This window comes from Vibrio sp. Vb1127 (genome assembly GCF_033338735.1).
Classification (GTDB): domain Bacteria; phylum Pseudomonadota; class Gammaproteobacteria; order Enterobacterales; family Vibrionaceae; genus Vibrio; species Vibrio alginolyticus.
Window position 1 is genome coordinate 1 of the sequence record NZ_JAWOTF010000002.1, and the last position, 57,671, is coordinate 57,671.

At 44.5% G+C, this 57,671-nt stretch carries 48 protein-coding genes (1 of these 48 running past the window's edge); 21 read left to right on the top strand and 27 right to left on the bottom strand.

Going from position 1 to position 57,671, the window contains the following annotated elements:
• The 3 genes from R7H07_RS03920 to R7H07_RS03930 all read left to right on the top strand — a co-directional run.
• A partial coding sequence (locus R7H07_RS03920) for a sodium-dependent transporter (protein WP_318074664.1) occupies positions 1–1,425 on the top strand: 1,425 nt, incomplete at its 5' end.
• Between the two features lie 82 nt (positions 1,426–1,507).
• Entirely contained in the window at positions 1,508–2,200 is a 693-nt protein-coding gene (locus R7H07_RS03925; RefSeq protein WP_065274379.1) for a TIGR01621 family pseudouridine synthase, read from the top strand.
• A gap of 31 nt (positions 2,201–2,231) precedes the next feature.
• Positions 2,232–3,173, top strand: a complete 942-nt coding sequence (locus R7H07_RS03930; RefSeq protein ID WP_065274380.1) for a class I SAM-dependent methyltransferase — start codon at positions 2,232–2,234, stop codon at positions 3,171–3,173.
• A 213-nt stretch (positions 3,174–3,386) separates the two neighbouring features.
• Here R7H07_RS03930 and R7H07_RS03935 read toward each other — a convergent pair whose 3' ends face one another.
• The 9 genes from R7H07_RS03935 to R7H07_RS03975 form a co-directional block, all read right to left on the bottom strand.
• On the bottom strand, positions 3,387–4,442 hold the full coding sequence (locus R7H07_RS03935; RefSeq protein ID WP_065274381.1) for a hybrid-cluster NAD(P)-dependent oxidoreductase: 1,056 nt from the start codon (positions 4,440–4,442) through the stop codon (positions 3,387–3,389).
• Between the two features lie 81 nt (positions 4,443–4,523).
• Positions 4,524–6,185 (bottom strand): hydroxylamine reductase, encoded by a 1,662-nt coding sequence (gene hcp / locus R7H07_RS03940; protein ID WP_065274382.1) that lies wholly within the window; start codon positions 6,183–6,185, stop codon positions 4,524–4,526.
• Positions 6,186–6,359: 174 nt separating this feature from the next.
• The gene (gene norR / locus R7H07_RS03945; protein WP_065274383.1) at positions 6,360–7,889 is read right to left on the bottom strand and encodes a nitric oxide reductase transcriptional regulator NorR; all 1,530 of its coding nucleotides are present in this window, start codon (positions 7,887–7,889) and stop codon (positions 6,360–6,362) included.
• A 202-nt stretch (positions 7,890–8,091) separates the two neighbouring features.
• A complete protein-coding gene (locus R7H07_RS03950; protein WP_065274384.1) occupies positions 8,092–8,571 on the bottom strand; it encodes a glycine zipper 2TM domain-containing protein in 480 nt (159 codons plus the stop codon).
• A gap of 123 nt (positions 8,572–8,694) precedes the next feature.
• Positions 8,695–9,306, bottom strand: a complete 612-nt coding sequence (locus tag R7H07_RS03955; protein ID WP_042522015.1) for a CDP-alcohol phosphatidyltransferase family protein — start codon at positions 9,304–9,306, stop codon at positions 8,695–8,697.
• Entirely contained in the window at positions 9,299–9,946 is a 648-nt protein-coding gene (locus R7H07_RS03960) for an ATP-binding cassette domain-containing protein (protein ID WP_065274385.1), read from the bottom strand. Before R7H07_RS03960 ends, R7H07_RS03955 begins: the two co-directional genes overlap by 8 nt.
• Positions 9,912–11,621 (bottom strand): ABC transporter permease, encoded by a 1,710-nt coding sequence (locus R7H07_RS03965; protein WP_065274386.1) that lies wholly within the window; start codon positions 11,619–11,621, stop codon positions 9,912–9,914. Before R7H07_RS03965 ends, R7H07_RS03960 begins: the two co-directional genes overlap by 35 nt.
• A gap of 9 nt (positions 11,622–11,630) precedes the next feature.
• Positions 11,631–12,791 (bottom strand): ABC transporter substrate-binding protein, encoded by a 1,161-nt coding sequence (locus tag R7H07_RS03970; protein ID WP_206959111.1) that lies wholly within the window; start codon positions 12,789–12,791, stop codon positions 11,631–11,633.
• 435 nt (positions 12,792–13,226) lie between these two features.
• Positions 13,227–13,673 (bottom strand): META domain-containing protein, encoded by a 447-nt coding sequence (locus tag R7H07_RS03975; protein ID WP_005378077.1) that lies wholly within the window; start codon positions 13,671–13,673, stop codon positions 13,227–13,229.
• 184 nt (positions 13,674–13,857) lie between these two features.
• On the opposite strand from R7H07_RS03975, the gene R7H07_RS03980 reads away from it, so the two are divergent.
• Entirely contained in the window at positions 13,858–14,106 is a 249-nt protein-coding gene (locus R7H07_RS03980) for a DUF1289 domain-containing protein (RefSeq protein WP_149191906.1), read from the top strand.
• A 139-nt stretch (positions 14,107–14,245) separates the two neighbouring features.
• Here R7H07_RS03980 and R7H07_RS03985 read toward each other — a convergent pair whose 3' ends face one another.
• Both R7H07_RS03985 and ushA read right to left on the bottom strand, forming a co-directional pair.
• On the bottom strand, positions 14,246–14,467 hold the full coding sequence (locus R7H07_RS03985) for a hypothetical protein (protein WP_054866539.1): 222 nt from the start codon (positions 14,465–14,467) through the stop codon (positions 14,246–14,248).
• A 415-nt stretch (positions 14,468–14,882) separates the two neighbouring features.
• Complete coding sequence (gene ushA, locus R7H07_RS03990) at positions 14,883–16,571, bottom strand: bifunctional UDP-sugar hydrolase/5'-nucleotidase UshA (protein ID WP_149191904.1); 1,689 nt, start codon at positions 16,569–16,571, stop codon at positions 14,883–14,885.
• 751 nt (positions 16,572–17,322) lie between these two features.
• Between ushA and R7H07_RS03995 the strand changes: the two genes are divergently transcribed.
• On the top strand, positions 17,323–17,838 hold the full coding sequence (locus R7H07_RS03995) for a GNAT family N-acetyltransferase (RefSeq protein ID WP_017634886.1): 516 nt from the start codon (positions 17,323–17,325) through the stop codon (positions 17,836–17,838).
• Positions 17,839–17,985: 147 nt separating this feature from the next.
• On the opposite strand, the gene rplY is transcribed toward R7H07_RS03995, so the two are convergent.
• The 5 genes from rplY to R7H07_RS04020 form a co-directional block, all read right to left on the bottom strand.
• Entirely contained in the window at positions 17,986–18,264 is a 279-nt protein-coding gene (rplY, locus tag R7H07_RS04000) for a 50S ribosomal protein L25 (RefSeq protein WP_005378066.1), read from the bottom strand.
• Between the two features lie 284 nt (positions 18,265–18,548).
• Positions 18,549–19,898 (bottom strand): ATP-binding protein, encoded by a 1,350-nt coding sequence (locus tag R7H07_RS04005; RefSeq protein WP_054576423.1) that lies wholly within the window; start codon positions 19,896–19,898, stop codon positions 18,549–18,551.
• A complete protein-coding gene (locus R7H07_RS04010; RefSeq protein ID WP_005378073.1) occupies positions 19,888–20,547 on the bottom strand; it encodes a response regulator transcription factor in 660 nt (219 codons plus the stop codon). The genes R7H07_RS04005 and R7H07_RS04010 overlap by 11 nt, the downstream gene beginning before the upstream one ends.
• Positions 20,548–20,623: 76 nt before the next feature.
• Positions 20,624–20,989, bottom strand: coding sequence for a PepSY domain-containing protein (locus R7H07_RS04015; RefSeq protein WP_372036143.1), 366 nt, complete (start codon positions 20,987–20,989; stop codon positions 20,624–20,626).
• Positions 20,990–21,144: 155 nt separating this feature from the next.
• Complete coding sequence (locus R7H07_RS04020; RefSeq protein ID WP_021707635.1) at positions 21,145–22,896, bottom strand: DEAD/DEAH box helicase; 1,752 nt, start codon at positions 22,894–22,896, stop codon at positions 21,145–21,147.
• A 121-nt stretch (positions 22,897–23,017) separates the two neighbouring features.
• Between R7H07_RS04020 and rsuA the strand changes: the two genes are divergently transcribed.
• From rsuA to R7H07_RS04035, 3 genes are all read left to right on the top strand, one after another.
• On the top strand, positions 23,018–23,719 hold the full coding sequence (gene rsuA / locus R7H07_RS04025) for a 16S rRNA pseudouridine(516) synthase RsuA (RefSeq protein WP_005388670.1): 702 nt from the start codon (positions 23,018–23,020) through the stop codon (positions 23,717–23,719).
• Positions 23,720–24,156: 437 nt separating this feature from the next.
• A complete protein-coding gene (locus R7H07_RS04030; RefSeq protein ID WP_017820848.1) occupies positions 24,157–25,359 on the top strand; it encodes a Bcr/CflA family multidrug efflux MFS transporter in 1,203 nt (400 codons plus the stop codon).
• Positions 25,359–26,021, top strand: a complete 663-nt coding sequence (locus R7H07_RS04035; RefSeq protein ID WP_206959112.1) for a DUF2913 family protein — start codon at positions 25,359–25,361, stop codon at positions 26,019–26,021. The genes R7H07_RS04030 and R7H07_RS04035 overlap by 1 nt, the downstream gene beginning before the upstream one ends.
• Positions 26,022–26,051: 30 nt before the next feature.
• Here the strand turns inward: R7H07_RS04035 and R7H07_RS04040 are convergent, their stop codons facing one another.
• Positions 26,052–27,503: a DUF2867 domain-containing protein gene (locus R7H07_RS04040; protein ID WP_064353822.1), complete on the bottom strand. Its 1,452-nt coding sequence runs from the start codon at positions 27,501–27,503 to the stop codon at positions 26,052–26,054.
• Positions 27,504–27,597: 94 nt separating this feature from the next.
• On the opposite strand from R7H07_RS04040, the gene R7H07_RS04045 reads away from it, so the two are divergent.
• The 8 genes from R7H07_RS04045 to fabV all read left to right on the top strand — a co-directional run bounded on the left by R7H07_RS04045 (position 27,598) and on the right by fabV (position 39,957).
• Positions 27,598–28,974 (top strand): MATE family efflux transporter, encoded by a 1,377-nt coding sequence (locus tag R7H07_RS04045; RefSeq protein WP_005378048.1) that lies wholly within the window; start codon positions 27,598–27,600, stop codon positions 28,972–28,974.
• A 187-nt stretch (positions 28,975–29,161) separates the two neighbouring features.
• Positions 29,162–29,833, top strand: a complete 672-nt coding sequence (locus R7H07_RS04050) for an ABC transporter ATP-binding protein (RefSeq protein ID WP_005378040.1) — start codon at positions 29,162–29,164, stop codon at positions 29,831–29,833.
• On the top strand, positions 29,814–32,267 hold the full coding sequence (locus tag R7H07_RS04055; protein WP_005378038.1) for an ABC transporter permease: 2,454 nt from the start codon (positions 29,814–29,816) through the stop codon (positions 32,265–32,267). Before R7H07_RS04050 ends, R7H07_RS04055 begins: the two co-directional genes overlap by 20 nt.
• A complete protein-coding gene (locus tag R7H07_RS04060) occupies positions 32,267–33,391 on the top strand; it encodes a lipocalin-like domain-containing protein (protein WP_042521997.1) in 1,125 nt (374 codons plus the stop codon). Before R7H07_RS04055 ends, R7H07_RS04060 begins: the two co-directional genes overlap by 1 nt.
• Positions 33,392–33,721: 330 nt before the next feature.
• Positions 33,722–34,873 (top strand): Na+/H+ antiporter NhaA, encoded by a 1,152-nt coding sequence (gene nhaA, locus R7H07_RS04065; protein WP_005378034.1) that lies wholly within the window; start codon positions 33,722–33,724, stop codon positions 34,871–34,873.
• A gap of 717 nt (positions 34,874–35,590) precedes the next feature.
• Positions 35,591–36,226, top strand: a complete 636-nt coding sequence (locus tag R7H07_RS04070) for a TetR/AcrR family transcriptional regulator (RefSeq protein WP_005378033.1) — start codon at positions 35,591–35,593, stop codon at positions 36,224–36,226.
• 71 nt (positions 36,227–36,297) lie between these two features.
• Entirely contained in the window at positions 36,298–38,580 is a 2,283-nt protein-coding gene (locus R7H07_RS04075) for an acyl-CoA dehydrogenase (RefSeq protein WP_206959113.1), read from the top strand.
• Between the two features lie 174 nt (positions 38,581–38,754).
• Positions 38,755–39,957 (top strand): enoyl-ACP reductase FabV, encoded by a 1,203-nt coding sequence (gene fabV, locus R7H07_RS04080; protein ID WP_005388648.1) that lies wholly within the window; start codon positions 38,755–38,757, stop codon positions 39,955–39,957.
• Between the two features lie 78 nt (positions 39,958–40,035).
• On the opposite strand, the gene R7H07_RS04085 is transcribed toward fabV, so the two are convergent.
• Both R7H07_RS04085 and R7H07_RS04090 read right to left on the bottom strand, forming a co-directional pair.
• Positions 40,036–41,718: an aspartate:alanine antiporter gene (locus tag R7H07_RS04085; RefSeq protein ID WP_005378028.1), complete on the bottom strand. Its 1,683-nt coding sequence runs from the start codon at positions 41,716–41,718 to the stop codon at positions 40,036–40,038.
• A 175-nt stretch (positions 41,719–41,893) separates the two neighbouring features.
• Positions 41,894–42,160, bottom strand: coding sequence for a GrxA family glutaredoxin (locus tag R7H07_RS04090; RefSeq protein WP_005378026.1), 267 nt, complete (start codon positions 42,158–42,160; stop codon positions 41,894–41,896).
• Positions 42,161–42,537: 377 nt separating this feature from the next.
• Between R7H07_RS04090 and R7H07_RS04095 the strand changes: the two genes are divergently transcribed.
• On the top strand, positions 42,538–43,782 hold the full coding sequence (locus R7H07_RS04095) for an iron-containing alcohol dehydrogenase (RefSeq protein ID WP_206959114.1): 1,245 nt from the start codon (positions 42,538–42,540) through the stop codon (positions 43,780–43,782).
• Positions 43,783–43,858: 76 nt separating this feature from the next.
• On the opposite strand, the gene R7H07_RS04100 is transcribed toward R7H07_RS04095, so the two are convergent.
• From R7H07_RS04100 to R7H07_RS04120, 5 genes are all read right to left on the bottom strand, one after another.
• Entirely contained in the window at positions 43,859–44,713 is an 855-nt protein-coding gene (locus R7H07_RS04100; protein ID WP_005378021.1) for a MurR/RpiR family transcriptional regulator, read from the bottom strand.
• A gap of 311 nt (positions 44,714–45,024) precedes the next feature.
• Complete coding sequence (gene panP, locus R7H07_RS04105; RefSeq protein WP_005378019.1) at positions 45,025–46,671, bottom strand: pyridoxal-dependent aspartate 1-decarboxylase PanP; 1,647 nt, start codon at positions 46,669–46,671, stop codon at positions 45,025–45,027.
• Between the two features lie 211 nt (positions 46,672–46,882).
• Positions 46,883–47,395, bottom strand: a complete 513-nt coding sequence (locus R7H07_RS04110; RefSeq protein WP_017634875.1) for a hypothetical protein — start codon at positions 47,393–47,395, stop codon at positions 46,883–46,885.
• 208 nt (positions 47,396–47,603) lie between these two features.
• Positions 47,604–48,509, bottom strand: coding sequence for a lysine exporter LysO family protein (locus R7H07_RS04115; RefSeq protein ID WP_005378011.1), 906 nt, complete (start codon positions 48,507–48,509; stop codon positions 47,604–47,606).
• A gap of 146 nt (positions 48,510–48,655) precedes the next feature.
• A complete protein-coding gene (locus R7H07_RS04120) occupies positions 48,656–49,576 on the bottom strand; it encodes an HDOD domain-containing protein (RefSeq protein ID WP_025766846.1) in 921 nt (306 codons plus the stop codon).
• Between the two features lie 369 nt (positions 49,577–49,945).
• On the opposite strand from R7H07_RS04120, the gene R7H07_RS04125 reads away from it, so the two are divergent.
• Positions 49,946–50,533, top strand: coding sequence for a TfoX/Sxy family DNA transformation protein (locus R7H07_RS04125; RefSeq protein ID WP_005378007.1), 588 nt, complete (start codon positions 49,946–49,948; stop codon positions 50,531–50,533).
• Positions 50,534–50,725: 192 nt separating this feature from the next.
• Here the strand turns inward: R7H07_RS04125 and R7H07_RS04130 are convergent, their stop codons facing one another.
• The 3 genes from R7H07_RS04130 to R7H07_RS04140 form a co-directional block, all read right to left on the bottom strand.
• Positions 50,726–51,274, bottom strand: coding sequence for a hypothetical protein (locus tag R7H07_RS04130; RefSeq protein ID WP_005378006.1), 549 nt, complete (start codon positions 51,272–51,274; stop codon positions 50,726–50,728).
• Between the two features lie 291 nt (positions 51,275–51,565).
• On the bottom strand, positions 51,566–52,063 hold the full coding sequence (locus R7H07_RS04135) for a response regulator (RefSeq protein WP_005378005.1): 498 nt from the start codon (positions 52,061–52,063) through the stop codon (positions 51,566–51,568).
• Entirely contained in the window at positions 52,060–54,000 is a 1,941-nt protein-coding gene (locus tag R7H07_RS04140) for an ATP-binding protein (RefSeq protein WP_025766845.1), read from the bottom strand. The genes R7H07_RS04135 and R7H07_RS04140 overlap by 4 nt, the downstream gene beginning before the upstream one ends.
• A gap of 186 nt (positions 54,001–54,186) precedes the next feature.
• Between R7H07_RS04140 and R7H07_RS04145 the strand changes: the two genes are divergently transcribed.
• The 3 genes from R7H07_RS04145 to R7H07_RS04155 form a co-directional block, all read left to right on the top strand.
• Positions 54,187–55,455 (top strand): DUF945 family protein, encoded by a 1,269-nt coding sequence (locus R7H07_RS04145; RefSeq protein ID WP_158156193.1) that lies wholly within the window; start codon positions 54,187–54,189, stop codon positions 55,453–55,455.
• Positions 55,456–55,592: 137 nt separating this feature from the next.
• Positions 55,593–56,687 (top strand): 3-phosphoserine/phosphohydroxythreonine transaminase, encoded by a 1,095-nt coding sequence (gene serC, locus R7H07_RS04150; protein WP_206959115.1) that lies wholly within the window; start codon positions 55,593–55,595, stop codon positions 56,685–56,687.
• An 83-nt stretch (positions 56,688–56,770) separates the two neighbouring features.
• Positions 56,771–57,671, top strand: the 5' portion of a protein-coding gene (locus R7H07_RS04155) for a D-serine ammonia-lyase (protein WP_182016164.1). It continues 431 nt past the right edge of the window; the window shows 901 of its 1,332 coding nt (coding positions 1–901); its start codon is at positions 56,771–56,773; its stop codon lies off the right edge, out of view.

Below are 57,671 nucleotides of genomic sequence, written 5' to 3' on the forward strand. Positions count from 1 at the left end.
ACAACTAATACAGCAGCACCACGTGATACGTGGGGGTCTAAACTAGGCTTCGTAATGGCAGCAGCGGGTTCCGCTGTCGGTTTAGGCAATATATGGAAATTCCCTTACACAGCAGGTGAGAGTGGCGGCGGTGCATTCGTTGCTATCTATCTTATCTTTGTAATTTTTATCGGCTTTAGCGTGATGCTGACAGAGTTCGCTATTGGTCGTAAGACAGGTCTTTCTGCCGTGGGTGCATTCAAAACAACTGACCGACGCTGGACGTTCACTGGCGTTATGGGAGTCTTCAGTGGTCTTTTGATCATGGGCTTCTACCCTGTGGTTGGTGGTTGGGCATTGGCCTACATCTTTAAAGTGGGTGGTGGTCTACTCAGCGCGCCAGAAGCAATTGGCGACAGTTTTGGCGGTTTCATCTCAGATCCGATTCAACCTTTGATGTGGATGGGTGTTTACCTGTTTCTTAACGTCATGATCGTGATGAAAGGGATTTCGGGTGGTATTGAGAAAGCCGGTAAGGTTCTGATGCCGCTTCTGTTCTTAATCCTAATCGTTGTTTCTGTTAAGGGCTTAATGCTGCCAGGTGCAATGGCTGGCCTTGAGTTCTTATTCATGCCGGACTTTTCTAAAGTCGACAGCAACGTGGTTCTTGCTGCACTAGGACAGGCGTTCTTCTCACTTAGCTTAGGTATGGGTTGTATGATGACGTACGGTTCTTACCTGAAGAAGAAAGAGAACCTAGTTCAAACAACCGGTATGGTTACTGCGATGGATACAGGTGTAGCGATTCTTGCTGGTGTTGCTATGTTCCCAGCTATGTTTGCCTTTGGCATGGAGCCTGCGGCAGGCCCTGGTCTTGTATTCGTTGTCGTTCCTCAACTATTTGCTGAAATGGGCGGTGTGATTGGGTTGCTATTCGCGTTGCTATTTTTCATCGGCTTGACGGTGGCGGCATTAACTTCTTCAGTATCACTATTGGAAGTTGTCGTGTCTTACCTAATCGATGAGAAAGGCATGAAGCGCTCTAACGCGGTTCTGTCTGCAAGTGCAGTTATGGCGGCATTATGTATTTTTGCGTCACTATCGTTAGGTGGAATGGGGCCAACGCTGTTTGGTACAGGTGCCTTTGATATCTTCGACTTGCTAACGGACAAAATCTTCCTAGCGGTTGGTGGTATGTTGGTTTGTATCTTTGCTGGATGGCGCCTAAGCCGTGCTGAGCTAGAAAAAGAGATCACTAATGACGGCGAAGTATCCTTCCCGCTATTTGGATTGTGGTACAACCTAGTTAAATACCTGATTCCTGTTGCGATTGCTATTGTTGCCTTCATGGGGATTAAGTCTGGCTTTGATAGTGGCAAAGGTGAAATCATGCTGCTGGGTATCGCAATCATTGGTCTTGCTGGCATTTTCTCGAAGAAGCTTTAGCAAATACCTTGGGGGCAAGCCTCGATAGCTTTGTCCGATAACTTATGTATACTGCTGGCTCCAAACGTGGAGCCAGTTTTTTATGTTCGATATTCTACATACCCATCCCGATTTTCTGATCATCAATAAGCATCCCAACGTCTCTGTTCATAAAGACGATGGCGACACAATGCTGCTGCAAGAAGTGGCTAAGCAGAGTGGTGATCAGCAGCTCTATCTTATCCATCGCTTGGATAAAATGACATCGGGTATTCTGCTCCTCGGACGCAACGCCAAAGCGGCCAGTACGTTATCGCAAGCTTTTGCTGACCGCCAAGTGGAAAAGTTCTATCTGGCGATTGGCTCTAAAAAGCCGAAAAAGAAACAAGGTTTGGTCGTTGGTGATATGGAGCGTTCGCGCCGTTCATCATGGAAGCTGGTCAACAGCAAAAATAACCCAGCCGTCACCCAGTTTTTCTCTCTTGCGGCAGAGCCCGGAGAGCGCCTATTTTTATGTAAGCCACACACTGGTAAAACGCATCAAATCCGCGTGGCATTAAAATCGGTTGGCTCAGGTATTGTTGGCGACCCGATTTACAATGCAGGCAATGAGGCTGATCGCGGTTACCTGCATGCACTTTCACTTTGCTTCCAATACCGAGATGAGCAATATCGCTTTGTTTGCGACCCACGAGAATACCAAGTGCTGGGTAACAAATGGCACAGTGAAATCGTCTCTCAGGGTTTGGATACTTGGCTTTCCCCTTGGGAACTGAACTGGCCTACGATCAAATAACCGTCACAAAGAAAACTAATAAGAGAACTCGATGCAAGCATCACAACTTCCGCTGTTTTTTCAGCATCTAGAAACCGAGCTCGCGCAAGCTCCGAACGAAATTCGTCGACTGTTTCATGGTCGTGGCCGTCGTTTTGAGGGCTTAGAGCAAATCACCTGTGATTGGTTACAAGGTCAGTTGATCATCAACTTGTTTAAAGAAGTCGATGACGTGTTTCTCGCTGAGCTGAAAAGCGGCCTCAATGCGTTGGCACTATCACCACTGTGGGCAGACAAGCAAGGTCGTACTATGGTTCTTCAGCACCGTTATGCCGATGGTGCGCCTTCAGAAGTGCTTGTCGGTGAATTAGACGCTCGCCCTGTCGTTGAAGAAAGCGGCTTGAAATACCAATTGGATATTGGCCGCAACCAAAACTTCGGTCTGTTTTTGGACATGCGCTACGGTCGTGATTGGATACGCGAAAATGCGAAGCATAAAAACGTGCTTAACTTGTTTGCTTACACGTGTGGCTTTTCTGTCGCTGCCATTGCGGGGGGCGCAGATAAAGTGGTTAACGTCGATATGGCGAAAGCATCGCTGTCTAAAGGTCGTGAGAACCACAAGCTAAATGGTCATAACATCAACCAGGTAAGCTTTATGGGGCACGATATCTTTAAATCGTGGGGTAAGATTAAAAAATCTGGTCAGTATGATTTGATCATTATCGATCCGCCTTCATTCCAGAAAGGCAGCTTTGCGCTTACGAAAGACTACAAAAAGATTCTACGTCGATTGCCGGATTTGTTGGCAGAAGGCGGTCAAGTGATGGCATGTGTGAACTCACCATCTGTGACAAGCGACTTCTTGATTGAAAGCATGAAAGAAGAAGCGCCAGAGTTGACATTCCGTGAGCGTCTGGATAACCCACCAGAGTTTATGGACGTAGACAGCGAAGCAGCATTGAAAGTGTTGCTGTTTAGCGAGAAGCAATGACGACGAAACGAAAGTTGTACCTATCTATAATACCAGCCGTTTGAGTACGGCTGGCATTTCCACGATACCCCGTTAATCTGAATAGCGAGACGCAAGTGTGATTCAGAGTCTATTATCAGAGTGAGTTATTCCTAACACGCTGATATTAGATTCCTGACCTCGCCTAGGCTCGTCGGAATGACGGGAAACAATAAAAGATCGATACCAGCAGCATTAACCGATCTGCACTTCAAGATCCGCTTCGATGATTGATGAGCAGGCGAGCACATAGCCTTGTTCAATTTCTTCTGGCGTCAATGTTTCTTGGCTAGTGGAAGAGACGTTGCCTTTACGAACCTTGCATTTGCACGAGCCACAAATTCCGCTTCGACAAGCGACGATTAATGGTAAACCTGCGCCTTCGAGCACATCGGCCAGTACCTGACCTTTTTGCGCATCGATGCTTTGAGCAAAATCAGGAACAAAAACGTTAACCGTCTCATCGGAGACCGATGTTTCTGCGCCAGTCGCTGGCGTAAAACTCTCTTGGTAGAAGTTCGTCATGTCAAAACCAAGGTCATTCAAATAGCCGTGTACATCTAGCATAAACTGGCTTGGACCACACAGGTAAACGGTGCGTTGCTTGAAATCAGGAACAAGCTCTTTAATCCAGTCGGCATTCAAACGACCTTGTGGGTGTGACGTTCCTTCGCGGTTTTTCAGCAACAGCTTTAAATGGAAGTTGGGATATACGGCGTCTAACGTTTCTAGCTGATCGTAGTAAATCGTCTCTTCTGGGCTGCGTGCGATATGAAGAAATGCGATGTCCACATCGTTGTCGTTTTCATCTTGATTACTCAGCCAGTGTTTTGCCATCGAAAATACGGGCGTGACGCCGCAACCTGCACTGATAAGCAAGGCTTTTGTTTCGCCATCACGTAACACGGGTGGATGGTCGATGCAGTTAAATTCGCCTGCTGGTGGTAATGCTTGAACGGTATCACCGAGCAGCAGCGAGTCAACGATGTAGTTCGATACTTTACCGCCAGATACTCGTTTGATGGTGAGTTGAAGGTGATCGTCCTCATTGATAGAGCTGATTGAATAGGCTCGAAACTCCATTTTTCCATCAATTTCGACGCCCAAGTTAATAAACTGGCCAGGCTTAAACTGAAACAGAAGTGACTCGGTTAGTTCAGCCAATTTGATGCTGACGGTGTCGTGTGTTTCGAAGTATTTGTCGATGCAACGGAGTGTGACGGGTTGGTTACCTTGCCATTCAAAAAACATAACAATCTCTTTGGTTTTGGCTATTTTTGGTTCGAAATAGATAGCGCCTCCGCGTAAGGAGGCGCGTAACAAGCAAGTTTATTAAGCTGCTAGGATGGCTTTTAGATCATCCTGAACATTGCCAATACTGCGCATATCGAACTTCTCTTGGATGATGGCGATTAGGTTTGGCGTTAGGAATGCTGGTGCAGTAGGGCCTGTGTAAATGCCTTTCACGCCCAATGCAAATAGCGTTAGCAAGATAACGATCGCTTTTTGCTCGAACCAAGAAAGCACAAGCGTGAGTGGTAGTTCATTGATGTCACAGTCAAACTCTTTCGACAGTGCAAGTGCAAGCTGGATTGCAGAGTAAGCATCGTTACATTGGCCCACATCCAATAGGCGAGGGATGCCGTTGATATCTCCGAACGTATTCTTGTTGAAGCGGAACTTACCACACGCCAAGGTCAGGATTAGCGTGTCTTCTGGCGCTTCAGCCGTAAAATCGGTGTAGTAGCTACGTTCCGCTTTATCACCATCACAACCGCCGACTAGGAAGAAGTGTTTGATGTTGCCTTGCTTCACTTGGTCGATAACCGCAGGGGCGGCGTTCATCAGTGCATTGCGACCAAAACCAACCGTGATGTGGTGTTCGATTTCATCGTGTTGGAAACCGTCTTGCGCTAGAGCACATTCAATCACTTGGCTAAAATCATCGCCTTCGATGTGAGCCACACCAGGCCAGCCAACAATACTACGAGTGAATAAACGGTCTGCGTATTGACCCACATTTGGATTCAACAAGCAGTTTGACGTCATTACGATTGCACCAGGGAAGTTGGCGAATTCTTTCTGCTGGTTTTGCCATGCGCTGCCGTAGTTACCGACAAGATGAGAGTATTTCTTCAGCTCAGGGTAGCCGTGTGCAGGCAGCATTTCACCATTGGTGTAAACGTTAATGCCTTTGCCTTCGGTCTGTTGCAGGATTTTTTCTAGGTCATGCAAATCATGGCCAGAAACAAGAATACATTTACCTTTTACTGGCTTGACGTTCACCGTGGTTGGTTCTGGATGGCCGAAGGTCGTTGTTTCACCTTGGTCGAGCATTTCCATCACTTTGTAGTTCATCAGGCCAATGCGCATTGAGCAATCAAGTAGTTCGCCAAGATCTTCAGGGTCTGTGCCCAACCACGCCATGATTTCATGGTATTCGGCATAGATATCGTTGTTGGTTTGCTCAAGAACACGTGCGTGCTCCATGTACGCGGCTGCACCTTTAAGTCCGTATAGGCAAAGTAGGCGTAGGCCAATAACATCTTCATGTACTTGGTCTTTACCACGGTTAACCGCGACTTGAGGAGCAAAAGCTAAGATCGCTTCTGCGCTGTTTGGTAGCTCGAAGTTGGCAACGGCAGGAATGTCAGTAAGGTTGGTGTTTGACAAAGTCGCAGCAGACATTACTTGCTCTTTTAACAATGCTTTGTACGTTGCGGCTTGAGAAGTTAACTCTAGGATGCGTTCAGGGTCGAAGTTAACGTTCGTCAATGTAGAGAAAAATGCCTTGGGTGCCCATTGGTTGATTTCATCGTTAATGATGTTGAATTCAAGTGCTTTTGATGCCCAAAAAGAAACCCCTTGCAGTGTGTAAACCAACACGTCTTGCAGGTCAGATACTTCAGAAGTTTTACCACACATACCTTGTGCAAAAGAACAACCTTTAACAGCAGGGGTTTGAATTGTCTGTTCACATTGAATACAGAACATATTGGGTTCTCCAGTGATTGTTTTAATAGTCGTGATGTTGACCACTAGAGAGCAGAATGTGTGCCAATTTTTATTTTGTTGATTTATATAGGATTTTATTGTTTTTAGGCGAATGATTGATGTAATTAAGACAACGGGGCTGATGTCTTAATTACATCGGCTTCTTGTGGTTGGTTATTTATTGATCCCGAGCTTTTTACCCATCCGATATAAGTTCCCTCGATCCATTTGTAAAAACTCCGCTGCTTTTGCCCAAACGCCACCAGTTTGGCTCAAAGCATGTTCAATTAAATCACGTTGATAGCTTTCTATTAGCTCTCGCATTGGTTGGCTTTCTTTAGGCAGATAATGCGATGTGTTTTTTACATCATCGAGAGCCAATGAGGTGTCGAAATGGTTAAGCATGATCGTGCTTGCGCCTTGTTGAATGGCGTGTAAAGCCGCGCGAGTTAAAGTGTGTTCGAGCTCGCGCACGTTTCCGTACCAAGGTAAAGACTCCAGTTGAGTCAACACTTTAGGGTGAACGTGCAGATTGGGTGCATTGAATTGTTGGCGTACTTTTTCCAACAAATATCCTGCTAAAACGGGAATATCCCCGTCACGGGCACGCAGTGGGGGGACTTGGATTGGGAACACGTTCAAACGGTGGAAAAGGTCTGCTCGAAACGTGCCAGATTCGACCTCTTTTTCTAATTGTCGATTGGTCGCGGCGATGATGCGCACATTGACCATCAAATGCTGATCGCTACCTACACGTTGCAGCTCGCCTTGCTGAATTACGCGCAGCAATTTTGCTTGCAAAATCAAAGGCAGTTCGCCCACTTCATCAAGGAAAATCGTTCCACCGTCTGCCAGTTCAAACTTACCGGCACGGTGGCTATTAGCACCTGTAAATGCGCCTTTGACATGGCCAAACAGTTCACTCTCAGCCAGACCTTCAGGCAGGGCCGCACAGTTGACGTAAATCATCGGCTTATCGCTACGATGAGATTGCGCGTGTACCGAGTGCGCGACCAGTTCTTTACCAGTTCCGGTTTCTCCTAAGATAAGTACCGCGTAATCTGATTGAGCAACAGTCGCAATGTTGTTTCGTAACTGGTTGATCTGCGGACTCAAACCCACCATTTCGCCATGTTGAGAACGGGCTTGTTGGATAAGGGTTTGAGTGACGCTTTTTTGCTTCTGGTTTTGCGCTTTGAGCGCTTTTAATTGAGCTATGTTACGCAATGTCGCAGCGGTCAAAGCCGCAAAGGTTTCGATAGCGACAGGGTCAATGTCATCAAACGCGCCCACCGTTAGTGCATCCATCGTTAGTGCGCCAACAAGTTGGCCTTCGACATACAAGCTAAAGCCCATGCAATCGTGAACATCAATGCATTGGTCTTCAGTTAATAGTGTGCCGTCGAAAGGATCCGGCAGTGAACAATCGGCATCGAAACGCACCGGTTCACGGCTATGAATAATGGCATCTAAGCGAGGGTGCGCCTTGGGGAAATAGCGACGACCTAAGACTGAGCTGGATAAGCCTTTTACCGCGACAGGAGTTAGAAACCCATCCTCATCGAAGATAAACAGGCAGCTCGCATCACATGGGAATACTTGCGCGACCCCATCAATGAGGTTTTGATATTGCTGCTCGTGAGAGCGATTTGAGCTGAGGTTTAGCGCGATATTAAGGAGTACGTGGTCAATAGTCGGAGTCATAACAAGCCCAAAGTTATCTGGAATGGGCTCATGCTAGCAACTTGATGTCATTTGAACATCGAAAGGTGTGGGAGATTGATGTTCCATTGACGACGATCAAGTTTGATACGAAAAGAAACGCGCAAGTTAACAAGCCAGTGATGTGAGCTTGCGCGGGTTAGGTGTTTGAATCAAAGCAGGCCAAAGGTTTGGTTCGTCCGAATTAACGAGGAACGACTCTGGCGTTATTACCAGAAACATTGATTTGGACCGCTTGGCCTGGTTGGAAAATCATGTTTGGATTTGCTTCTTGAACAATAGAGATAATCTTTCCGTCCTCTAAACGAATGGTCAGATTCACGCCATTTCGTTTCGCGGTTGCTTCAGCCGCTTTGCTGCCTGCATAGCCACCCAATAGACCACCACCAATGGCAGCGATATCCGAGCCAGAACCGCCCCCAACTTTTGAGCCTAAGATCCCGCCCACGGCAGCACCAGCGATGGTGCCAATGGCATTGGATTGGGTAGAGGCATCAATGGTTACGGGTTCTACTTTTTCTACTGTGCCGTAGTAAACCTGCTGAACTTTGCGAGTGTCGGATGAGCCGTATGCATCTCCGTACGGGTTAGGTGAGCTACAGCCGCCAAGCACGAGCGCACAAGTAATGGTGAGCAACATGCCTAAATTGATCTGTTTTTTCATATAGCCTCCGAATGGTTTCTTCATTCAAAGAGTATATACCCCAATTTAACCTGCGTTTTGGTGCTTTATAAAACAGTGGCTTAGCGGCCTGTCCCTTAAGGAAACGCGATTGTCTAAGCAGTATTAATGATCGTTAAGCGTATGAAACCCTGAATAAATACGTGTAAAAGTAGTAAACCAGCATGCCGCGCCAAAGATATACGCGATGACGGCAAAGTGTTGCGGTAGCAAACAAAATAAAACCAAGCAGCCAATGGTTTCTGTACCTTCGGTTAAGCCGCTCATGTAGTAAAGCGATTTGTTTTTATATACCGGATTATCGATGCCTTGTTTTCCTGCCATGATGGCAAAAGCCAAAAAGCTACTACCAGTGCCGATGAAGGAAAAAATCAAAAATGCGCCTGCAACGGCATTGTGCTCTGGGTTGGCAAGCACAAAGCCAAAAGGAATCAACGAATAGAACAAAAAATCTAAGCTGATATCAAGAAAACCACCCGCATCGGTAATGCCTTGAATCCTCGCCAGTGCACCGTCTAACCCATCACAGATTCTGTTCAGCAAAATAAACAGCAACGCCAACAAGTACTGTTCGGTGATCAAAGCCGGCAGGGCAAAACAGCCAAGTACAAAACCAAACACTGTCGTCTGATTTGCAGTGATACCACATTTATCGAGATATTTCGCACTGAGTGCCAGCGGTTTGCGGATGAGCTTTATACTCAGGCTATCAAGCATGATTTGTCTCCCACGGCCAGTTTAGGCAGCTGCTGCCATCAGGAATATCGTCTTCATCGTGCGTTACCATCAAAGTAGGGATGTTCGCTTGCTGCAATTGTTCGACCACCCAATTGCGAAATTGCACGCGCAGGTCTTTATCCAGCTTGCTATAGGGCTCATCAAGTAGCGCAACTTTTGGCTTTGCTAGCAGCATACGAGTCAATGAGATACGGGCACGTTGCCCTCCCGAAATTTGGTCAGGAAAGGACTCTGCTAGTTTGGTCAATGAAATGTTCTTCAGTGCTTGCATAGCGTGAGCTTTACGCTCTTCACCTTTGATTGAGTTTGGTAGCGCGAAGGCAAGGTTCTCCCACACCGTTAAATGAGGGAAGAGCAAATCTTCTTGGAATAGAATACCGACCTGACGCTTATGGGCAGGGAGGGCATCCAACTTTTCGTTATCAAGCGTAATGGATCCAGAGTAGTTGAACTCGGCGGATAGGTGCCCGGCAATGGCATCCAACAAAGTGGATTTACCACAACCGCTAGGCCCCATCAGGGTAACGATTTCACCTTTTTCTACGGTCATGTTGAACGCTGAAAAAAGCGCGTCGCCATTGGTTTTACGGATGGCGAGGTTTTCGAGACAAAGACTCATTCAGTAGTAAACCTTTTATAGACAAGCGGCGATACTTCCTGTGCAAGTGGCTAAGCAGTATCGCAAAAGAAAAGAACAAGAATGGCAGCAGAGCTTGCCAAATGGCGTAAATAGCGGTGACACGTCGGTCAAAACCACTGGATAGTGCAACGGCTTCGGTTGTGATGGTGCTAATGCGCCCAGCCCCTAGCACCAATGTTGGTAGGTATTGCGCCAGGCTGACACTAATACCGACAGCCCACGCGAATGCAATTGCAGGCAGGAGGATTGGCAGTTTCACTTTTAACCAAGCTTGCATCGGTGATTTACCCAAGCTGAGTGCGACGCGAGTTAAGCCGTTATCGAAGCTGCGCCACGGACCGTCTAGCGAGAGGTAAATAAATGGGAACGCAAAGAATATATGCGCCCAACATACCCAAAAGAAATACGCATTACTGTTTAAGTACAGCGTCACTACTTGCATACCGAATAGCACGGATAGCTGAGGAATCAGCATTGGGATGGCGATGATGTAACCGGGCACCTGCCAGCGATAACGGAGACGATACTCATGTGCTATTAAAGCAAGAACTAGCGCGACAGTCGCGCTGATTAGGGCGATTGACATACTTTGTTCTAGAGTCCCTAGAATACTGTGCCATTCGTATTCCCAAAAACGCAGGCTGTAACGGCTTGGGAGCAAATCTGGAAAGCGCCAACGTTGGGCAAAGCTCCACAGCACCATGAGTGGAATCATTAGAAGTGCAAGTAGCGCGACCAGTGAAAATAGGGTTTTACCGGGTAAACGAAACCCGTTTCGACCAGAGTACTGCCAGCGTTTGAAGCCTTTGGTAATACACCATTCCATTAAGCGTGCAAATCCAATCAAAAGGCTTGCGATCGCAAACAGTATTACTGCGCCAGCGGCCGCTCTTGGTAGGAGCGATAAATCTGGATCGTTAAACCATTGCCATACCAAAACCGCAAACGTCGGCGGGTTGGTGGGGCCAATAATCAGGGCGACATCGACAACGGACAAACTGTAAGCCAATACCGCCAGCATTGGAAAGCGCAGTTTTGCTATCCACTGTGGGAACACGCATTTCCACCACGCTTGCGCCGAACTGTAGCCCATCGAATGACTGACTTTTTCAATCTTATCGACTTTCAATTGCTGAAGAATTGGAATACTCATCAACAATAAAAACGGCACTTCTTTAATCGCAAGCATGATGATCAAACCGAGTGCGTGCGGATCTTTAATCAGCAATGCTAAGTCATTCACCGTTTGTGCATTCGGGTCGTAACCAAACAGTTGGTTGAGAACCCTAACGCCCATACCAGTTGGGGCAAACAAGAACGCAAAGCCAATCGCAAACGCGACGTGCGGCATGGCAAGAAGTGGCGAGAGGCTTACTTCAATTTTTCGCCAAAACTTGCTGCCCCAAGACGCCTGTAGAATGGCAAACGTGATGAAGCAAGCCAAGTAGCTACTGAAAATGGCAGAGTAGAAAGTAAGCCCGATGGATGTCCAAACACCCTCCCAATCAAAAACAGCGTTAAAGCCATCTAAAGAAAAGTGGTGCAAGCCGATAGGAGGCACATAACCGAGCGCAGAGACCACCACTCCAAGTAGTCCCGGAATGGTAGGCAAAATACAAACTGCGATAATGACTAAATACAGCGCTCTTAACATGGATTCTTACTAATTCCCGTAGCGTTTCAACCATTCTTTTTCTAACGCCGCTTGCCAACTTGGATGTGGCTCAGCGATAGATTTGAATTGTTGAGTGTTTTTGGCCGAACCAGTTAGGTATTGGTTGCTTAGTACCGAAGGGTCGCCCCAGATGTTTAGGTTACCTTTGCGAGACTGTGCTTCAGGGCTCAATAAAAAGTTTATCGCAACTTGTGCACCAGCACTGGCATTTGCGTTCCAAGGAATCGCTAAAAAGTGGATATTTGAGAGTGCTCCTGCGTCCATTGCGTACGCTTTGGTGCTCTCTGCAAGATTACCGCTCGACTGCGCAGAGAAAACCGCGTTCGGGTTAAAGGTAATCGCCAGGTCAGTCTGACCATCATCTAGTAGCTGAAGGGTTTCTGCTGTACCACCTGGAAACTGCTTACCACCGCGCCAAGCGACTTTATGGAACTCATCTAGATAAGACCACAGCGGTTGAGTGACTTGCTCAAACGTGTTATCGGTAACTGGTTGTTGCAGCTCAGGGGCGTTGTTAGACAGTTCAATGAGTAATGCTTTGATAAAGCTTGTGCCATGAAACTCTGGTGGTCGAGGGTAAGTCAGGCGATTCGGGAACGCTTTTGCATAGCTCAGCATTTCTGAGAATGATTTTGGAGGGTTATGGAGGGTTTGCTCGTCATGGATAAACACTAATTGTCCTACTCCCCAAGGTGCTTCTAGACCTTCTGTTGGCTCGGAGAAGTCCACATCAATTGGTAGAGATTTATCCACATATTGCCAGCTTGGCAAACCTTCGACAAAAGGACCAAATAGCAATTGGTTATCCTTCATTGATTTGAAGTTTTCGCCATTGATCCAAACCATATCAACACTACCACCGCTGTTTTTGCCTGCCGCTTTTTCTGCGATAAGTCGAGTAGTGGTCTCAGAAATATCAGTTACTTTAACGTGGTTTAGCGTCACGTTATAACGTGATTTTAGCTCTCTACTCGCCCACTGTATGTAGCGATTAATTTCTTGGCTCCCGCCCCAAGCATGAAAGTAGACGGATTGCCCGTCGGCTTGTTGTTCGATTTTTTGCCATTCGCTATTCACTGATGAATCGGCAAAAGAAGGTGTCGCAAAAGTCGTGGCTAAAATGCCAATGCTGCTGAGTAGCTTTTTCATATCTATTCCGTGTTATGTCTTTTGGTGCTTGCTTTCGTTTCTATTGACGTTTTCGCAAGTCGTTCCGCTCTGTTACAAGGATAGTAATTCATCTCTCTCTATTATCAATGCCAATCCCAAACGGAATCACTCATTGATTCAAAGAATTACTCTCAATGTGAAGCAAAACGAAGAAAGGACAAATTTGGTGTCATTTTAGGAGCGGACCGTTTGTTTGAGGATATTCTTTCAAGTAATTGAAAATTATTGTCCCCAGAGATATGAATAGGTTGTTTTACAGAGCAAAATTGATGTTTAAAGCATGGAATTGAGGGCGAAAAGAGAAAGAAAGTTGGCCATTTAAATGACTTTGGCATGCATGACTAACGATTCATCGATATAAAAAAAGCAGCCGTTTGGCTGCTTTAAGATACTATCTGGTTTACTTAGTTGGGATTAGTTTACCCAGTCACGTAGTGTAAACGTCAATTCGTGATCGGCACTTTTCAGAACAAGACCATCTTTAGTTAGCGTGATATCGCTCCAGTTAGATAGTGTTTGTGTCATTGCGTTTTCGATCTTCATTTGATCTTCCATACACATCTTCATGGTCATGCCCATTTTTTCGATGCGTAGTTGGTTGTTTTTCAACTCGGCTTGACCGAAGAAGTTGTTACAACCTGCGTTGCCGTTTGCGGTTAGATTTTCACCGATTTCTAGGCGAGCCGCTTTTTGGTGTTCGTCTAGAACGATATTTTTGCCATCAACTTGAACAAGTTCCCAGTTGTGGTGCTGCAAATCTTGAGCCGTTATTTCTTTCACATCATCACCGTTGCTAGCACAAGCAGTCATAAGAACAGGGAGAGAGATTGCTGTAACTAACGTTTTTAGGCTAAGCTTCATTTTATAGACTCCGTTTTTATAAACGCGGTAAGTATAAGTAATAAAACACTGTTTTTGTCAGCATAAGGTTATGGTTTCGTATGTTTTTGACATAACGAAGTATATAGCAAGTTTTGTTGCTGACTAATCTTCTCATTATTTAAACTAGGCCAATACGCCCTAATATGGAAAGAGCGGTTTTAGTATGGAGCAACTGGAGTTTTTTACTGTCCCAAGCCCTTGTGTTGGAGTATGTACCTCCGATGAAAAAGGGTATTGCAAGGGGTGTATGAGAAAGAGAGAGGAAAGGTTTAATTGGCTTAACTTAACCCCCGCTCAGCAGTTGCACGTTATTAAGTTGTGTCGTCAAAGGTACAGAAGAAAGATGTTGCCAGGGAAGACGAAGCCAGAACAGCTTCAAGATGAGTCATCGCCTCAACAAGACTTATTCTAGAGTTCTTGTTCAGTCTGTGGGGTTACTTACGCCTTCGCTTTCGGTTCTGATTAGGCTTTTACATATTCCCGGTCCGGCAAGGTGTCCTTTAAGAACCGGGAATCTCCTATCCATTTTCCCTATAAAGCGGTAATTGGCGTTATTTCATCGACCAACGGTCGCTAACCCAGCCTCCCGCTTGTTCGTCGAAGTGATTTCCTGAAAATCGATGATTGAATTCAACATCTAATTTACTTGTTGGGCGTTCATCCATCAGTTTATGAATGTATCTCGCCATAGGATCCGTACAAGCTTCACGCTCTCTACGGGTAACTACTTCTTTGATCATTTGGAGTCTGTAGCTATTGCTGGCTCGTTTCATTTTTGACCTCCAGAACTCGATGGCAGCAGTTTGAACACATTGACGTCCAGATCGCTGCTCATTAGTGTGCGCGTGGAGGCACATCACCATCGTTTGAAGTCCAAAGACAAATTGTTTGAGAGCAGTGTTTGTAACGCCATTCACATCTTTCTCAGAATCATTGACTATGCGATTAAAAATGTTTCGCGAAATTTAGCCGATGAACCTGCATATTTAAAAGACCTTATCAAACATAGAAGCCCAACACAGGGGCGTCAATAACACAAATGAACAATTTTTGAACATATTGTGAAGGTGGAGAGTTTTCAGTAATTTATCGAAAATAAAAAACCGAAGCACAAAGCTTCGGTTTTAAGGAAAGCCCTGACGAAATTGCTTGTAAAAGCTCTTAGCGCCAGGGGTAAGGTGTTGAGTATTAGCTACCAGTTGCAGGACAACCTTTTACTGGTTGGCCATTACTGAAGTACTTGATGTTCTCTAAGTTCTTGTTGTAGTTATCCGCAGAGATTTGTGGGTTGTTTACGAAGAACTCGCGCAAAACGTATGCATCGGTTAGCTGTGTAGATTGAACATCGATGATTGGATAGTTATCGCCACCAGCAGCACTGAAGCTGATTACAGAGAATGTGTACGTTGCGTCTAGATCGAAGCCTTTATTGTTAATATCGGTAATGGTTACTGAGCCAGCATCACAATTTACATCTAAAGTGATGTTATCTAGTTGAGCGTAAGCACCAGAACCTGCAGATTTCGTCGCAACCACGTCTAGGTATTCTTTAACTTCTTTACCTGTCATAGTTGCTTTAGTCACGAAGTTACCAAATGGCTGAACCGTTAGTACGTCACGGTAAGTGATATCACCATCTTGGATTGAATCACGCACGCCGCCAGAGTTCATCACACCAAAGTCAGCATTTACCGTTTTGTAAGTACGGTATGCCTCGCCGAGTAGGTGACCTAGGTTAGTTTGTTGAGAGCGAACTACGTTACGATCACCTTCTAACTTACCCGTCGTATTAGAAATCTTCTCATCTAATAACTCTTGACCTTGTTGTTGGTATGGCAGTAGTAACGCTTTTACTGTTGCATCTTGTTGAATTCGTTCACCGATAACTTCATCGTTTTCGTCTAGAAGGTTTACAGGAATCAGTGCGTAGTTCGCTAAGTGAAGCTTGCCGTCGTAGTATTCGAAGTCAGCACGACCCACATATTTACCCCACTCATGCGCTTGCATAATCCAAGTGCCTTTTTGTTGGTCTGGGGCACAATCATCCCCAGGTTTGAAATCAGCATACTCATTGGTACCTGGTTCCATACATACAGGGTTTTGCGAGTGACCACCGATGATCGCGTTTAGCTGTCCTTCTTCAAGAGAGCGAGCGAGTTTCACGTCACCTGGTGCTTCACTACCGTTTTTACCATCTTCGTAGTGACCCATGTGCGTCGTTGCAAATACTAGGTCTACCTTTTCGTTCTCTTCGATTTCCTTCAGTACCTTTTTGATTTCTACTTGAGGGTCTTCGAAGTGGATGTTTGATACGTTGTCTGGATTGACTAGCTTCGCAGTGTCTTGCGTTGTTAGACCAATAACAGCGATCTTAAGGCCGTTGATAGTAAATACTTTGTAAGGGGCGAAGTAACGCTCGTTTGTATCTTTTTTATAGATATTCGCAGCCAGCATAGGGAAGTCAGCTAGCTCGGCTTGCATATCGAGAATATCTAGTGAGTTATCAAATTCGTGGTTACCGACAGCCATTGCATCGTAACCAAGTAGGTTCATCCCTACGAAGTCTGGAACCGCATCTTGCATGTCTGATTCTGGTACACCGGTATTAATATCACCGCCAGATAGCAGAATGGTTTCACCGCCTTTTGCTTCGACTTCTGCGCGGATAGATTCGATTAAAGTGTGACGCGCAGCCATGCCGTATTCGCCGTCGCTGTTATGCCAAAAGCGACCATGGTTATCGTTAGTGTGGAGAACGGTGAACTTAGTACAAGAATCTGCAGTCTCGCAGGTTACTGGAGAATTGTCGCTGTCTGAGCCGCATCCTGCTAGCGCAGCGCCCACTGCCACTACCAAAAGAGATTTGGAAAACTTCATAAGGGATCCTTTCTTTGTGATTTTGTTATTGTTACGGCGTGAAATATACGGAATTAATGTGAAACTTTAGTGATCTATCTCTTATTTATACTTCTATCGGAGAAATGAATTAATAAGCCTGCAAACTACGTCTATAAATAAACAGAATTGGTATTTAGTATTTATTTTATATAGCTAGCTCAATTTTTTGTGAGGTAGTTAATTGAATGTGTGTTGTTTGTGTGAATCAATGCGCATTTTTGCGAAGTATTACGTTGATTTTGGTGATAATTTTGCCAAGTTTATGTTTTCCCTAATAGGTATGACACAAATCGTTATAAATTTTCGCTCTAATGATGAGGGGCTCGGTTTGTATGCATAATGAACAGCACAGAATTGAAACTCATTTGATTATGGCTTTATTCTGCCTAACTCTATCAAAAATTGTATTTATCTCTTTACTATAATTGCGATCGTTTAGAAACCTTATGCTTTAGGCATCGTTTATTTATCCTCATCCGATACCTTATCGTGCTTATTCCGCATTTGACACTCGAGTGTTTAAACAAATAGATTCAACCTAATGAGTCAAAATGAAAAGTAAATAATGGGTCGTTCTTCTTCGAATATTATGATGTGAACTATCATTTAATTAATGAAAATGAAATGGATTAATGTAAAGCGTTGCGACTGTAGCTGTTATCTTTGAGCTTTGGTTTAAAGGGTAGGGTTAAAAGAATTTGTAAGTGGTGAACGCTAATAAAGGATGCTTATGAGATACACAGTAAGGGACGCACTCAAAAAGGAAGCAGCCCAAATCGCCAAGATACACGTTGATTCTTGGCAGGTGGCGTATAAAGGATTAATGCCAAAGAGCTACATAGAGCAGTTTACGATTGAGCGTCGAGAAAGGATGTGGGCACGAGTGATGACGGAGCAACTGGCCCAATTGATCGTAGTTGAGAGGCAAGGAGAAATTGTTGGCTTTTTAAGTTACGAGTTACCTAACCACACCAGCGAAGATAAAACGGCATTAGTGACATGTTGCTACGTTACGCCGCTACATTATGGGCAAGGAGCAGGAAGTGCACTGTTAGATGAGTTAGAGACACGTTTGCTCTCTACGTCAGTTATGCAGATCAGTTTGAAAGCACTGGATACTAATCAACAGGGGCTTAACTTTTACAAGAAGTGTGGTTTTGTGCGTACTGGAGAGGAAGAGTCGGAAGTGATTGAGAGTATGACGCTGACCGATCTCACTTTAGTGAAGTATATTGCCCGCTCATAAATCAAATGCTATATGCCAAATATAGTAAAACCCCGGAGGTGGTAAGACTCCGGGGTTTTGAAATTTTTTAGATGTCTCGGTTGGTAAGTCCGATTATCTTTTATGCAAAAGGTTTGGATTTAATCCGATTAATTCCTTGGTAGGGAATTAGATGCGGATGAAGTCCATGTGTTCAACTTTTGGCTTGAACGCGTGACGTTGAACGTCTTGTGGCTTAACTTTAACTTCTTTGCCATCGATAACTAGAACGATGCCTTCGTAGAATTCAGGCTTGTCCATTTGGTTTACGATGTCGTCGTGGTTAAGAACGATAGCTACTGCTGCTTCTTCACCGCCGTATACAACTGCAGGGAATTTGCCAGCGTGACGTAGGCGGCGGCTCGCACCTTTACCTAGTTCAGTACGTACTACTGCTTCGAATTTCATAGTATTTACTCTCAAATTAGTAAAAATCAAATGTTCACAATCAACAATGCGACCTTGTTGTTCGTGGTAAAGCTTGAAACAGGAACTGTTCAAGCGAGCGCGGATACTATCATTCCACTTATAAATGGGCAACCCAAATCGTATCCAAATCAACAAAAAGGTATGATTTAGCGGGGTGGAAGGCTATCCCTTTTAACGCTTTGCTTGGATTTTGTTCACATCGACTTCATTTTCATCGGTTTACTGATCATGGTCCGAAAAACAAAGTTTATGTGTTATATGCTTTATGTTCGGCTGAGATGTAAGACTAAAGATGCTTTTAATCCACCTAAAGCGCTTGTATCCAATGTTAATTGACCTCGGTAACTGTGTGCCATTTCACTGACTATGTTTAGACCAAGACCTGAGCCAGGGGTTGTTTCATCCAATCTAACTCCTCTCTTGATTACTTGACTCAGTTTCTCTTTAGGGATGCCTGGCCCATCATCTTCAATAATGATGTGTATATTTTCCTTATCCTGAGAGGAGTGCACACGAATCATGCTGTTGGCCCACTTATAGCAATTTTCTAGCAAGTTACCTAGCATTTCATCGAGATCGGTCTGCTCTACTGCTACATTCAGCTCTGAATCAAGTTCATTAATTAAGGTAATGCTTCGGCTCGCATACACTTTATCAAACGCCATTGAGATAGCATCCACACGCTCTGCTGGGTTCGACTTCACTGATAATATGTTCATCGATCCGGCCATACGGGCACGACCCAAATGGTAATCGATATGGTCTTGTATTTGATTGATTGGAGCTCGGAGACGGGATTGTGCCTCAGGTTCTAACGTCTGAACTTCATTTTTTAGAACAGAAAGTGGCGTTTTAAGTGCATGAGATAGGTTACCTGCATGATTGCGAGCTCTCTCTAGTAATTCTTGGTAATGGAACAGCAGAGCGTTGAGGTCGAAGATTAGAGGAGAAATCTCTTTTGGGTAGGTTTCTTCTAGACTCTTTTTATTACCAGACTTCAGCTCGGCTAATTCTTTTTGTAGCTTTGTAAGCGGACTCAATGACCAAGCAATTTGCAGTAAAATGACGGTAAGTACGCCCGCGAATAATAAACCCAAAATAAGCCAAAGTTGGCCGATTAACGTCTGAAGGGTATTTTTAATGGGCTCTTCGTCAATACCAATAATAATGTGAATAGGACCATCGTAATCAGGAAGATACAGCGCTTTTTCTAGCGTAATTAGTTTTTCGCCTCTTGCTCCATACGCATCTTTATCCAAACCTTTGTATTCGATTTTTTTGTCCCACAACGAACGAGAACGTTCGAGGCTTGCCTCTGTAGAGGCGCTCCAATACAAACCACTGTAAGGTCGGTTAAATCGAGGGTCTGATAGCTGAGCTGCGAGTGAAAGATGCCCGGTGTTATCGACTTCTAACTGTGCGGCGACTTCATCCATAAAAATGCTGAGCTGTGAGCGAGTGTCATCAACCATATAGTTATAGACCTGCGTCGGTATCGTCACACCAGCGGCGAGGATCATTGCTGTTAACCAAACGATCGCCGCTAAAACGAGGCGACTTTTGATACTCAGTCGTTTTATTGCGTTCAACGGTAGCCTGTTTCTATTCGGCATTTAATTGGTATCCCAACCCTCGGACAGTTTTGATGATCTTTGGTGCGATTTTTTTGCGAATTCGGCCGATAAAAACTTCGATTGTGTTGGAGTCACGATCAAAGTCTTGTTTGTAAATGTGCTCAACGAGTTCGGTTCGAGAAATCACTTTTTCCGGGTTATGCATAAAGTAAGCGACCACTTTATACTCTAGCGCAGTCAAGCTTACCGCTTGCCCTTGCCACATGACTTTAGAAGTGCGTGTATCCAAGCTCAAGTCGCCAATTTGCATTACAGGAGAGGCATTACCAGAGGCTCTTCGCAGCTGTGCACGAATACGAGCGATAAGCTCAACCATTTCAAATGGTTTAGTTAGGTAATCGTCTGCACCTGCGTTTAAGCCTTCAACTCGCTGCGTTAGGGTGTCGCGAGCGCTTAGAATCACGACAGGAGTATTAATGTTTTCATCTCGGATGCCTTTTAGGACGGTAAGACCATCCAGTTTTGGCAAGCCGAGGTCAAGAACAATGGCGTCCCATTCTTCCGAAGTCGCGCGATACAGAGCGTCTATGCCATCTTGGGACAGTTCTGGTACCCAGCCGGTACTTTCTAATGTTTCGATGATTTGCTCGCCTAAACGAGGATCATCTTCAACAACAAGTATTTTCATATTGATGATTCTTATTATGTTTGGATTTTTATCGAAGTAAGCTTCGCATCGCGTCTGGATTACGCATTAGACAAGTTTAGTTGTTTTGCGGCTTTAACGCTTTGTTAAAGCTGCGACCTTTGATCTCAAGCATTTCCAGCGTGGCGGCGTCGTACTCAACTTTCAGGACGCTATTGTTGTACAGAATTTTCAATTCATACACCCAAGCATCATCATCTTCTTCAAGCTCGACCTTGATGATGCGGCCGTATAAGTCGTTTTCTACTGCGGCGTAAAGTTCCGAAAATGGTCGTATATATCCTTGTTGAACCGCGCGATAGACCTCATCTTGATCTTCATCGAATTCGATGCGTGTTCCTGGCTTTTCGACATCTTGCACGATGGCGTGGCCATTTTGTGATGTGTACTCGTTGTCATGCTTGGCAAAACTTGGTGCACACATGAATGTCGCAATAAGGCCGAAAAGTAACGCAGAATGTAGAGAAGTCGTTGCTTTATACATAGTCAAACCTTTTCTGGAGCGTTAGCCGCAGTATATCGGATATAGATGAACAGAGAGTGAATCAGCTAATTAAGTTTTGCCATGTGTTGTGGATGTTATTTCAACTCATCTTCAAAAATTTTATCTCGCAGCTTCCAAAAGCGACCAGATTTTCTAGCAATAACAAACTGAGGCAAACGGAAACGATGTTGATTAGCGACAACGCGTGTCGGTGAAGCCTCTTCAAAAGGGCGATGCTTGTCTGCTAAGTGGGGGCGTACGAACTGATCTTTAAACGTTTGTTTTTGTTTTTTGGTACTCAATGACCAAAACTCATGAACTAACGCATTGCCTTCGCCTTGGTATGGTTCACCAGAATACGTCACCTTTAGCTGAGATTTACCATCACTGGACTTAAATACAGATAGGTCCATTTCTGTGCATTCAAAGATTAATGCATCTTTGAGATTAAGGGCTTCTTTTAGCTTTTTATCTGGGTCTACGAGCGTCGCATCACACTCATGACAAATTCGTGCAGCGATATCGTTGTCCGCACCACATTCACCGCAGTATTTGGCACGAAAACGGTAGCCACAGTGTTCACGTTCGCCTGTGTCTTCATCTTCAAAGTAACCTTGGCAACGTCTGCCAAAATGTTCAACCAAGAAACCGTTACTATCCAACTTACCCCAGAAGTTGTTATTGAATCCGCAAGCCGGGCAAGGAATCGTGATAATTTCACTGTCAGAGTCTGGTTTGGGATCACCGACTTCAGGTTGGTATAAATCGTAGCTGTTGCCTGCGTAATCAAGCACTAAACATTCTGATTTTCCGTCTGATAAGCGTAATCCTCGTCCTACTATCTGTTGGTACAGACTGACTGACTCTGTTGGTCGCAAAATCGCGATTAAATCGACATGCGGCGCATCAAAACCGGTTGTCAGTACCGAAACATTGACCAAGTATTTTATTTGACGATTCTTGAACGCTTGGATGATCGCATCGCGCTCCGGCGTAGGTGTATCACCAATGACGATTTCAGTTTCGCCTTCTGGCAATAAACTGTGTATCTCCTGTGCGTGTCGAACAGTTGCAGCGAAGATCATGACCCCTTGGCGCTCTTTCGCATATTGCATGATTTGCTCAACAATTTGTGGAGTCGCACGTTTGGCTTTATCGATCACCATGTCCATTTCTGCTTCTTTGTAGCGTCCGGTGTTAGCGGGCTTCAGCTGAGAGAAGTCGTAAGACAAAACGGGCGCATCCATCATGCGGGCTGGAGTGAGGAAGTTTTCGTCGAGCAAGTAACGGATCGGCAGTTCGAAAATACAATCGCGGAAGAATCGAGGCTCTTCGGTTCGCACTTGACCTCGGGTGTGATACTGATAAATCCAGCCCATTCCTAAACGATAGGGCGTTGCAGTTAGTCCCAGCACCTTAATGCCAGGGTTCAGTTCTCGTAAGTGAGTAATAACTTTTTGGTAGCTGCTGTTTTTGTCATCTGGCACACGATGGCACTCATCAATAACGAGCAGAGAAAACTGGTTTTTGAACGAATCTAAGTTACGTACGACCGATTGAACCGAAGCAAACACGACTTGCTGGTCAGTTTCTTTTCGTCCCAATCCTGCTGAGAAGATGGAACCTTTTAAACCATAACCTTCATACTTTGCGTGGTTTTGCTCGACCAGTTCTTTTACGTGGGCGAGGACTAACACTCGTCCTTTCGCAAGGCGAGCAAGTTCTGCGATCACCAAGCTTTTTCCTGCACCGGTTGGCAGCACGATCACTGCTGGTGTCGAGTGTTTACGAAAGTAATGAATAACGGCTTTAACCGAGTCGGCTTGATAAGGACGAAGTGTGTACATGAAAATATGTGAAATTGCTCAACTATTCGAACGAGGAACGCTATAATACCTGACTTTTATACCCAAGTGACCTTTAAACCAAGATTTAGAGATCACTTGGGTATAATTCAATGAGGTATTCATGCGTTTAGATAAATATTTGTGTGACGCTCTGGGTGCAACACGCAAACAGGCAACAAAGATCATCAAAAGTGGAGACATCACCGTTGACGGTGAGGTTCAAAAAAGTGGTGCATTTAAAGTACCTAAAGGTGCGGAAGTGATGTGGGAAGACCGTGTTATTGGTGCTCCTGGTCCTCGTTACATTATGTTGTATAAGCCTGCTGACTTTGTTTGTTCACATGAAGATGGCTACAACCAAACTGCATTCGCATTGCTTGATGAGCCTAAAATTGAAAACCTTCACTTTGCGGGCCGATTAGATGTCGACACAACTGGTTTAGTGTTGATTACGGATGATGGTAAGTGGTCTCACCGTATTACCTCACCTAAGCATAAGTGTGAGAAAACGTACCGTGTTTGGCTCGTCGATGCTATTCAGCCAGATTACGCGGAAAAGCTCGAACAAGGCATCATTTTGCGCAATGAATCAGAAGCAACATTGCCCGCTCGTTTGGAAATCGTGAACGAGGCCGAGAATGAAGTATTGTTAACTATCGTGGAAGGTAAGTATCACCAAGTGAAACGTATGTTCGCGGCGTTAGGAAATAAAGTTGAGTACTTACATCGTGAGCGTATTGGTTCTATCGAACTTGATGAGGCACTAGAACCAGGTGATTATCGCTACCTCACGCAAGAAGAAATTGATTCTATTTGGAATTAATTGTCGGCATGGGAAATTCTTTAGTTCCTAATAGGAACTAGTCTTTTGGTAGGAATTGGCTCAAAATAAATTTTCCTACCAAAATTAGTGCCTAGACAATTCCGGTGTGCTTACTCATCTCAGTGATATGCCTTTGCATTTAGCTGAGGCATGCATACTCTTATTGCAAAGCCTTCGGCTACGGTGAATGGAATGATGGTGTCAACGCCATCATTTTTACTGCATTGTGTTTGTTTCCCATAAACACATTTCGCTTTCACATGCTTTTCTATGTCGAGTTCGTCAAGGTCACACCTTGGTACATATTTGTCCTTATGATTCTCGAACGTTGGATAGAACAGGTTTTTGGCTTCTACATTCAGCGATATGAGAACTGTCCGTTATTTTCACTTTGTTCTGCAAGTATTGACGGTAGGGCTCCAACAAGAGGTAAAAGAATGACAGAAAAAGCTCAAAGTGCTCCGCAATCCCAAATCAGTTTTCTATTGTTTCTGGTACTAGGAGCGATTGGTGCTTTGACGCCTTTGGCGATCGATATGTATTTGCCTGCGATGCCGACAATTGCGAAAGATTTGGGGGTCGCGCCTGGAGCGGTTCAGATTACGTTGACGGCTTATACGGCGGGTTTTGCGATCGGCCAGTTAATTCACGGGCCGCTTGCCGATAGCTTTGGTCGCAGACCTGTGTTGATTTTAGGCGTACTTTTCTTCGGCTTGGCTGCTGTTGTGAGTGCGACAACAAATGGCATTGATGCGCTGACCTATGTACGTACGGCACAAGGTTTTGCTGGCGCGGCAGCGGCGGTCATTATCCAAGCCGTCGTGCGTGACATGTTTGACCGTGAAGACTTTGCACGCGCAATGTCCTTCGTTACTCTGGTCATTACTATTGCGCCGTTGGTGGCACCGATGATCGGTGGCCATCTCGCGATTTGGTTTGGTTGGCGTTCCATTTTTTGGGTATTAGCTATTTTCGCTGTAGTCGTGATTTTTCTCGTACTTTGGAAAATCCCTGAAACGTTACAGCCTGAAAATCGTCAGCCTCTTCGTTTCCGCACGACGCTGAGAAACTACGCCAGATTATGCTCCAATCCTGAAGCGATCGGTTTGATGCTCTCAGGTGCGTTTTCATTTTCCGGAATGTTTGCATTTTTGACGGCGGGTTCTTTTGTTTATATTGATTTATATGGTGTTCGACCAGACCACTTTGGTTACCTATTTGGTTTGAACATTGTGGCGATGATCATCATGACCAGTATTAATGGTCGCTTGGTGAAGAAAGTTGGTTCCCATGCCATGCTTCGTTTTGGGTTGTTCGTGCAACTTTTGGCGGGGATTGGTTTATTCGTAAGTTGGTTAATGGACTTCGGATTATGGGGCATTGTACCTTTTGTTGTGCTGTTTATCGGTACATTGTCGACGATAGGTAGTAACGCGATGGCGCTGCTTTTAAGTGGTTACCCATCAATGGCGGGTACGGCGTCGTCTCTAGCGGGGACATTAAGATTCGGTATCGGTTCATTGGTTGGTGCGCTGGTGGCATCACTGCCCGGGAATGTTGCTTGGCCGATGATCATCGTGATGTTTGCTTGTTCTGTGCTTTCAGCACTGTTTTATTGGACTTTAGGAAGAAAGGCGTAATGTCGAATTACACCAAAGAAATTCAAAACTTGGTTAACTCAGCACTTGAAGAGTTAGATCAAGAGCATCGCTCAGGTAAGTTAGCCAATGCCCCTGTTGCGAATAACCATTATTTAGTGCGTTGGGTAACAAAGGCGCTAAAATCACAACGTTTCGAACGTACGGTAGGCGATGACTTAACGCGTTGGCAAAAAGCAGGTCGCTCAAAGGGGAACGATGCTGGTTTGTTGTTTATCTTCAAACGTATTTCTGCTTTTTATGCGCAATTCTTCCCTGAAGGTGAAGACTCCAAAGTGTTCAAAGATTCAGATATTGAGTCTTTTCTTGATTTGATGGAGCAAGCAGGCTGGGAAGTCTCAACGTCTGAGCAACTGATTGGGTGCGGCAAAGTACAAATCTTCACTGAAGGTCAAAACTCTTTAGCGTTATGTGCAGACCAATGCGAAAGCTGTTTTGATGGCGAGTTGCTCGTAAAGCCAATGAGTTGGTTTGTACGTGGCAATCATGCTGAGTTTGTTGAGAAAGCAGCGCAAGCGGGCTTTATGGTACATAAGGTAACAGACTACAAATCGATGGTGAAATACCATGGCGAGTACCTTATTTTTCCCGCAAACGAAGGCAACCAGTTAGCCGAAATTCCACTCTCGTTCAAAGCTGACTAAAGTGACATTTTGAGTGTTTAGAAGCCCCTGTTATTGGGGCTTTTTGTTTTCTAAACGGTTTGCTTCTTTCGCGATGGCTTTGACCATGCCTTTAAATATGAAAAGATGGGCTGGCATCATTGCAAACCAATAAAGCAGCCCAAGAAACCCTTGCGGGTGCCACCAGGCGGTAATATCCAGCTCTCGTTCGTCACCGAGATCTTTGATGGTAATTTCTAAACGCCCAAGGCCTGGGCCTTTCATACCAAAAAACAGTGAAAGAAACTGATTATTATCGCAGCGAATCACTTTCCAAGAGTCAATAAAATCACCGACTTTAAGCTCTGGTCCAGGAGGAGAAACGCGAATCGGTTTTCCGCCACCAAAAAAGATATCGAGCCATTCACGTGTACGCCACAAGATGTTGGCAAAGTAATAGCCTTTTTCGCGACTCCCGATCTTTTGCGCCACTTTCCATAATGCTGCCGCTGAGGCTTGGGTTTTAATGCTCGCTCCAGCTTGTTTTGGGTAATAGCCATATCCTGGTTGCCATCGACGAAGCGCTGCGGGTTCAAACCCCCAGACATTACTGCGTACAAATGTGCCTTCATCTTGAATGGTATCAGTTACCGCTTGCTCGTAGCTGATCAGCGTTTGAGGAAATCGTTCTTCAATCGCTTTAGAGTCTGCAATGTAGTCGTGCTCTAAGCCCGCAAGTAATGCTTTACCGATACTAGTTGGCACTGAGGTAACTAAACCTAGCCAGTACGATGCCATTTTCGGAGTAAGTAGCGGGGTCGACCACAACCGATACGGCTTGTTCGTGATTCGGCAAATGACTTTGAACTGCTCGCGGTAGCTAAGTGTATCTGGCCCTCCAACTTCATAAATTTCACTTTCTTCTGGATAGGGGGCTTCTGCTAACTTCAACAAATAGTGGTTGAGATTGGGCAAGGCGATAGGGTTCGCTTTTGAGTCGACCCATTTAGGCGCGATCAAAATAGGTAAGTTGTAGACAAAGTCACGCATGATTTCGAAAGCGGCAGAGCCGGGGCCGATGATAACGCCTGCACGCAATTCAGTTACTGGAATACCAGACTGTCGAATTATTTTTCCCGTGGCTTTACGAGCGGCTAAATGGCGAGAGTTTCCGGTTTGAGGTTGAATGGCACTCAAATAGATAACATGCTCGACGGAGCTTTGTTCCAACGCATATTTGAAGTTCAAAGCAAGGTTTAGTTCGTACTCAACAAAGTCATCACCTTGAGCCATCCCGTGCACGAGAAAAAATACTAAATCAAAATCGTTCACTACAGCCTTCGTGGTCTCTGCGTCAGCCAAGTCGAGATACCTTAACGTTAAATTAGGGTGAGGCTGAGTTCTTGACTCTAAATAATCAATATGTCGCGCCGCTGCTGTGACGGCGTAACCTTTATCTAAAAGTAACGGAAGAAGTTGAGAGCCAATGTAACCCGAGGCGCCTAGCACCAACACCTTTTTCATTATCTGTCCTTTTATCGTTGGTGGAATAAACACCACAGAGTATAATCATGAGACACTTTCCCCATTCTATCAATAAGTTGTCGTTGGAGCGCTTGTGACTTTTCTTTCTCAACTCTCAATACACGCAGATAAAGCATTCTTACGTCGTTTATTTGCAATCGCGTTACCAATTACACTGCAAAGCATGATGTTTTCAAGCCGAAGCCTCGTCGATGTTCTTATGCTTGGTCAACTTGGTGAAGCAGAAATTGCCGCAGTTGGAGTTGCTGCGCGCGCGACTTTCGTCACCACCATTATGTTAGTTGGGGTGACAACGGGTGGTGCATTGTTAACCGCTCAATATTGGGGGGCTGGCGATAAAGTTGGGGTGCGTCGCAGTACCGCTTTAACATGGATGATCGCAATGATGTTTGCTGCGATTGCTGTTGCTTTGTTTGTTGTTTTTCCACAGCCCATCATGAGTTTGACTACCGATTCACAAGAAGTGATTGAGCTAGGGGCCAGCTATCTCATTATTTCGTCGGTTAGCATGTTTGCTGTTGCATGTGTGGCCAGTATGTCGGTGGGCCTAAGGGCGATGCACCAACCAGGCTTAAGCACTTTTTTTAGTGGTATAGGCATTTTATCTAATGTGTTTCTTAACTGGGTTTTAATTTTTGGTCAATTAGGCTTTCCTGCTCTGGGGATTACGGGAGCAGCGATCGCAACGGTAATCAGTGGCGCGATCGAAGTAGGTTGCCTGTTTGGTTATCTATGGTTGAAAAAACACATAATCGCATTTGGTTGGGATGATATACGCGCAGGATTGGTCTTAGATAAAATTACGCGTTTCTTGAGCCTCTCTTTGCCAACCACATTTAACTTCTTGGCGTGGGCTGGTGGGCTGTTTGCTTATCACGCCATCATGGGGCAAGCAGGCGTACAAGGTTTGGCGGCACTTTCCGTAATGACACCTGTTGAGTCGATCGCATTGGCGATGATGATTGGTTTATCGAATGCGGCTGCAGTTCTAGTCGGGAACCAGCTCGGCGCTCGTAATTTTGAACCCGTTTATTATCAAGCATGGGCTACGGTCATTTTGAATGTGCTTATCGCATTTGTGGTCGCCGTCTTGTTGATAGTGTCAAATCAATGGATCCTTAATGCGTTTAGTGCACTGACAACAGACACTCGCGAGCTAGCTGAACAGTTTATGGTGATTCTTGCGTTGGGTGTCGTGCTACGCTCGGTGCCGATGATGGCGATTGTTGGTGTATTACGCGCGGGCGGTGATGTTAAGTTTTGTTTGTATCAAGACATCTTGGCGCAGTGGGTGATCGGGATTCCACTCGCAGCATTTGCAGCGATTTATCTCAATTGGGACCCACAATGGGTTTACTTACTCTTTTTGACGGAAGAAGTTGTGAAGTGGGCGATTTGCTTGCCAAGAATGGTTAGCCGAAAATGGATGAAAAACCTGATTGGCCAGTAAGGAGGAACAGAGTTTATTTTGGCTGCAAAAATCTGCTCAAAACGTCAACAAAATTAGCAACAGAAAGTGAATCGAGTTGCATTTGTACTTCCATAGTGTGATCAAGCATTCAAAATACTTTCTACTAACAGGATTTTAGTGTAGATTCTGATCCCAATTTTTAAACACCATCCGAGCGGCATAATCAATGTTAAAACTGTCAGACCTATGTAAAGGCTATGTAGACGGGGGAGAGTTTCACCCTGTATTACAAGGGGCAGAATTAACATTGCAGCAAGGCGACCAAGTTGCTCTGATGGGAGAAAGTGGTTCGGGTAAAAGTACTCTGCTGAATTTAATCGCCGGATTAGATACTGCTGACTCTGGTGAAGTGCAGTTTCCAAATTTTGCTATGCATGAAGCACCGGAGCATTTAAGAACCCTTTATCGCCGCAACAATATTGGTAATATCTTCCAACAATTCAACCTGCTTCCTACACTTAATATTGCCGACAATATTCGTTTTTGTCGTCAGTTAAAAGGTCTGCCGGAAGATAAAGAGTTGTGGCGTCAAATTCTTTCTGCTTTGGACTTAATGCCATTGCTAGGACGTTATCCGGAAGAGGCGTCTGGTGGTCAGCAACAACGTGCGGCGATTGCTCGCGCCCTTTATATGGAACCCAAAATCCTGCTTGCTGATGAGCCAACTGGTAGTCTAGATGAGCGAAACGCAGAAGCAGTAATGCGCTTATTAACGAGTCTCGCTCGCCAACTGGAGTGTACTTTGCTGTTAGTGACGCACAGTGAAAAAGTGGCCGCCCATATGGAAGGAAAGATTCGACTTCAAGGAGGGCAGCTACATGTTATGGCCCGTAGTTAAGGCACTACTCGGTCATTACCGTCGTTACCCTCTACAAATTATTCTTGTCTGGCTGGGATTAACTTTAGGCGTGTCCCTCCTTGTTGGTGTTACTTCTATCAACCAGCATGCAAAACAAAGTTATGCTACTGGGGAAAAGCTTTTCTCCAATCCTTTGCCATACCGAATCCGAACGAAGCACTCTGCCAATAAAATTCCTCAAGGTTTCTATATTCAGTTACGTCGAGCTGGGTTTAACCAATGTGCACCGTTTGACGTGCTTCATCTAGATGCCAAGACCGATATGAGCCTGATGTTGGTGGGGATTGATCCTGTCGCGATGATCCCACTACAACAAGGAAAATCGCTAGGTGAGATGCCTGTTTTATCTCTAATGAAGCCTCCTTATCCTATTCTCGTTAGTCAAGATTTAGCCGCTTACATGAGTTGGCAGGATGGGGACTTCATTGAGATGAATGACGGAAGCCGTCTTGGGCCTATTCAAGTAGATAAGGACAAGATGCTTTCGGGTACTCGGTTGGTTACTGATATATCGTTGTTGCGTATGCTCAAGCGGAGCTCAGGTTTGTCTGCGATTTCTTGTGGCGAAATGCCAGAGGAAAAGCTGATAGCACTGAAAAACATGTTGCCAAACGGAATGACGCTTGTTAGGAATACGCGTACTGAGCTTGAGTCGCTAACTAACGCATTCCATATGAATCTCACCGCGATGGGAATGCTCTCGTTTTTGGTTGGGTTGTTTATTTTTTATCAAGCGATGTCTCTGTCTTTCATCCAGCGACAACGTTTGGTAGGTATTTTGAGACAGACTGGTGTTAACGGAACACAGTTAGCGCAAGCCTTATTGCTAGAGTTGTCTTTGCTCGTCTTTATTGCGTGGGCGTGTGGTAACTTTTTTGGCTTGATCTTAGCAAATGAACTTATCCCAGCAGTGTCTTCGAGCCTGAGTGATTTGTATGATGCCAACGTAGGCTTAACCATAGGATGGTCATGGCAATCTAGCTTATACAGTCTAATCATGGCAGCGATGGGTGCGTTGATATCGTGTCTGTGGCCATTAATCCGTTTGTTGAAGTCACAACCAATCCGCCTTTCTTCTCGACTGTCGCTAATGCGATTTGCTGGAAGAGAGTTCTCTTGGCAGGCGCTTGCGGCATGTGCGTTTTGTGTCGCTGCAATAGCGGTATATCAGGCGCCGAAAACACAAGAAACCGGCTTTGCTATTATTGCGCTGATGTTGGTTAGTGTGGCGTTGTTTATGCCATTTATTATGTGGCATATGTTCCAAAGTTTTTCTTATACCATGCGATGGGTTCGTGTCCGTTGGTTTTTTGCTGATGCAGCAGCGAGCATGAGCTATCGCGGTGTGGCTACGATGGCGTTTATGTTAGCGCTGGCGGCAAACATTGGTGTAGAAACGATGGTCGGAAGCTTTCGAGATACAACCGATAAGTGGCTAAATCAGCGATTAGCGGCTGATGTGTACATCTATCCGACCAACAATTCAGCCGCTAGGATGAGCGCATGGCTCCAGAATCAGCCAGAGGTGAACTCGGTTTGGTGGCGCTGGGAAAAAGATATGCCGACCGAGCATGGTGCTCTGCAAGTTGTGAGTACGGGCTCTTCTGAAGGTGAGTTAGACTCACTTACCGTCAAGTTAGGTGTCCCAAATTACTGGTATCAACTGCACGCTACCAAGAGCTTAATGGTCAGTGAGTCGATGGCCTTGAAGCTGGATATCCGCCCTGGCGATTTCATTAACTTGCAAGAACCGCTTGGTGGTGACTGGCAAGTCGTAGGCGTTTACTACGATTATGGAAACCCATATAACCAGGTGATGATGTCGCACCGGAATTGGCTGTATGCATTTGCAGGTACGGGTAATGTTGGTCTTGGCGTAGTATTAAAAGATAACGTCAATGGAGAAGGGCTGAAAAATCGCTTAGAGAATGTATTCCGTCTCCCGCAAGATCGTGTGTTTGATAACGGTAATATTTATAGCCAAGCAATGAGAGTGTTTGATCATACCTTTGCGATAGCAGGAACCTTGGGCAATATCACGCTGATTATTGCAGTGTTTGGTTTATTCTTTGCGACGTTGGCAGGAGAACTTTCACGGCAGCGGCATTTTTCCTTATTAAGGTGCATGGGTGTGTCCGGAAAAGAACTTGTCGTATTAGGTGGTTTGCAGCTATTCGTCTTCGGAGCCATTTCTGCGATTATTGCAGTGCCGCTCGGCTTGGCGCTCGCACATTTGATCGTTGATATTATCATTAAGCAATCATTTGGCTGGTCTCTAGAGCTTCAAACGATTCCATGGGAGTATGCTCAAACCATTGCTTGGGCGATGCTTGCCATCATGGTTGCTGGCGCATTGCCAGTTATTAGAATGATCAAAAGTACACCGATGAAGTCATTAAGGGACGCGTTGTAATGAAAAAAATGGGCTCTAAAAAACGCTTGTTGGTTTCAACGCTCATTGTTGTTACGTTCGCTTTTCTGACTGGGGCTGCTTTTTACTCAACTTTTTGGTTAGAGGCGACAGCAACACGAGAAAGCGAACTTGATTCTATCTTAACGCGTGAAAATCAAACGATTTTCGAGCCTGTACTACCTAATGAGCATGTCTCTTTACCCTCAGACTTTCGCTTTCATCCCGAGTATCAGCATGAATGGTGGCACTACTTTGCGAAGCTAAAAGATGAGCAAGGCAAGATCTACAATGTTCAATGGAGCTATTTCAGGGTTGCGACGGACGAGCGAGAAACCAGCGGTTGGCAGAACCCTCAATTGTACATTTCACATGTTGTCGTCAGTCATGGCTCGCATGTATGGAAAGAGCAACGGGTAGCTAGAGGTGGGATAGGCCAAGCTGGTATGATCAATCGTCCTTTCAGGTTATGGATTGATAATTGGACTTGGCGATCACTCGGTGCGACGCCTTTCCCGGGCAACTTGAATGTGAATACTGATACGTTTGGACTTGAGCTCAATACCATGACAAGCGGCCCCTTTGTGGTGAATGGAGACAAAGGCTTCCAAGTTAAACATGCGTTGCAATCTGTTGCTTCTTTTAGCTTCAGTGCTCCATTTTTAAAAGTAAAAGGCAGCTTAAGCTTAAATGGTAAGCGATTCTCAGTGACGGGTTCTGCATGGGCGCAAAAAGAATGGGGCAGCGGCTTAATTGGTGAGGGGCAACAAGGCTGGGATTGGTTTGTTTTCAATTTAGATGATGGTCGAGCATTAACTGTTAGCCGTTATCGTCACCATGGGCAAACACCGCACGTATTTGGCACGTTGTCGACACGCTCAGGTAAAGTCATCAACCTCTCAGACGATGATATCAGTATTAAACCAATGCAAGTGACCAGTTTATCCAATGGAAGAAGGTTACCTTTGCAGTGGATTATCAATATTCCGAAGCATCAAATTAATTTGACTACCCGCATTATCAAGTCAGATATGTGGCTACCCTTTGTAATACCTTACTGGGAAGGGCCTACTTTAGCTTCCGGCTCCAATGAGGCTTGGGGCTTTATGCAGCTGACAGGCTATTGAGTTGTGAAGAAAACCACCCCCTACGGGTGGTTTTTTGGTGCGCGAAGCTTCCTAGCTTTTTCTCAAAAGTACGGGGTTATCATGATGGTACAAGCCGTGTTATGCTGATTTTCTCATCATCTTGATAAATATTTGGTGCGACAAGTACAAATACGATCTCCGATCAAAATTGAGTGTCATGTTGGAAAATACGATGTATAGTAAACTTAACATCGAAAAAACCGAAGTTTATACTCTGAAGAAGCGATTATTCTAAAGTTTTCGACAGCTATACACTCTTATCACTCTTTGTTAATCGTTTATTAAGATAATAAATATAAGGACGAAACCATGAACGATGTCATTCGTGACTTTTTCAAAATGGAATCAGCAGGTGGTATTCTTCTCGTAATTGCAGCGGCAATTGCGATGACCATTGCTAACTCACCGCTGGGCGAAACTTATCAATCTGTACTGCATACTTATGTATTCGGTATGTCAGTTTCTCACTGGATTAATGACGGCCTAATGGCTGTTTTCTTCTTACTTATTGGCCTTGAAGTGAAGCGAGAGCTACTTGAAGGAGCGCTAAAATCAAAAGAAACCGCAATTTTCCCTGCGATTGCAGCGGTTGGTGGTATGTTAGCCCCTGCTCTTATTTACGTTGCGTTTAATGCTAACGACCCAGAGGCGGTTTCTGGCTGGGCCATTCCAGCTGCGACGGATATTGCATTTGCTCTAGGTATCATGGCGCTACTAGGTAAGCGCGTACCAGTAAGCCTTAAAGTATTTTTGTTAGCTCTCGCTATCATCGACGATTTAGGCGTGGTTGTTATTATTGCACTGTTTTACACAGGTGATCTTTCTAGCATGGCGCTGCTTGTTGGCTTCATCATGACTGGTGTCCTGTTCATGTTGAATGCGAAGGAAGTAACGAAACTGACGCCATACATGATAGTCGGCGCGATCTTATGGTTTGCGGTACTTAAATCTGGTGTTCACGCAACACTTGCAGGCGTAGTGATCGGCTTTGCTATTCCTCTTAAGGGTAAACAGGGCGAACATTCCCCACTTAAGCACATGGAGCATGCACTTCATCCATACGTGGCATTTGGTATCTTACCTCTATTCGCATTTGCAAATGCGGGGATTTCGCTAGAAGGCGTATCGATGTCAGGCCTAACTTCAATGCTGCCATTAGGTATTGCTTTGGGGCTACTGGTTGGTAAGCCTCTAGGTATCTTCACCTTTAGTTGGGCTGCTGTGAAAATGGGTGTAGCTAAGCTACCGGAGGGCATTAACTTCAAGCATATCTTTGCGGTCTCTGTGTTGTGTGGTATCGGTTTTACAATGTCTATATTCATTTCCTCTTTAGCGTTTGGAAATGTAAGCCCTGAGTTTGATACCTATGCTCGACTAGGCATCTTAATGGGCTCGACGACAGCCGCGTTACTTGGCTACGCGTTACTGCACTTTTCTTTGCCTAAGAAAGCGCAAGCGTAAGATACACACTGTTTAGTAAAGCCTCCCATTCGGGAGGCTTTTTTATGTCTGCAGATCGGCACATCAACCACTTCAGGCTGGTTACTTTTGTGACCAACTAAGGTCTAGCTTATGGAGTTGGGGCAAATCATCGAAAGAGGCGCTTGGCAAATCTATAGGCGAAAAAAAGCCCAGCCGAAAATTTGACTGGGCGGATACAAACATAGGAGTTAATAAGAAAAAAGCAGCAACGTAACAATTAGATGGAAACAAGTTTGACGGCCAGTGAAACTTCAAATGCCCTAACTGTTACGTATATTCAGACCGAGCCTTTTCCAAACAGTTCCATTTTTTTTCAAAAAATTTCTACTTAATGCTTTCTAGCTTCTTACACACCCGAAAGTAATAGAAAAATCGAGATGGATTACCAACTTGGTAAAGTGACTAACTTCGGTGTTTCTCATTTTATATCCCCTAGAACCGAAGATGTATTTCATACTCTCGTCGCTTACTCCGAGCCGTCAAGGCTATTGTTAGCGTTTCAATTGCGATGGTCTGAGAAATTTGATCGCTTTCTTCTGTCAAGCTTCACTGGAGTATTCGATTGAATTTCAAAAGATTAGATCACACCTTTTACTGTCTGGTCAGACCAATTGGTTAAAGTGTGATGTTAATCATTTGTTAATCTTAAGTTTCGGGAGTATATTTTCAAACAGTTGTTTAATACGAGTGATTAAAATGGCCCCGAGAACATCAACAAAAGAAAAAATACTCGATGTCGCAGAAGGACTCTTTGCTGAACATGGCTTTAATGATACTTCGCTAAGAACGATAACAGGTAAAGCTAACGTTAACTTAGCATCGGTAAACTATCACTTTGGCGATAAAAAAACGCTGGTTAGAGCGGTTTTAGATAGGTATTTAGAAGCACTAATGCCGAGCATTAAGACTTCATTAATTGAGTTAAACACGCGCGATAGCTACAACATGGACGATGTCTTTGAGTCATTGCGATTACCTTTACGTACATTAAATGATGTACGCCCAAATGGTACTGCGCTATTTATGTTGTTAATTGGCCGCGGTTATACAGACGTTCAAGGTCATCTACGCTGGTTCATTACCACCAGATACGAAGAGGTACTGAACCTTTTCACTTTCTCGATAATGAAGGCGAACCCGGAACTATGTGAAGAACAGTTGTTTTGGCGACTGCACTTCACGTTAGGAACCTGTGTATTTACGATGGCTTCAAGCCAAGCTCTTTCGGAGCTGGCAGAAAGTAAGTTTGAAAAGGAAGTCGATGTGAAATCTGTCGTCGATTTACTGATTCCATATTTGTCAGCAGGAATGTCAGCAAAGCAGTTGGCATAAGACAAATAAGAAAGTTAAACCAATAATAAGATTATACCCCGAGCGGTTACGTGAACAAAAGGATCTGAACTATGAGCTCTCTACGAAGAAAATGGATTAGTGACCCGGCTTTTAAAGTGTTCAAAAAAGTATTGCCACCTCTGTCTAGCACCGAGAAAGAGGCGATGGAAGCGGGTAGTGTATGGTGGGATGCCGAACTATTCTCAGGCAAGCCAAACTTCAAAACATTGCATCATTATCCAACGCCTACACTGACGGCAGAAGAGCAGTCATTTATGGATAATGAGCTTGAAACCCTGCTAGAAATGCTTGATGACCAGAAGATTGTCAAAGAAGACAGGGATTTACCGCCTGAAGTATGGGAGTACCTACGTAAAGAGCGATTTTTCTCTTTGATCATCTCGAAAGCATATGGTGGTCGTGAATTTTCCGCTTTGGCGAACTCAACCATTGTTTCTCGTATTGCGACTCGAAGTATCAGTACCGCGGTATCGGTAATGGTACCAAACTCTCTTGGTCCTGGTGAGCTGCTATCGCACTATGGTACGCAAGAGCAAAAAGATTACTGGTTGCCTCGTTTAGCTGATGGTACAGACATCCCTTGTTTCGCCCTAACTGGCCCTGAAGCGGGTTCTGATGCAGGTGGCATACCTGATCAAGGCGTGGTTTGTTACGGCACCCATGAAGGCAAAGAAGTGCTTGGCGTGCGAGTTAGTTGGAATAAACGCTACATCACGCTTGCGCCAGTTGCGACAGTGCTCGGGTTAGCATTTAAACTGCAGGATCCTGAAGGGCTACTTGGTGACAAGAAAGAGGTTGGCATTACATGTGCGTTGATTCCCGCTGACCATGAAGGTGTCGAGATAGGCGAGCGCCATGATCCTCTGGGGTCTGCGTTCATGAATGGTCCTACTCGTGGTGAAGATGTCTTCATCCCTATGGACTGGTTGATCGGTGGCGCTGATTACGCAGGTAAAGGTTGGCGTATGCTGGTTGAGTGTCTTTCTGCGGGGCGTGGTATCTCTCTCCCAGCGCTTGGCACAGCGATTGGTCACCTTACTACACGTACAACAGGTGCTTATGCTTACGTGCGTAAACAGTTTGGAATGTCGATCGGTAAGTTTGAAGGCGTCGCAGAAGCGATGGGGCGCATTGGTGGTCTTACTTACCTACTAGAAGCGACGCGTACGCTAACGACGACTTCTCTCGATATGAAAGAAAAACCTGGGATTGTAACCGCGATTGCCAAGTACCACATGACGGAAATCGCGCGTACCATTCTAAATGATTCGTTTGATATCCACGCGGGTCGTGCGATTCAAGATGGTCCAATGAACTATCTTGCTAAACATTACCTTGGTATCCCGGTTGCTATCACCGTTGAAGGCGCGAATATTCTGACTCGTAACCTGATGATTTTTGGTCAAGGTGCGACTCGATGTCACCCATATGTTCTAAAAGAAATGGAAGCCGCGGCGAATCCAGATTCTGAACAAGGTGCGAAAGAATTTGACAACTTACTCTTTAAACACATCAAGCACGCTCTCGGTAATACATTCGGTGCATTTGGTGCAGCACTAACTGGTTCTCGATTTGTTAACGCGCACATGAGTGGCCCAACGCAGCAATACTACAAAGACATTACTCGTCTCAGTCGTGCACTTGCAGTAAGTGCAGACTTTGCGATGTTAACCTTAGGTGGAGACTTGAAGCGTAAAGAAATGATCTCCGCACGTTTGGGTGATGGATTAAGCTATCTATATATGGCATCTGCTGCCTTGAAAAAGTATGAAGAGGAAGGCCGTCAACAAGGCGATCTAGACTTCGTTCATTACGCTGTTCAACACTGTTTGTATAACGCTTCTAAGTCATTAAATGAGGCTTACACCAACTTCCCTGTGAAATACGTTGGCGGTGTGCTTAAGGGGCTATTGTTCCCGCTTGGTAATCATTTCAATAAGCCAAGTGATGAGCTGTGTGTGAATTTGGCTGAAGCGATGATGACACCAGGCGCGCAACGTGATCGCCTCACGCATCTGTGCTACATCGGAAAATCAGAGGATGACAGCGTAGGCTTAATGGAGAATGCATTCCTTGCAATGTACGACATTAAACCTTTGGAGCGTAAACTTATGAAGGCTGCCAAGGATGGTAAAGTGGCTCGTAAAGGTCTGCTGCATGACCGTTTGCAGCAAGCATTTGAAGCAGGCGTGTTAACTGAGCAAGAAATTGATCAAATCATGGCTGCAGATAAATTGCGCTACAAGGCGATTCAAGTTGACCACTTTAATCATGACTTTTCTGAAGTGCGAACTCATAGCCCCAAAAAGTCGCAGTTGAATCCGGCGGCATAATAGACAACTAATGTTAAGAAAAGCACCTCAATGAGGTGCTTTTTTGTATTCTTGGGGAGTGGATGGTGGGATAGTGCTCCAACCACTTGCCTTTTAAGAGCATTTTTACAGAAATTAGATGCGAAATCCCAACGAAACTTTTATCCTAACAAGGTTTTTTAAAGGAAGTTGAATATGATCATCAAACCTAGAATTCGTGGATTTATCTGTACTACAACGCACCCTGTTGGTTGTGAAGCTAACGTAAAAGAACAAATTGCGTACACCAAAGCGCAAGGTCCAATCAAAAACGCACCTAAGCGTGTTCTTGTTGTTGGTGCATCAAGTGGCTACGGTCTATCTTCTCGTATCGCTGCGGCATTTGGTGGCGGTGCATCAACTATCGGTGTTTTCTTCGAAAAAGAAGGTACTGAGAAGAAACCAGGTACAGCAGGTTTTTACAATGCAGCTGCTTTTGAAAAGCTAGCGCGTGAAGAAGGTCTGTACGCAAAAAGCTTAAACGGCGACGCTTTCTCAAATGAAGCGAAACAGAAAACTATCGAGCTGATCAAAGAAGACTTAGGTCAAATCGATATGGTGGTTTACTCACTGGCATCTCCAGTACGTAAAATGCCAGAAACTGGTGAATTAGTTCGTTCATCTCTTAAACCTATCGGTGAAACTTACACATCAACGGCTGTTGATACCAACAAAGATGTGATCATCGAAGCTAGCGTTGAGCCTGCAACAGAAGAAGAAATCAAAGACACTGTCACTGTAATGGGCGGTGAAGATTGGGAACTTTGGATCAATGCGTTGTCTGATGCTGGTGTTCTTGCTGAAGGTTGTAAGACCGTCGCGTACAGCTACATTGGTACTGAGCTAACTTGGCCAATTTATTGGGATGGTGCACTAGGTAAAGCAAAAATGGACCTAGACCGTGCAGCGAAAGCGCTAAACGACAAGTTAGCAGCAACAGGCGGCAGTGCCAATGTTGCGGTACTTAAATCTGTTGTAACTCAGGCGAGTTCTGCAATTCCTGTTATGCCACTGTACATCGCAATGGTATTCAAGAAAATGCGCGAAGAAGGTGTACACGAAGGCTGTATGGAACAAATCTACCGTATGTTCAGCCAACGTCTATACAAAGAAGACGGTAGCGCGGCAGAAGTTGATGAGATGAACCGCCTACGTCTGGATGACTGGGAACTTCGTGACGACATTCAGCAGCACTGTCGTGAGCTATGGCCTCAAATTACGACTGAGAACCTAAAAGAGCTGACTGACTACGTTGAGTACAAAGAAGAGTTCTTGAAACTATTTGGTTTCGGCGTTGAAGGCGTAGATTACGAAGCGGATGTGAATCCAGCAGTTGAAGCAGACTTCATTCAAATCTAATCGAATCACAGACTAGATAACCAATAAACAAAAGGCGCTCATTGAGCGCCTTTTTATATTTCATAGTCAAAGTGAGTATTAACTTAGTATTATCAGAATCGTACCAGCTAACGTCATTAAAATATTCGCAATCGCATAGGTACCCGCATAACCAAGGGCAGGGATGGTGGACTTAGCGTAGTCGTTAACGACATCCATAGCCGGAGCGCAAGTACGGGCGCCAATAATGGCACCGAAGAGCAGGGCACGGTTCATCTTGAGTACGTGTGCGCCAACTAAGTAAGCCAGAACTACAGGCACAACACTGACAATAAATGCCAAACCAATGACTTTTGGTCCTACTTGCGTTAGGTGCTCGAACATCTTTCCACCTGCACTTAGACCAATTCCGACCATAAAGAACATTAACCCTAGATCTTTGACCATATTCAGCGCCCCTTGTGGGACATAACCGAAAGTAGGGTGATTTGCTCGTAAGAAACCAAGCGTAATACCGGACAACAGAAGACCCACCGCATTACCCAAACTGAAAGACACCTGACCGAACGTCATTGTGATGAGGCCAAACAGAATACCCAAAATAAAGAAGCTACAAAAAGCGAGCAAATCGGCCATTTGACTGTGGATCGAGATGAAACCGATTTTTTCCGCCAGTCCATGTACTCGGCTTTTCTCGCCGCTCACTTGAAGGACGTCCCCTTTAGCGAGCACAATGTCTAAGTCCATAGGCATTTCAATCTGAGCGCGAACTACGCGGTTTAAGAAACAGCCAAACTCAGACAAATTCAAATCCGATAAACGCTTACCAGCGATAGCGTCACTTTTTACGACGATTTCTTCTTCAACGATGCGCAAATCAAGCAAGTTACGGTCGAATACTTCTTTACCATTACGGAAGCTAGGGTCTAAGCGAGCATGGCTGTCAGGGAAGCCAACCAGTGCAATTTCATCTCCCTCTTGCAAGATAGCATCACCATCTGGGTGGGCGAGAATACCATTGCGACGGATTCGTTCAATGTAACAGCCAGTTTGACGATAAATACCCAGTTCTCGCAAGTTTTTACCATCAGTCCAGTCAATTAGCTCTGGGCCCACTCGGTAAGCTCGAATAATGGGTAAATACACTTTTCTCTGGCTTGAATTTCCAAGGCCACGCTCTTGTGCGATTTGCTGCGCGGAATCAGAAAGGTTTTGTTTTTGCAGTTTTGGCAACAATTTAGCAAACATGATCATGCTAATTAAGCCGACCAGATAAGCCATCGCGTAGCCTACGGATAGATTTTCTAATACCAGAGAAAATTCCATATTCCGCGGTATAGTCGCAAGGCCAGAGTTAAGAGCATCTTGTGCACCAACCAGTACTGGCGTTGCGGTCAATGCGCCTGCCATCATACCGGCGGATAAGCCAAAATCGAGGCCGAAATAGTGACTCAAGCCATACGTTAAGCTGACCGCAGACACGAGAACAGTCATGCTTAAAATAAAATAATGCTTACCATCTCTGAAGAATATACCAAAAAAGTTTGGTCCAGCTTCAATGCCAACGCAGTAGATAAACAGCATAAAGCCAATGGTTAAAGCTTCTGCATTAAATGAGAAACCAAGGTGGCCCATTACCAAAGAGGTAATAAGAACGCCAATAGAGTTACCTAGTTGTAATTTGCCAAATCGAATTTTTCCGATGGCAAGGCCAATGGCTAATACGACGAAGATTAGAAGGATAGGGTTTTGCTCGAGAAGGTATACGACGTCTATGTTCACTGTGTGGCTCGGTAGAGTGTGTGCCAAAAAAGATTAAGAACTGTGAATTGTAACTAAATATAGCAAAAAGATAAGTGAATTTTTTTAGGTTTTACCATTAGTTGACTTAACGTAATAACCAGCTGAAAAATAATAAAAAAGCCGCATGAAGCGGCTTTTTTGAAAACAGTCTTTATTACTCGTCAAATAGACCTAGGTGCTCTTTCGCGTATGCTTCGAACTCGTCGCAGCCACCGATGTGCTCTTGGTCGATAAAGATCTGAGGAACGGTTTCAACTGGTTTACCAACTGTTTTCTCAAGATCTGCTTTAGAAATACCTTCAGCGTGAATATCAACGTAACGGTAGTTGAAGTCATCACGTTTTGCTTTTAGCGTTTCTGCGTGCTCTTTTGCACGAACACAGAAAGGACATGCAGGGCGACCAAAGATAACAACGAACATAATCTTATTTCTCCTAAATCTATTCTTTTTTGAAAGCGTACAAAACATAGCGGCTGAGTGCGCTTTCTTTTGTTGGAGTAACTATGCCCGATCCAGATACGGAAATAAAGCGGCAATTACCTCTTGGTTCTATAGGTGAAATCTATCGAATAAAAACTAAACGCGCGTTCTTATTTTACGGCTCTGAAGTATGTGAAGTGACGCATAAAAAACATACATTCTAAAGGGTTAATGATGGCAAGGTGGAATTGGTCAATTTTTTTTGTTTAAAAAAATAGCAATCTATTTTGGCTATACGCAAATAACTTCAACTCTTACATAAGTGTTAAATCAGAGGGCGAGAGGTTATTTGGGTATATTCTTTTGGGAGGGTGTGTATGTTTCAGTTTATGACTGCAACAAGGATTATATTTGGTGAAGGTGCACTTCAATCTTCATTATCCGTTATTAACCAATTTGGCTACAGTGTTTTGCTGGTTACTGGGCAGGATACCCAACGAGCCGCCCCCATTATCCAATATCTTAAAGCTCAAAATATGCGTTACCAGCACGTAGCTATCGTTGGTGAACCATACATCACGATGGTAGAAGAGACCGCAGTGCTCGGTAGAAAATTCCAACCTGATATGGTGGTTGCGATAGGTGGTGGCAGCGTCATCGATATGGGCAAAGCCTTAGCCGCCATTATTCCCAATCAAGGCAATGTTTACGATTACGTAGAAGTGGTAGGAAGAAGCGTCCCTTTAAAAGCAAAGCCTCTTCATTTTATTGCAATTCCTACGACAGCAAGCACCGGTTCAGAAGTGACCAGAAATGCTGTGCTGAAATCTGGACAAGATAAAGTGAAAGTGAGTCTTCGAAGCCCTGATATGCTCGCAGACGTTGCCATTGTAGACCCGACACTTACTTACGGGACCGACCAATACACATCTGGACGTGGCGCAATGGATGCGTTCACTCATTTAATGGAAGCGTATGTGTGTGGTGAGCCAAACCCTCTTACTGATATGGTCTGCGAAGAGGGGCTACGCCGTTTAAGCCGTTCAGTGATTGCCGCTTGTAAGCAAGATAATCATAAGACGCGCTCTGATTTATCGTTCGCTGCATTGCTTGGTGGTATGGCGATTACTAATGCCAAATTAGGTGCCGCTCATGGGTTAGCATCGGCGTTAGGAGGCAAGTTAGACGCCCCCCATAGCGTTATTACGGCTCGCCTAGCTCCGCACGTGATGCAGGAGAACATTAACGCCGCTAAACTCGCGGGTAGGAATGATGTGATAAGTCGTTATCGCAAGCTGGCCCAATTAGTCACCGAGCGAGTAAACGCTAACGAACACGATGGAATTCTTTGGGTCAATATGGTGCTAGATAAGCTAGCGTTACCGCTACTGGCTCAATTTGGAGTATGCCAAACCTCTTTTGAGCAAGTGGCGAATGATGCGCTTAAATCAATGGCAATCAAAGGGAATCCTTTACCCCTGAATCAGGAACGTTTGATTTACATATTGCAGCAAGTCTGTGATTGTAGCGGAGAGTGCGCAGCTGAGAGTGCACAACATGTCAGTTCTGTTGAAGTACTGGAATCAAGAACGGACTTATCGAGTGTCAACGACTTAGGATGATTGCTCCCTTAGCTGCATTAAAACAAAAGGGGAGCCTTGAGCTCCCCTAGATAAAGTATTGACTAAGCTTTAGTGCTTAGTACTGGCTTAGTTTGTCATAGCGACTGTCTTTCAACGCATCTTTTACGCGTTTTAGGTTCTCACGGAAACCTGTACCACGGCGAAGAGTGAAGCCAGTTGCTAGCACATCAATCACTGTCATTTGTACAACTCGGCTTGCCATTGGCATGTAAACGTCGGTATCTTCTGGAATATCGAGCGTGATGGCCAGCGAGCTTGCCTTTTCTAGAGGAGAATCCTTCGCTGTAATCGCAATAACCGTTGCGCCATTTTCACGAGCAAGGTTCGCTATTTCTACCTGACTCTTTGTTCGACCGGTATGAGAAATAAGAACCACAACATCATTATCACTGCAGTTGATACAACTCATGCGCTGCATAACAATATCTTCAAAACAAGTAATTGGAATATTAAAGCGAATAAACTTGTTTTGTGCATCTCGGGCGACAGAAGATGATGCACCAAGGCCAAAGAATGAAATGCGCTTCGCTTGCGTTAGCAAATCGACCGCACGGTTCACTTGCATTGGATCTAGGCTATTTTTCGCGACATCTAAACACGCCATCGTCGATTCGAAAATCTTATGGGTGTACGCGTCTGGGCCATCGTCTTCTTCCACATTACGGTTAACGTAAGGGGTGCCGTTGGCTAGGCTCTGTGCCAAGTGAAGCTTAAAATCTGGAAAGCCCTTGGTGTCCAGACGACGACAGAAGCGGTTTACAGTGGGCTCACTAACGTCGGCCATTTTAGCCAGCGTTGCAATGCTTGAATGAATTGCAGTTTGTGGAGACGCCATAATTACTTCCGCAACTTTGCGCTCTGATTTACTGAAATTCTCCAGGTTTTTTTGAATTTTTTCTAATGTATTCATAGTGTTCACGAGGGTATAGAGAACAACTCGCTGGCTCTGCTAACGAAAGGAAACACGAAGATTCCGGAGTAGAGTGGGGCGTTAACGAAAACAACCAGCGCCATGGAATCAGTATAAACCTGATCTTCAATCAGTCTAAACCAATAACGGGTACTATTTAGTGAGAATTTGACAGGCCTCAAACAAAATGTTGTAAAAACTACAGAATTGGATGTGTAAACGAAGTTTTGTTGCGCTAGTCGCACGATAATGATGTTTGAGTTACATCAAAACGAAAAAAAATTTCAAATTGATGTAACTCGATCTGGCTGTTAAGACGATTGAATATCAACAACCAGCTGTTGAATCCTTTTCATCAAATTTGGTGCTTGCTTGGCGATTTCGCGTTGTTCATCAAGCACTGAGCTCAAAATTTCTTTTGTGGTCAGTGGATTTGCCAAAACCACTCTAAACACTATCGTATTCATGCGTTGCCATTGGTCTGGGTTCAGTCTTGTACGTGAAACGAACGATTTGCCCGTTTCGCGCTGACGCTTTTGAATAAACTGTGTTAACTCATTGATCAGCTCATTCAGTTGTTCTTTTTGTGAGCCTTCTGCTTGTGCTAATGCTTCACGGATGAATGGCGGCAAATAACGGTATGTGAGCAGACAAAGCTCTGGTTCAGAAACCAATTCGAAATCATCTTGCTGTTTGATTAAATCCGCAAAGTAGCGAGCTTTTTCAATGCTTTGGTCAATAAGAAGCTCATAACCTGGGCGACTTATGATGTGCATTGCGGCGTAGACTAACATCGCCATACCCGAACGTGAACCTTCTAATGTATGGCTGCCTAGGTCTTTTGAACCTTTTCGCAATATATATTGAGCGTGATGCTCTATGGATTTCATTGCGTCAGGGTCTTTGAACAGAACCATACCAGCGCCCATCGGGATGTAGAGCTGCTTGTGCGCATCAATAGTTACTGAGTCTGCCATTTCCACACCTTTAAGAAGGTGACGGTGATGGTTAGACATAAGTGTTGCGCCACCCCATGCGGCATCCACATGGAAGTGACAGCCGTGAGCTTGGCAGACTTCAGCGATTTCAGGCAATGGATCAACATTACCTGTCTCTGTTGTGCCAGCCACACCAATAACAGCAATAGGCTTGATGTTTTGTTTTTCGAGCTCAACAATTTTCGCTTTCAGGTCGTTGACAATAATACGGTTGTTGGCATCGGTTTTAACCGCAACCAAACCCTCTTGGCCTAGCCCTAATACATCGGCTGCTTTCTTAAGGGAGTAGTGACCACGCTCAGACACTAGCACCGCTAAGCCATCATAGCCATAGTGCTTCATGGCTTTAAAAAGGCCTTCCTTTTCCACACCTTTAAATGAGCCATTGGCTCTTAACGCTTTGTTACGTGCTACCCAAAGCGCAGTGATATTGGCAATGGTGCCGCCGGAACAAAATGCGCCTAATGAGTGGTTTGCACTGTGCATCCACTGATTGTAAAACGTATCATTCTGACCATATATCAAGCGATGCAGCATACCCAAAACTTGACGCTCAAGTGGCGTAAAGGCTTTGGAAGTCTCTATTTTTACCAGGTTTTGGTTTAAGGCGATCATGATCTTTGACAGTGGCATCAAGAAATAAGGCAGTGCCGATGTCATATGACCAATGAAGCTTGGTGAAGATGTGTGAACTGAGTGCGACACCAAAGTGTCGAGTAAGTGCTCTGTATGATCTGACACGAACTCTGGCTGCTCAGGAATCTGAGCAGAAGAAAAGTCTTTTTCGATTTCGCGTAAAGGCTTTTCTTCTGCCACGATGTGTTCACGAAGAAATTGATTTAGATTTCGCGAGAGGCTCTCGTCAATTTTAGTTAACGTTGAGTCCGGACCTTCTGGGACAGTGAAGATCTTTAGCAAGCTCTCAAAGCTAACATCAGCGGTTTTTTGTTCCTTAACCATAGCAAAGAATCTTTGTAGTTATTTTGGTAATGCGAGCGGCACAATCTAAACTAAAACGGGCGCAAAGTCCCGTTTTAATTGTTGAAACCCAAGTTGTAGAAATGAAAATTTTAGGTGAAGGTTACGATATTCACATTAAAAAATTCTAGATTGAGTACGTTAAAACATTCTAGTGTTTTCGAATGCTAATCAACGACTAATGCGAGCAATCTTAGTCACATTTCTGCTTTTCAATCTTTTCTATTGACTGATTGTACTTATTAAGTGCGGTATCAATTTGTTGGGGATGACTAAGCAGATCAGCGAATGCTGAACGAAGCTCGTAGTTTTTTGGGTGGTTAGTTGATTGACGGTCGCTAAATGTCTGTTTTGCAACTTCACCTAACTTATCGCTTCGGGTCGCTAACTGCTTAACGTCATGTTGCTCTAGTTTTAACCATGCTTCGATTGGCTGTTCCGTCGCAACGCGGCTAGGGTCGTTCTCTAGAAAGTAGTGAACCGCTTCGCGGTTTAATTCAAAGTGATGTTTACGTCCATCCAAGAACCATTGACTAACTTCTTTCAGATCTGGATATTGGGTAACCGTCAAATCAACAAGATCTTGATACCACTGTAGTGAGGCATCGACGTAGCCATCGTATTTGCTAGCAAGACATTGTTGATCTGCGGCAAGCGTAAAAGTTGAGCTTGTAGCGAGGAGCGCTGCAACGACAAAGCGTTTCATTCTTCTTCCTTCTGGTTGTTATCCCTTTATTAACGCAATGCACATCAGTTGATGTTTCTCCCTTCTTTCTATTTGGTCGTGACAAATCGTTAGGCTGAATGACGAAAAGAAAGAGGGGTCTTGCCAAAAAATATTGACCACTTTGACGTTAACTGGGTATTTAAATTTTTGCCGTATTGTAATGGATGTTAAAGCGAAAACCTGAGATCTAGCTAGCAAGTGATACAAAGAAAAGCATCATAACTGGTACCAATAAACTCAAAATAAAGCCGCTAACGATAGCAACAGGAACACAACGCACACCACCGGTAGTTTGAATAACGGGTAGGGTGAAGTCCATTGCTGTTGCACCGGCATAACCAATTGCGGTGCACGGATAGCTACGAATAAAGAGAGGAATGGCAACCAGTGCGACTAACTCTCTCATCAATTCAATCAAGAACGACGCGCCACCAAATACCGGACCAAAAGCGTCACCCATTAAAATACCTGCGAGTGAATACCAGCCAAAACCTGAAGCCATTGCGAGTGCTTGATAAAGAGGAAGATCCAAAAGCACCGCTGCAAGAACGCCACCAAGCATACATGTTGCGATGACAACAGCCGCAATGGCCATTCCTTGTTTATTTAATAGGATTTGACGCAGAGTAAGTCCACTATTGCGCAGCTGAATACCAATAAAAAATAGAAGTAGAAAGAGTATCCATTCGCTTGCTGTATCTACCCAACTCAAATCAATGGGTAACAGCAGGCCAACCACTAACCCTCCGCCAACGACCACGATAAGCTTAACAGACTCTAAAGCCATCGAAGATAACGGTAGCTTCTTTTGATTCTGATTGGTCTGGAGTGGAATAATTTTATCAATAATAGGCAGAGCCAACAGGTTGCAGGCACTTAGACACAAAAAAAACGTACTCGCATAGAGGAGAATACTTTGTAAGTTGCTGCTTAAATTATCGAGCGCCGCCAAGCTAAGACCCATCAACGACAAAATGACGTAAATAAGGTAGGACGTTGACTGATTGATCTTCTCCAATAACGAAGATCGAGATATAGGAATTAGATACCCCACCACAAGCGGAGCGAAAATAAATAGCATCCCTGAAAACATAAAGCTCAATGATTCCTTTTTGAGATAACATCAACACGCATAAATCAAATTATCTATCGGTTGAAATTAAAGACATTTCACCACACACAGCTCAGCCTTGAGCGAATCGTTTTATCACGGATAAGGTATTATCAGAAAGCGATAAATTACAAACCGCTAGCATTGAGTACAGCACGGATTTGATCATTGAAGTCAGTATCACTCATGTTACTAAGTTCATACAAGACTTCTGCACCAGTTAAGTTGAATTCAACTTCATGTTCGTCAATGCGTTCATCGTGATTGCGGAACATCAATAAATGATGCGCAATTCTAGCGATGTCGAGATAACTCACTTCTGGTCGCGTTAACTCGTATTTTTCATTTGAGGATACTTCTCTAAAGTCGTTGTCAAACCCCCAACGCTCAAGTACCAGTTTACTTGTGGCAGAACAACGTGTTTGGAAGATCTGCAATGCAATATCTGGGTCTAAGTAATTGCCCCTATCTAAGTACAAGTGGTACTCATTAATTAGGCAAAATAACCCTATATCGGCTAATAGACCGACCAATAACGCCTTTTCTTGCTCTAGATGACCATAAGTGCCTGGCTCGTGGCTACGAAACGATTGAACCAACATCACCATGACGGCACCGAGCTCACGAGATATCGCGGCACTCTTCACCAAGATGGCATTGCATTCTTTAGTGAGATTAACTGAGTGTTTAAGTTGCTCAATCGCTTGTGCGGTAACAATATCACGTACACGAAGTATTCCGAGACGAGATACCGCTGTAGTTAAGTCGTTGCAGGTGATATTTCTGCGATTGAAAATCACAGAATTAGCGACTCGTAAAACGACCGCTGCTAATCCGGGATCTTCCAATAAACAGTTAGCAACATCGGCAATCGTGGTGTGTTCTTCGACACATAACTGCTGAATTTTAAGCACGACATCAGGAATAGGAGGTAACGAAATCTTACCCGTGGAGATGGACTGTTCTACCAGCTGAGCAAACTCGGATTCCAGTGCGTTTATAAGCTTATCTTTATTATTTGGCAGCCAAAAAAATGATAAATGTTCCATTGTGACGCTGTACTTGAGATCTTTCGTACAGTGTACCCTTACAGCGTATTCTTTATCAATTAAATGCGTATTATGTGCCCGTAATTGCCAGCGAGATCATAATGATGGCGCGTTTTAGGCATGCTATGCGTCAAAAAAATATCACCACACGAACAATAAGTGTGAAACTAATCACGTATGCAGAATTTATACTTTTTTATATGTGACCTATGTCCTAACTTATTTTTCAACGTTAAGTATGATTAAGCAAGTTGGTGAGCACAACTCACAAAAATATCGCCAACAAATCGACATTTATAATTCGCTATAAGCTGCTGTTTATCTGGTGACATCGCTAATCGGGGTAATTTATTCAGATTAAAGAGGTCAATGGACATGACAGACCAAGCTTTTTTTAAATATGTACGCACCTTCAGTGAGTACCAAAAACGTTCTATGTTCGGTGGTATTGGTTTATTCACCGATGATGCTATGTTTGCGCTTGTCAGCAATGATTGCTGCTACTTACGTGGTGGTAATGGGCTAGATGAAGTGTTTACTCAACTGAGCTGTGAGAAGTATAAGCACGTCAAAAAACAGACGACGGCAACCGTAAATTATTATGATGTAACCGATTTATTCGAATCCGGATATGTAGGGCTTGATGAACTGGTACAAAAATCAATTGAATACTCAATTAAGGAACGGAAATATCAAAAGTCCTCTGCCAGTAGACGCTTAAGAGACTTACCCAACATGCAACTAACCCTTGAACGTATGGTCAAGAAAGCCGGTGTTGATGACGTAGAAACCTTTTTAGAACTTGGACCTGTAAAAGTCTTCAACAAAGTTAAAACGGCTTACGGTAATGATGTTGATGTAAAGCTACTGTGGAAATTTGCTGGTGCAACTGATGGCGTACATTGGAAACTGATCCAAGAGCCGCGTAAAAAACAGTTATTGGCACTGTGTGACTAAGCGAAGCTGATCGCACAATGATTGACTCGTTTCGATGGAGTTAGCGGGTCGTAAAGGCAAGTGTGAAAAGCGGAAAAAGGACGTTGAAGTTTTTTACCACTTCATTGAGTTAGTCATTAAATTAGACAAAAAAACCGAGGCAGAGACCTCGGTTTTTGTTTTTGAATTTGCTCTTTTCTTACAGTACAAATCTTAAAACTTAAAACGCGTAGTGAACATTACCTGATCACCGTAAAAATCGTTGATACGTGCTTCAGCACCCAAAGAGAAAAGCTCTGTTGAGTGGAATCGAGCGTAGGCAGAGCCAGTCCAATCGTCATCGTTATCGATAGAAACGTAGCCGACTTTGCCGCCTACTTCTAATTGAGGGCCCAACCATTGGCGAACACCTAAGTTCAGCTCCATACCAACATCTGTGCTGCTCTCATTCGAAGGTTGCACAACGCGCATTAGCATTTCACCAGTAAGATCTGCCCAGTTGTTCAGCGGAGAATGGAAGCCAAAGCCTGCAGCTGAGTCAAAATCACTTTCAAACTCAGAGTCAATACGAGCAATAACATGCGCGTTCGGGTGAATTGATTTGCTGAATCCAGCACCAAATGTCACAGGACTTGCGCCAATACGTGCTTCGAAATAGTCGTAGCTAAAGTTGCTCATAGTTGCTGGCGCATTGCGATCGTTTGCAGCTAGGGCATGGCTTGATGCCACTAGTAAGGCAGCGGCTAATAGTGTTTTACGCATAACTAACGATAAACCTTGTTCATTATTTCCATGGATTCAAGCAACCACTTGAACCGTAATCTGATTTGTCCGACATCATAATAAAAAGGAAGGTCCACGACCAACAAAAATGTGTCGATGTTTTGTCAATTAACTTAATAGTTCCTTGGTTTAAGCAAAAACTACGCCATATACGTAGTGCCCGAGAATTTCACTCGAACAAGTAACGATGTTTTTCTAACCTCGTTCTACTATGCGAGGTAACGTGGTTCAATGAGCATCGTTGAGTTCAAGTTAGAACCAAACACTTTATTACTCGCCAAAGCTTGCTCTTCTTTCTGCCATGGCGTTGAGGATTGCCTCAGAATCAAGGATTTGAGTCCAGGATAGCAGGTTATCATCATTCTCAATCACAAACGCGGTAAGCTGAGACACGATTGCTTTTCTCAATGCTTCACCTTTCCAAGGTTTGGCAATGTAATAATCGAGACTCGCGTTATTTACGGCTTCTACGGTGTCTTCCAAACCAGCTTGTCCTGTGAGTAAAACTTTGCGCGCTGCTTTTGTGTCACCATTTTGACTGAGTTCGATTAAGAAGCTGATCCCAGTTTGTTCCGGCATAATGTGGTCACATAAAATGAGCGCAAGCTGAACTTCTTCTTCCGCCATCTCCTCAATCACTTGCCGAGCTTCAGTCACCGATTCCGCTCCTTCGACGACAAAGTTCTCCTCGAAGGGAGCAAGATCTTGGAGCACGCTATCCAAGACTTCTCGTTCGTCATCGACACATAAAATTAGATACTTGGTCATGTTTCATCTCCTTCTTCGATGACTGGTAACCAGACGGTCATTCGTGTGAACTGGCCGATCTCTGATTCGACGTCAATCCACCCTCTGTGTGCTGTTACGATTTGCTGGCAGATGGACAGCCCGATGCCTAAGCCAAAATTACCTTCTTTTTTTGTGGTGAAGTTCAGCTCGAAAATGGCGTCTCTTTGCGATTCAGGAATGCCACATCCATTATCTTCAAATGAGATAACGGCATAATGTGTGTGCTCTTTTTCTACAAGGCGTGTTTGTATGTTTAACACACCTTTCTCTGGAAATGCGTCAATGGCGTTAGAGACCAAGTTCGTCCACACCTGTTGGAGTGCGATCGGTTGACAAAGGATGGAAGGCAAGTTTGCATAGTCGGTTGAAACTTGGTGCATTTTTAATTTGTTCTCGAAAATCACCAAGGTGTCTTCAATGCCCTCATGAATATCGGCATAGTGCAGGGTCTCATCATCTGACCGAGCATATCCTTTCAGGCTTTTTACCATATCAGCAATTCGTGCTGCACAGACATTAATTGAGCGAAGTGTAGAACCTGCTTTGTGGTATTGCTCTAGTGTATTGAGAGCATGATAAGACGCTTGCTGCTTTCTCGTTAGTTGGGTAAGTAGCTCGTGATCGGATTCTAAACCAAGGCTCACCACTTTCTTTGCCAACGCTCGGTCTGGAAGAGTATGGCTAAGCGCTTTTACGCGTGATCTGAGCTCGGCGGTTGAAGCGGGTTTTGAGGTTTGCGCTTTGTTCAGTAATTCAATGCCTTTGGTTTGTATATCGGAACTGGGCGCATCGTTAAGTAATCGTTCTAGTGTATGCGTTAAATTCTCTACGCCTCTTAATATCGCGGCTACTGGATTGTTTAGTTCGTGGGCCACTCCCGCAACCAATTGACCAAGCATCGCCATTTTTTCTCTTTCAATGAGCTGCTGGTGGGCTGATTCTAAAGATTCGAGCGTTTTTTGAAGTTGCAGTTTGGTGTTGATGCTTCTTTGCAATCGGCGGTTGAAGTGGCGTAAGAGCAAGTTTGTAAAAAGAGGCAGTAAGTTTGAGTCGCTTTGCATCACTTTATTGAATACGTTGCGATCGAGTTTGATAACTTCTGTTTTGGTTAGTGTTAGAGCTGTCGAGAAAGAACATTCCCCAGTAACAAACGACATGCCTCCGACAATATTCCCTTTGTTATGGCGTACAACCTCTCGCTGCATGCCTTGCTCATCGCGCTTGTACAGAGCCACTTCACCTTCGGTGATAAACCACAAAAAGCTATTTGGCTCGCCTTCCACGGTTAACAAATGTTCAGGTGAGTATGTACGGCACGCTCTTGTTTCGTCATTATCTTTGAAAAATTGCTGGAGAGCGGAGATCACTTGCTCGGCTAACTCGGCATCAGACATCGAGTGGTAGTCGTGTAAGAATCCGGCTTGATAATGGCTCATCTGGTTATTGATGTGCGCTCGCAACAAGCTGTGATGATCCAATATCTGACTGTAACTTAGCAGGTCTTCTTTGCCATTTCGCAAGATAAATTGGGTCAGCTCTTTTTGCACTGTGTTAAATAAGACGTGATCTGGCAAAGGTTTAGTGAGGCAGTGGTCGAGCCTGCCCTCATTAACGGCAGTGAGAATTGCCTCTATATCAGACGAGCAGCTAATAAGAATTTTTCTTGCTTGCTCGGTATGTGGCATCCGGTCTAAACCAATAAGAAAATCCACGCCGTTAAAATGAGCGTGATGGCTCGCTATAACTAAAGCAACAGTCTGTTCTCTTTCTTCTAGATACTCTAAAGCGCTTTGAGCCTCTTCTATCGATTCGACAGAAAATATATCAAACTTACTTGAGAAGGCAGACAGCTCCAATCGAAACTGTTCAGCACTGATTGGGTTGTTGTCGAGACACAACACAGCATAACGATTCACAGATGTTTTAGCTCCGGTTAAAACTTCGCCACGCAAACTTTAACAATAAAAGGACATGATGAGTGGGAGCCAAGTATGATTCCTGATTAATGGACTAGAATAAGCATCAATAGTCTGATTTGTCTCAATGTTTTCTCCGCAGGTGGTTTGGGGTAGACTGACCGAAAATATCTAATAAGTGACGTTATGCAAAATCTTAAAAAAATCGGCGCCATTGGTGGTGCTATCTCATTAGCACTGTGTTGGCCATTGGCTGTCGGACAAATTGGTCAGTCCATCATTGAAGATGGTATTACCAATATGAATGATGAAATGATTAAAGGTGAAGTGGTCGAGTATCAGCGTGGCTACTTGTCTTCAGTCGTGCTGACTCGTTATTCAGTTGTTGATCCTGAGCTTAAAACTCAGCTAGAGCGTGATGGTATGCCAACGACGTTTGACGTAACCAGTGATGTTAGCCACGGTCTAACAAGCCTAACAGCTGATTCAAAATTGGTGGACAATGACTTTTTGCCTCTCACGATGCATAGCCAGACTCAACTAAATGGCAATACAGCATTTATCTTCGACCTAGACAGTTGGCATTATCGTAACGAAGCGCAAGGTGTTTCTGTTTCTACAAGCCCTGCAAAAGTAACAGGTGATGTGACGGTATTGGGTGATCTCAATTACCAAGTTTCCGTTCCTTCTGTTCAAGTGGATTTTGAAAACGGTGAAGAGCTTCATCTGAATGCATTGACAGGGCAAGGTAAAGGAAAGCAAGCAAAAGGCTACTGGTTAGGCGAGCAATCTTTCTCTCTAGAGAAGCTAGATGTGGTTGATGCGAACTTGACGCCTGTCTTTTTGATTGAAAATGCGAGCTACCGTGGTAACACTACGATGAGTGAGTCTGGTGATAAGCTGAACAGTCAATTAAACCTAGATGCTAAGAAACTACGTTTAACTGATGGGACGGATGTCGATAACTTTAAGTTGGATTTCTCAATTGCAGATGTGGATAGCCAGTCTTTTGATCAAATTATGTCTATCTATCAAGGCTCTCCTATGCTAGATGAGCAGGAAATTGCGAATTTATTGCCGCATGTCGATACGCTGTTTAGCAAAGGTTTTGATTTATCCGTGAACGAGCTTTCACTCGCGTTCGGTGACGGCAAGTTCCACAACGAGTGGCAACTATCCATCCCTGAAGGTACTGAGCATATTACTCAAGATCCAATGAAGTTGGTGACGGCCACTACTGGTGAACTTAGCACTTACTTCTCTGATGAATTAGTAACGCATTACCCATTTATTCAAGAAGGGATTGATGAGCTCCTTATTATGGAGTTGATCGAAAAAGTAGAGGGCGGTTATCAATTAAAAGCAGAAATTGGTGAAGGCAAATTGAAGTTCGAAAATGGGCATGAGTTCCCATTGGTGGCTCTACTTATGCCTGCTTTGATGCAACAACAGTAATTCGTGTTGTTGCGAATTTGTTTCAATTCAACGCTTAGTCTTTAAAAAGAGGTCGTAAGACCTCTTTTCTTGTTTTTATCACTGCGAAAACGTGATATTAATTTCTTAATATTTACATAGCAGGAGCAATGAGCATCATGGAACAAAATACGGACAACGTATTTAACTTCAGTGCAGGGCCAGCAGGTCTGCCTAAAGCAGTTATGCAGCAAGCACAACAGGAACTAATCGATTGGCAAGGTCTTGGCACTTCGGTCATGGAAATCAGCCACCGAAGCAAAGAGTTCATCAAAGTTGCAGAAGAAGCCGAGCAGGATTTACGTGATCTTCTGAATATTCCGGACAACTATAAAGTGCTGTTCTGCCAAGGTGGTGCTCGTGCTCAGTTTGCTGCTGTTCCTCTAAACTTACTTGGTGATGCCGATACGGCAACTTACATCGATGGTGGTTATTGGGCTGGAAGCGCGGTAGCTGAAGCGAAAAAATACTGCGAACCAGACGTGTTTGATGCAAAAACAGAAATCAACGGGAAAGTCGCGGTTCTACCTGCAAGTGAATGGAAAATTGCTCCAGAAGCGGCTTACGTTCACTTCTGTCCAAATGAGACCATTGATGGTATTGAGATTAACGATCTTCCTATCACCGACAAACCGATTGTTGCTGACATGTCTTCGACAATTCTTTCTCGTGAAATCGATGTGTCTAAATACGGTGTGATTTACGCGGGCGCTCAGAAAAATATTGGTCCTTCCGGCATTGCTATTGCTATCGTGCGCGATGATTTATTAGGTATGGCGAAGCAGGTACTACCAAGTATCTTGGATTACACTGTTTTGGCAGAAAAAGAATCAATGTTCAACACGCCACCAACCTTTGCATGGTACCTGTCTGGTCTTGTTTTCAAATGGCTGAAGGCACAGGGTGGAGTAAAAGCGATTGAGCAAGTGAACCGCGCTAAAGCCGCGCTACTGTATGATTACATCGATCAGTCTGATTTCTACCGTAATGGCGTGCACTCAGCAAACCGTTCTTTGATGAACGTGCCATTTCAACTTGCTAAGCCTGAACTAGATGCAACCTTCCTTGAGCTAGCAGACTCTAAAGGGCTGAAAGCGCTAAAAGGTCATCGAGCAGTTGGTGGTATGCGAGCATCCATTTATAACGCAATGCCGCTAGAAGGTGTTCAAGCGTTAGTAGACTTCATGCAAGAGTTTGAGAAAAACTACGCATAAGCTCAAACTGATAGTTGTTCTCCAAAGCGTCGCTATTGCGGCGCTTTTGTTTATCTCAACTCACATCATTCCAGGAAGGTAAAATGACCAAGGCAAATATTGAAGCGCTGACTAAGCAGTTCCCACTCTTGGCAGCACTTATTGATCTTGAAGAGGTTTGTTGGTTCAACCCCCATATCAGTTCCTTGGAGGAAGGCTTACCTCATGTCGGGTTAGATGAAAAAGATATTCAAGCGGCGAGTGAACGGCTAACACGATTTGCGCCTTATTTGATGAAGGCGTTTCCCGAAACGGAAACGTCGCGTGGCATTATTGAGTCCCCAGTGGTGGATATTCCCAATATGAAAGTGCGTTTGGAGCAGCAATACGACACACCAATATTGGGCCATTTAATGCTCAAAAAAGACAGTCATTTGCCAATTTCTGGTTCGATCAAAGCGAGAGGTGGTATTTATGAAGTGCTCACTCATGCAGAAAAGTTGGCGTTTGAAGCCGGCTTGCTCTGTGAAAACGATGATTACAGAAAATTGTTCAGCAATGAGTTTCGGCAGTTTTTTAAGCAGTACAGTATTGCGGTTGGCTCAACCGGCAATCTTGGTATGTCCATCGGCATCATGAGTGCGAAGCTGGGTTTTTCAGTTTCAGTCCACATGTCTGCGGATGCGCGGGAATGGAAGAAAAATAAGCTCCGGTCGCATGGTGTTAATGTCGTAGAGCACCAAGAAGATTATGGTATTGCTGTCGAGCAAGGTCGTAAAGAGGCAGAAAAAGATCCCAACTGTTTCTTTATCGATGATGAAAACTCACGGACGCTGTTTCTAGGTTACTCTGTTGCGGGTGAGCGTCTTAAGCAGCAGTTTGATGACTTGGGAATCGTGGTTGATGAGCATCATCCATTGTTTGTTTATCTTCCTTGTGGTGTTGGCGGCGGGCCTGGTGGCGTGGCATTTGGCTTGAAGGTAGCATTTGGCGAGCATGTCCACT

Bases quoted from the DNA above. Each gene is read 5' to 3' on its own strand.
- R7H07_RS03925 (WP_065274379.1), top strand. From the start codon at position 1,508: ATGTTCGATATTCTACATACCCATCCCGATTTTCTGATCATCAATAAG.
- R7H07_RS03930 (WP_065274380.1), top strand. From the start codon at position 2,232: ATGCAAGCATCACAACTTCCGCTGTTTTTTCAGCATCTAGAAACCGAG.
- R7H07_RS03935 (WP_065274381.1), bottom strand. From the start codon at position 4,442: ATGTTTTTTGAATGGCAAGGTAACCAACCCGTCACACTCCGTTGCATC.
- hcp (WP_065274382.1), bottom strand. From the start codon at position 6,185: ATGTTCTGTATTCAATGTGAACAGACAATTCAAACCCCTGCTGTTAAA.
- norR (WP_065274383.1), bottom strand. From the start codon at position 7,889: ATGACTCCGACTATTGACCACGTACTCCTTAATATCGCGCTAAACCTC.
- R7H07_RS03950 (WP_065274384.1), bottom strand. From the start codon at position 8,571: ATGAAAAAACAGATCAATTTAGGCATGTTGCTCACCATTACTTGTGCG.
- R7H07_RS03955 (WP_042522015.1), bottom strand. From the start codon at position 9,306: ATGCTTGATAGCCTGAGTATAAAGCTCATCCGCAAACCGCTGGCACTC.
- R7H07_RS03960 (WP_065274385.1), bottom strand. From the start codon at position 9,946: ATGAGTCTTTGTCTCGAAAACCTCGCCATCCGTAAAACCAATGGCGAC.
- R7H07_RS03965 (WP_065274386.1), bottom strand. From the start codon at position 11,621: ATGTTAAGAGCGCTGTATTTAGTCATTATCGCAGTTTGTATTTTGCCT.
- R7H07_RS03970 (WP_206959111.1), bottom strand. From the start codon at position 12,791: ATGAAAAAGCTACTCAGCAGCATTGGCATTTTAGCCACGACTTTTGCG.
- R7H07_RS03975 (WP_005378077.1), bottom strand. From the start codon at position 13,673: ATGAAGCTTAGCCTAAAAACGTTAGTTACAGCAATCTCTCTCCCTGTT.
- R7H07_RS03980 (WP_149191906.1), top strand. From the start codon at position 13,858: ATGGAGCAACTGGAGTTTTTTACTGTCCCAAGCCCTTGTGTTGGAGTA.
- R7H07_RS03985 (WP_054866539.1), bottom strand. From the start codon at position 14,467: ATGAAACGAGCCAGCAATAGCTACAGACTCCAAATGATCAAAGAAGTA.
- ushA (WP_149191904.1), bottom strand. From the start codon at position 16,571: ATGAAGTTTTCCAAATCTCTTTTGGTAGTGGCAGTGGGCGCTGCGCTA.
- R7H07_RS03995 (WP_017634886.1), top strand. From the start codon at position 17,323: ATGAGATACACAGTAAGGGACGCACTCAAAAAGGAAGCAGCCCAAATC.
- rplY (WP_005378066.1), bottom strand. From the start codon at position 18,264: ATGAAATTCGAAGCAGTAGTACGTACTGAACTAGGTAAAGGTGCGAGC.
- R7H07_RS04005 (WP_054576423.1), bottom strand. From the start codon at position 19,898: ATGCCGAATAGAAACAGGCTACCGTTGAACGCAATAAAACGACTGAGT.
- R7H07_RS04010 (WP_005378073.1), bottom strand. From the start codon at position 20,547: ATGAAAATACTTGTTGTTGAAGATGATCCTCGTTTAGGCGAGCAAATC.
- R7H07_RS04015 (WP_372036143.1), bottom strand. From the start codon at position 20,989: ATGTGTGCACCAAGTTTTGCCAAGCATGACAACGAGTACACATCACAA.
- R7H07_RS04020 (WP_021707635.1), bottom strand. From the start codon at position 22,896: ATGTACACACTTCGTCCTTATCAAGCCGACTCGGTTAAAGCCGTTATT.
- rsuA (WP_005388670.1), top strand. From the start codon at position 23,018: ATGCGTTTAGATAAATATTTGTGTGACGCTCTGGGTGCAACACGCAAA.
- R7H07_RS04030 (WP_017820848.1), top strand. From the start codon at position 24,157: ATGACAGAAAAAGCTCAAAGTGCTCCGCAATCCCAAATCAGTTTTCTA.
- R7H07_RS04035 (WP_206959112.1), top strand. From the start codon at position 25,359: ATGTCGAATTACACCAAAGAAATTCAAAACTTGGTTAACTCAGCACTT.
- R7H07_RS04040 (WP_064353822.1), bottom strand. From the start codon at position 27,503: ATGAAAAAGGTGTTGGTGCTAGGCGCCTCGGGTTACATTGGCTCTCAA.
- R7H07_RS04050 (WP_005378040.1), top strand. From the start codon at position 29,162: ATGTTAAAACTGTCAGACCTATGTAAAGGCTATGTAGACGGGGGAGAG.
- R7H07_RS04055 (WP_005378038.1), top strand. From the start codon at position 29,814: ATGTTATGGCCCGTAGTTAAGGCACTACTCGGTCATTACCGTCGTTAC.
- R7H07_RS04060 (WP_042521997.1), top strand. From the start codon at position 32,267: ATGAAAAAAATGGGCTCTAAAAAACGCTTGTTGGTTTCAACGCTCATT.
- nhaA (WP_005378034.1), top strand. From the start codon at position 33,722: ATGAACGATGTCATTCGTGACTTTTTCAAAATGGAATCAGCAGGTGGT.
- R7H07_RS04070 (WP_005378033.1), top strand. From the start codon at position 35,591: ATGGCCCCGAGAACATCAACAAAAGAAAAAATACTCGATGTCGCAGAA.
- R7H07_RS04075 (WP_206959113.1), top strand. From the start codon at position 36,298: ATGAGCTCTCTACGAAGAAAATGGATTAGTGACCCGGCTTTTAAAGTG.
- fabV (WP_005388648.1), top strand. From the start codon at position 38,755: ATGATCATCAAACCTAGAATTCGTGGATTTATCTGTACTACAACGCAC.
- R7H07_RS04090 (WP_005378026.1), bottom strand. From the start codon at position 42,160: ATGTTCGTTGTTATCTTTGGTCGCCCTGCATGTCCTTTCTGTGTTCGT.
- R7H07_RS04095 (WP_206959114.1), top strand. From the start codon at position 42,538: ATGTTTCAGTTTATGACTGCAACAAGGATTATATTTGGTGAAGGTGCA.
- R7H07_RS04100 (WP_005378021.1), bottom strand. From the start codon at position 44,713: ATGAATACATTAGAAAAAATTCAAAAAAACCTGGAGAATTTCAGTAAA.
- panP (WP_005378019.1), bottom strand. From the start codon at position 46,671: ATGGTTAAGGAACAAAAAACCGCTGATGTTAGCTTTGAGAGCTTGCTA.
- R7H07_RS04110 (WP_017634875.1), bottom strand. From the start codon at position 47,395: ATGAAACGCTTTGTCGTTGCAGCGCTCCTCGCTACAAGCTCAACTTTT.
- R7H07_RS04115 (WP_005378011.1), bottom strand. From the start codon at position 48,509: ATGTTTTCAGGGATGCTATTTATTTTCGCTCCGCTTGTGGTGGGGTAT.
- R7H07_RS04120 (WP_025766846.1), bottom strand. From the start codon at position 49,576: ATGGAACATTTATCATTTTTTTGGCTGCCAAATAATAAAGATAAGCTT.
- R7H07_RS04125 (WP_005378007.1), top strand. From the start codon at position 49,946: ATGGACATGACAGACCAAGCTTTTTTTAAATATGTACGCACCTTCAGT.
- R7H07_RS04130 (WP_005378006.1), bottom strand. From the start codon at position 51,274: ATGCGTAAAACACTATTAGCCGCTGCCTTACTAGTGGCATCAAGCCAT.
- R7H07_RS04135 (WP_005378005.1), bottom strand. From the start codon at position 52,063: ATGACCAAGTATCTAATTTTATGTGTCGATGACGAACGAGAAGTCTTG.
- R7H07_RS04145 (WP_158156193.1), top strand. From the start codon at position 54,187: ATGCAAAATCTTAAAAAAATCGGCGCCATTGGTGGTGCTATCTCATTA.
- serC (WP_206959115.1), top strand. From the start codon at position 55,593: ATGGAACAAAATACGGACAACGTATTTAACTTCAGTGCAGGGCCAGCA.